At 40.5% G+C, this 57,671-nt stretch carries 51 protein-coding genes and 1 other RNA gene (1 of these 52 running past the window's edge); 34 read left to right on the forward strand and 18 right to left on the reverse strand.

Annotated elements, in window-relative coordinates:
- The 4 genes from PR808_RS08745 to acnB form a co-directional block, all read left to right on the forward strand.
- A partial coding sequence (locus tag PR808_RS08745) for a hypothetical protein (protein ID WP_272539120.1) occupies positions 1–980 on the forward strand: 980 nt, incomplete at its 5' end.
- A gap of 7 nt (positions 981–987) precedes the next feature.
- Positions 988–1,350 carry a hypothetical protein gene (locus PR808_RS08750; protein ID WP_272539121.1) on the forward strand — a complete coding sequence of 121 codons (363 nt, stop codon included), beginning with the start codon at positions 988–990 and terminating at the stop codon, positions 1,348–1,350.
- Between the two features lie 306 nt (positions 1,351–1,656).
- Entirely contained in the window at positions 1,657–1,944 is a 288-nt protein-coding gene (locus PR808_RS08755; protein ID WP_272539122.1) for a glyoxalase/bleomycin resistance/dioxygenase family protein, read from the forward strand.
- Positions 1,945–2,385: 441 nt separating this feature from the next.
- Positions 2,386–4,983, forward strand: coding sequence for a bifunctional aconitate hydratase 2/2-methylisocitrate dehydratase (gene acnB, locus PR808_RS08760; protein ID WP_047757406.1), 2,598 nt, complete (start codon positions 2,386–2,388; stop codon positions 4,981–4,983).
- Positions 4,984–5,037: 54 nt separating this feature from the next.
- Here the strand turns inward: acnB and PR808_RS08765 are convergent, their stop codons facing one another.
- Entirely contained in the window at positions 5,038–5,415 is a 378-nt protein-coding gene (locus PR808_RS08765) for a VOC family protein (RefSeq protein ID WP_272539123.1), read from the reverse strand.
- A gap of 180 nt (positions 5,416–5,595) precedes the next feature.
- Here PR808_RS08765 and PR808_RS08770 point away from each other — a divergent pair, with 180 nt between their 5' ends.
- The 4 genes from PR808_RS08770 (at position 5,596) to PR808_RS08785 (ending at position 8,668) form a co-directional block, all read left to right on the forward strand.
- Positions 5,596–5,961 carry a YacL family protein gene (locus tag PR808_RS08770; RefSeq protein ID WP_272539197.1) on the forward strand — a complete coding sequence of 122 codons (366 nt, stop codon included), beginning with the start codon at positions 5,596–5,598 and terminating at the stop codon, positions 5,959–5,961.
- A gap of 142 nt (positions 5,962–6,103) precedes the next feature.
- Positions 6,104–6,970 (forward strand): small-conductance mechanosensitive channel MscS, encoded by an 867-nt coding sequence (gene mscS, locus PR808_RS08775; protein ID WP_206082663.1) that lies wholly within the window; start codon positions 6,104–6,106, stop codon positions 6,968–6,970.
- 178 nt (positions 6,971–7,148) lie between these two features.
- Positions 7,149–7,781, forward strand: a complete 633-nt coding sequence (argO, locus tag PR808_RS08780) for an arginine exporter ArgO (RefSeq protein WP_272539124.1) — start codon at positions 7,149–7,151, stop codon at positions 7,779–7,781.
- A gap of 155 nt (positions 7,782–7,936) precedes the next feature.
- Positions 7,937–8,668 (forward strand): oxidative stress defense protein, encoded by a 732-nt coding sequence (locus tag PR808_RS08785; RefSeq protein WP_206082661.1) that lies wholly within the window; start codon positions 7,937–7,939, stop codon positions 8,666–8,668.
- On the opposite strand, the gene PR808_RS08790 is transcribed toward PR808_RS08785, so the two are convergent.
- Positions 8,665–9,579 carry a LysR family transcriptional regulator ArgP gene (locus PR808_RS08790; protein ID WP_206082660.1) on the reverse strand — a complete coding sequence of 305 codons (915 nt, stop codon included), beginning with the start codon at positions 9,577–9,579 and terminating at the stop codon, positions 8,665–8,667. The genes PR808_RS08785 and PR808_RS08790 overlap by 4 nt on opposite strands.
- 193 nt (positions 9,580–9,772) lie before the next feature.
- Between PR808_RS08790 and rpiA the strand changes: the two genes are divergently transcribed.
- Both rpiA and serA read left to right on the forward strand, forming a co-directional pair.
- On the forward strand, positions 9,773–10,435 hold the full coding sequence (gene rpiA, locus PR808_RS08795; protein WP_206082659.1) for a ribose-5-phosphate isomerase RpiA: 663 nt from the start codon (positions 9,773–9,775) through the stop codon (positions 10,433–10,435).
- A 482-nt stretch (positions 10,436–10,917) separates the two neighbouring features.
- Positions 10,918–12,168, forward strand: coding sequence for a phosphoglycerate dehydrogenase (gene serA / locus PR808_RS08800; protein ID WP_206082658.1), 1,251 nt, complete (start codon positions 10,918–10,920; stop codon positions 12,166–12,168).
- A 46-nt stretch (positions 12,169–12,214) separates the two neighbouring features.
- Here serA and PR808_RS08805 read toward each other — a convergent pair whose 3' ends face one another.
- From PR808_RS08805 to zapA, 3 genes are all read right to left on the reverse strand, one after another.
- A complete protein-coding gene (locus PR808_RS08805; RefSeq protein WP_272539125.1) occupies positions 12,215–12,805 on the reverse strand; it encodes a 5-formyltetrahydrofolate cyclo-ligase in 591 nt (196 codons plus the stop codon).
- Positions 12,806–12,937: 132 nt separating this feature from the next.
- Positions 12,938–13,119, reverse strand: a non-coding RNA gene (ssrS, locus tag PR808_RS08810) — 6S RNA.
- Positions 13,120–13,229: 110 nt separating this feature from the next.
- Positions 13,230–13,559, reverse strand: a complete 330-nt coding sequence (gene zapA / locus PR808_RS08815) for a cell division protein ZapA (protein ID WP_047756767.1) — start codon at positions 13,557–13,559, stop codon at positions 13,230–13,232.
- A 138-nt stretch (positions 13,560–13,697) separates the two neighbouring features.
- Here zapA and PR808_RS08820 point away from each other — a divergent pair, with 138 nt between their 5' ends.
- The 7 genes from PR808_RS08820 (at position 13,698) to gcvP (ending at position 23,603) form a co-directional block, all read left to right on the forward strand.
- Positions 13,698–14,276 carry a YecA/YgfB family protein gene (locus PR808_RS08820; RefSeq protein ID WP_206082656.1) on the forward strand — a complete coding sequence of 193 codons (579 nt, stop codon included), beginning with the start codon at positions 13,698–13,700 and terminating at the stop codon, positions 14,274–14,276.
- A 164-nt stretch (positions 14,277–14,440) separates the two neighbouring features.
- Positions 14,441–15,763 carry a Xaa-Pro aminopeptidase gene (pepP, locus tag PR808_RS08825; RefSeq protein ID WP_272539126.1) on the forward strand — a complete coding sequence of 441 codons (1,323 nt, stop codon included), beginning with the start codon at positions 14,441–14,443 and terminating at the stop codon, positions 15,761–15,763.
- 48 nt (positions 15,764–15,811) lie between these two features.
- Entirely contained in the window at positions 15,812–16,990 is a 1,179-nt protein-coding gene (ubiH, locus tag PR808_RS08830; protein WP_272539127.1) for a 2-octaprenyl-6-methoxyphenyl hydroxylase, read from the forward strand.
- Positions 16,991–17,014: 24 nt separating this feature from the next.
- Complete coding sequence (ubiI, locus tag PR808_RS08835; protein WP_272539128.1) at positions 17,015–18,244, forward strand: FAD-dependent 2-octaprenylphenol hydroxylase; 1,230 nt, start codon at positions 17,015–17,017, stop codon at positions 18,242–18,244.
- 570 nt (positions 18,245–18,814) lie between these two features.
- Positions 18,815–19,909, forward strand: a complete 1,095-nt coding sequence (gene gcvT / locus PR808_RS08840; RefSeq protein ID WP_206082652.1) for a glycine cleavage system aminomethyltransferase GcvT — start codon at positions 18,815–18,817, stop codon at positions 19,907–19,909.
- A 43-nt stretch (positions 19,910–19,952) separates the two neighbouring features.
- Positions 19,953–20,345, forward strand: coding sequence for a glycine cleavage system protein GcvH (gcvH, locus tag PR808_RS08845; RefSeq protein ID WP_047756761.1), 393 nt, complete (start codon positions 19,953–19,955; stop codon positions 20,343–20,345).
- 381 nt (positions 20,346–20,726) lie between these two features.
- Positions 20,727–23,603: an aminomethyl-transferring glycine dehydrogenase gene (gene gcvP / locus PR808_RS08850; RefSeq protein ID WP_272539129.1), complete on the forward strand. Its 2,877-nt coding sequence runs from the start codon at positions 20,727–20,729 to the stop codon at positions 23,601–23,603.
- A 99-nt stretch (positions 23,604–23,702) separates the two neighbouring features.
- Here the strand turns inward: gcvP and PR808_RS08855 are convergent, their stop codons facing one another.
- The 3 genes from PR808_RS08855 to ygfZ form a co-directional block, all read right to left on the reverse strand.
- Positions 23,703–24,599 (reverse strand): YncE family protein, encoded by an 897-nt coding sequence (locus tag PR808_RS08855; RefSeq protein ID WP_272539130.1) that lies wholly within the window; start codon positions 24,597–24,599, stop codon positions 23,703–23,705.
- Between the two features lie 191 nt (positions 24,600–24,790).
- Positions 24,791–25,411 carry an HD domain-containing protein gene (locus tag PR808_RS08860; protein WP_206082649.1) on the reverse strand — a complete coding sequence of 207 codons (621 nt, stop codon included), beginning with the start codon at positions 25,409–25,411 and terminating at the stop codon, positions 24,791–24,793.
- Positions 25,412–25,422: 11 nt separating this feature from the next.
- Positions 25,423–26,409, reverse strand: coding sequence for a tRNA-modifying protein YgfZ (gene ygfZ / locus PR808_RS08865; protein ID WP_206082648.1), 987 nt, complete (start codon positions 26,407–26,409; stop codon positions 25,423–25,425).
- 250 nt (positions 26,410–26,659) lie between these two features.
- On the opposite strand from ygfZ, the gene sdhE reads away from it, so the two are divergent.
- Both sdhE and PR808_RS08875 read left to right on the forward strand, forming a co-directional pair.
- On the forward strand, positions 26,660–26,926 hold the full coding sequence (gene sdhE / locus PR808_RS08870) for an FAD assembly factor SdhE (protein ID WP_206082647.1): 267 nt from the start codon (positions 26,660–26,662) through the stop codon (positions 26,924–26,926).
- Positions 26,856–27,317: a protein YgfX gene (locus PR808_RS08875; RefSeq protein WP_241016779.1), complete on the forward strand. Its 462-nt coding sequence runs from the start codon at positions 26,856–26,858 to the stop codon at positions 27,315–27,317. Before sdhE ends, PR808_RS08875 begins: the two co-directional genes overlap by 71 nt.
- A gap of 55 nt (positions 27,318–27,372) precedes the next feature.
- Here PR808_RS08875 and fldB read toward each other — a convergent pair whose 3' ends face one another.
- The gene (gene fldB / locus PR808_RS08880) at positions 27,373–27,891 is read right to left on the reverse strand and encodes a flavodoxin FldB (RefSeq protein ID WP_206082645.1); all 519 of its coding nucleotides are present in this window, start codon (positions 27,889–27,891) and stop codon (positions 27,373–27,375) included.
- A 117-nt stretch (positions 27,892–28,008) separates the two neighbouring features.
- Between fldB and xerD the strand changes: the two genes are divergently transcribed.
- The 7 genes from xerD (at position 28,009) to PR808_RS08915 (ending at position 39,547) form a co-directional block, all read left to right on the forward strand.
- Positions 28,009–28,911 carry a site-specific tyrosine recombinase XerD gene (xerD, locus tag PR808_RS08885; protein ID WP_206082644.1) on the forward strand — a complete coding sequence of 301 codons (903 nt, stop codon included), beginning with the start codon at positions 28,009–28,011 and terminating at the stop codon, positions 28,909–28,911.
- Positions 28,912–28,928: 17 nt separating this feature from the next.
- Positions 28,929–29,633, forward strand: coding sequence for a bifunctional protein-disulfide isomerase/oxidoreductase DsbC (gene dsbC / locus PR808_RS08890; protein WP_206082643.1), 705 nt, complete (start codon positions 28,929–28,931; stop codon positions 29,631–29,633).
- Positions 29,634–29,642: 9 nt separating this feature from the next.
- Positions 29,643–31,376: a single-stranded-DNA-specific exonuclease RecJ gene (recJ, locus tag PR808_RS08895; protein ID WP_272539131.1), complete on the forward strand. Its 1,734-nt coding sequence runs from the start codon at positions 29,643–29,645 to the stop codon at positions 31,374–31,376.
- Between the two features lie 126 nt (positions 31,377–31,502).
- A protein-coding gene (gene prfB, locus PR808_RS08900; RefSeq protein ID WP_206082641.1) for a peptide chain release factor 2 occupies positions 31,503–32,604 on the forward strand; the annotation gives its coding sequence in 2 pieces (ribosomal slippage) (positions 31,503–31,580 and positions 31,582–32,604; 1,101 coding nt in all).
- A gap of 7 nt (positions 32,605–32,611) precedes the next feature.
- On the forward strand, positions 32,612–34,126 hold the full coding sequence (lysS, locus tag PR808_RS08905; protein ID WP_206082640.1) for a lysine--tRNA ligase: 1,515 nt from the start codon (positions 32,612–32,614) through the stop codon (positions 34,124–34,126).
- An 838-nt stretch (positions 34,127–34,964) separates the two neighbouring features.
- Positions 34,965–35,513 (forward strand): hypothetical protein, encoded by a 549-nt coding sequence (locus PR808_RS08910; protein WP_272539132.1) that lies wholly within the window; start codon positions 34,965–34,967, stop codon positions 35,511–35,513.
- A 20-nt stretch (positions 35,514–35,533) separates the two neighbouring features.
- Positions 35,534–39,547 (forward strand): hypothetical protein, encoded by a 4,014-nt coding sequence (locus PR808_RS08915; RefSeq protein ID WP_272539133.1) that lies wholly within the window; start codon positions 35,534–35,536, stop codon positions 39,545–39,547.
- 203 nt (positions 39,548–39,750) lie between these two features.
- Here PR808_RS08915 and PR808_RS08920 read toward each other — a convergent pair whose 3' ends face one another.
- The 3 genes from PR808_RS08920 to PR808_RS08930 all read right to left on the reverse strand — a co-directional run bounded on the left by PR808_RS08920 (position 39,751) and on the right by PR808_RS08930 (position 42,257).
- Entirely contained in the window at positions 39,751–40,572 is an 822-nt protein-coding gene (locus tag PR808_RS08920) for a helix-turn-helix domain-containing protein (RefSeq protein ID WP_272539134.1), read from the reverse strand.
- Positions 40,573–41,463: 891 nt separating this feature from the next.
- Positions 41,464–41,832 (reverse strand): nitrous oxide-stimulated promoter family protein, encoded by a 369-nt coding sequence (locus PR808_RS08925; RefSeq protein WP_272539135.1) that lies wholly within the window; start codon positions 41,830–41,832, stop codon positions 41,464–41,466.
- A gap of 212 nt (positions 41,833–42,044) precedes the next feature.
- Entirely contained in the window at positions 42,045–42,257 is a 213-nt protein-coding gene (locus tag PR808_RS08930) for a DUF465 domain-containing protein (protein WP_206082636.1), read from the reverse strand.
- A 267-nt stretch (positions 42,258–42,524) separates the two neighbouring features.
- Here PR808_RS08930 and eco point away from each other — a divergent pair, with 267 nt between their 5' ends.
- The gene (gene eco, locus PR808_RS08935) at positions 42,525–43,001 is read left to right on the forward strand and encodes a serine protease inhibitor ecotin (protein WP_206082635.1); all 477 of its coding nucleotides are present in this window, start codon (positions 42,525–42,527) and stop codon (positions 42,999–43,001) included.
- A gap of 63 nt (positions 43,002–43,064) precedes the next feature.
- Here the strand turns inward: eco and PR808_RS08940 are convergent, their stop codons facing one another.
- Positions 43,065–43,502 carry a universal stress protein gene (locus PR808_RS08940; RefSeq protein WP_206082634.1) on the reverse strand — a complete coding sequence of 146 codons (438 nt, stop codon included), beginning with the start codon at positions 43,500–43,502 and terminating at the stop codon, positions 43,065–43,067.
- Positions 43,503–43,801: 299 nt separating this feature from the next.
- Between PR808_RS08940 and PR808_RS08945 the strand changes: the two genes are divergently transcribed.
- Positions 43,802–44,731: a cation diffusion facilitator family transporter gene (locus tag PR808_RS08945; RefSeq protein ID WP_206082633.1), complete on the forward strand. Its 930-nt coding sequence runs from the start codon at positions 43,802–43,804 to the stop codon at positions 44,729–44,731.
- A 240-nt stretch (positions 44,732–44,971) separates the two neighbouring features.
- The gene (locus tag PR808_RS08950) at positions 44,972–46,012 is read left to right on the forward strand and encodes a galactose-1-epimerase (RefSeq protein WP_206082632.1); all 1,041 of its coding nucleotides are present in this window, start codon (positions 44,972–44,974) and stop codon (positions 46,010–46,012) included.
- Positions 46,013–46,092: 80 nt separating this feature from the next.
- On the opposite strand, the gene PR808_RS08955 is transcribed toward PR808_RS08950, so the two are convergent.
- Genes PR808_RS08955 through prpB form a run of 3 tightly spaced genes read right to left on the reverse strand, consistent with a single transcriptional unit; the run spans position 46,093 to position 49,665 of the window.
- A complete protein-coding gene (locus PR808_RS08955) occupies positions 46,093–47,547 on the reverse strand; it encodes a bifunctional 2-methylcitrate dehydratase/aconitate hydratase (protein WP_272539136.1) in 1,455 nt (484 codons plus the stop codon).
- Between the two features lie 13 nt (positions 47,548–47,560).
- Complete coding sequence (gene prpC / locus PR808_RS08960) at positions 47,561–48,724, reverse strand: bifunctional 2-methylcitrate synthase/citrate synthase (protein WP_272539137.1); 1,164 nt, start codon at positions 48,722–48,724, stop codon at positions 47,561–47,563.
- 53 nt (positions 48,725–48,777) lie between these two features.
- A complete protein-coding gene (gene prpB / locus PR808_RS08965; RefSeq protein ID WP_206082629.1) occupies positions 48,778–49,665 on the reverse strand; it encodes a methylisocitrate lyase in 888 nt (295 codons plus the stop codon).
- A 245-nt stretch (positions 49,666–49,910) separates the two neighbouring features.
- Here prpB and prpR point away from each other — a divergent pair, with 245 nt between their 5' ends.
- Entirely contained in the window at positions 49,911–51,503 is a 1,593-nt protein-coding gene (gene prpR, locus PR808_RS08970) for a propionate catabolism operon regulatory protein PrpR (protein ID WP_272539138.1), read from the forward strand.
- A gap of 584 nt (positions 51,504–52,087) precedes the next feature.
- The gene (locus tag PR808_RS08975; protein ID WP_206083018.1) at positions 52,088–53,230 is read left to right on the forward strand and encodes an MFS transporter; all 1,143 of its coding nucleotides are present in this window, start codon (positions 52,088–52,090) and stop codon (positions 53,228–53,230) included.
- A 61-nt stretch (positions 53,231–53,291) separates the two neighbouring features.
- Here PR808_RS08975 and PR808_RS08980 read toward each other — a convergent pair whose 3' ends face one another.
- Both PR808_RS08980 and PR808_RS08985 read right to left on the reverse strand, forming a co-directional pair.
- On the reverse strand, positions 53,292–54,236 hold the full coding sequence (locus PR808_RS08980) for an ATP-grasp fold amidoligase family protein (RefSeq protein WP_272539139.1): 945 nt from the start codon (positions 54,234–54,236) through the stop codon (positions 53,292–53,294).
- Between the two features lie 403 nt (positions 54,237–54,639).
- The gene (locus PR808_RS08985) at positions 54,640–55,734 is read right to left on the reverse strand and encodes a fatty acid desaturase family protein (protein WP_272539140.1); all 1,095 of its coding nucleotides are present in this window, start codon (positions 55,732–55,734) and stop codon (positions 54,640–54,642) included.
- 544 nt (positions 55,735–56,278) lie between these two features.
- On the opposite strand from PR808_RS08985, the gene PR808_RS08990 reads away from it, so the two are divergent.
- From PR808_RS08990 to PR808_RS09000, 3 genes are all read left to right on the forward strand, one after another.
- Complete coding sequence (locus tag PR808_RS08990) at positions 56,279–56,605, forward strand: DUF1090 family protein (protein WP_272539141.1); 327 nt, start codon at positions 56,279–56,281, stop codon at positions 56,603–56,605.
- 216 nt (positions 56,606–56,821) lie between these two features.
- Positions 56,822–57,565 carry a DeoR/GlpR family DNA-binding transcription regulator gene (locus PR808_RS08995; RefSeq protein ID WP_272539142.1) on the forward strand — a complete coding sequence of 248 codons (744 nt, stop codon included), beginning with the start codon at positions 56,822–56,824 and terminating at the stop codon, positions 57,563–57,565.
- Between the two features lie 15 nt (positions 57,566–57,580).
- Positions 57,581–57,671, forward strand: the beginning of a protein-coding gene (locus PR808_RS09000) for an oxidoreductase (protein ID WP_272539143.1). Its footprint extends 974 nt past the window's final position; 91 of the gene's 1,065 nt are visible here — the first part of the coding sequence; its start codon is at positions 57,581–57,583; its stop codon lies beyond the right edge, outside the window.

Raw genomic sequence — 57,671 nt, forward strand, 5'->3', positions numbered from 1 at the left:
GGAATTTTCAATCTTCAGACTCCTCAAAATTAAAAATTTCAGCAACCTTTAAATTTCGTACAATTGAAGATAGAGACAGGCTCCTCGCAGAGGATTTTGACGATAATATACCAGGTATACCGAGGTTTCCTTTTGATAATCTAGATCTATATATAGATGCGGTTAATAAGCGAGCTGACCGTGATGCTAGAAATCAATTGCTCGAAATTAAAAAACAACATAAAAGTATCACGGATAAAATTCAGTTTAATGTAAATGAATTAAATAAGCTGAAAATAGCCCAAAGTAGTGTATTTGTTATTCCGTCTCCGAATGTTCCTACATTACCTCATGGTGTTGGTTCAAATACGCAAGTAACACAAACGGCAAATAGTAACATTGCAAAAGGTATTGAAAATACCTTAGGCGCTGTTCGTGATGGACTAGCGGAAACGTTTGATTGCTCTTTTGGCATGAGCTGCTCAAATGATATAGATAAAGCAGCAAAAAATCCAAATGTGGGAAAAGAGTTAGGGATAGAAGAAAAGGGGGCTTTAGCGGCTTCTGGTGGTAGCGTAAGTGGTACCCCTAATGGCTTTGAGCCCGATGATGATAGGTTTAAACAACAAACAACTCAAGCTTCAAATAGAAAAAATGAAATTAAAGAATTGTTTCAGCATGATAGCAGTAGATCTGGCATTCAAATAGGAAATAAAACTTTGATTGAAGTGCCAAACAAAGGTAACGCAAAGATTTTTAATGGGGCATCAGAAGCAGAAATTAAGCAGTATTTTGTTGAGTTAACAGGTAATAAAGTTTTACCGGAAGTAAGAGCTGTTCCGGGAAAAGGAAATATTTATACTGTTAAAACATCGAATGGGAGCTTCAATCTACGTGATTTTTCTAATTCTGCAAGTGAAACAGGAAAAGCTTGGACGATTGATATTCCAAGGGGTATTGCTAAGGATGCAGCACCGGTAGAAATAAAATTTTTGAAGTGAGTCTATAATGAAAAAAACGTTATATTTTAATGAAATTTTGAATGATTCAAAAGGGTTATGGTTATCAGGGCTCTTTGGTTCCATCGTGGGTTGGAATCCAAATAAATCTTTCTATGAACATCGGAGTATATTTTTTTCTATGATAAAAGATTTATTAGATGAGCAAGTAATTAAATTTTGTTCACCAGATGACCCTTTAGGCAAAGTGGTTCCGTACTGGAGTGCGAATAGCCAAGATATTATGAATTATCTTGAACAACACTGGCCTGAAAATGCGAAAGCAGAAGATGATGATGAGTTGAATTTCTATTTTTATGAAATGCCAGCAATTTTATGGCGAGATGAATCAGGAAAATATGTGGGTTCCTAAATTTTTATCTAAATTGGGTTAGAACAATACAATATTACTCTGTAAATAGTTCTGTATATTTACAGAGTCAATGTATTAGCCATTCTTCGTTATTTATCAGAAAAACACGCAATATGATCTGACTTGATGATGCTAAAGGTGTAGGCAAATGCTGGTTTGGCTATTGTTTACACCCTCTCTGCATCTACTAACTTTCAATCATTCGTGTAAGCTAAAATAAAATAATACATATCAATAAGAAAGCGCTATGGAACTAAAACCCACTGCAATTTTAATTCATGTGCCTGATGTCCAAGCGGGTTTGGCTTGGTACCATTTCTACAGGCTAGAGCGGAGTACCTGCCTGATTTTGATTTCACCCTATTACATGTCGGGGACTTCACCATTGAGGTGGTACAAGCGGATGCCAAAGTGAGCGAGGGTAAAAAAGGGACGGTATTGTATTGGCAGGTCGATAATTTTGATTTGGCTTTTGGGCATTTCACTCAGCTAGGGGCTAAGTTGTATCGTGGACCGATGTTAATCGATGGTAACAAGCAAATGTGTCAGTTCGTTGATCCCTTCGGAAACTTGCTTGGAATAAAAGGTCAATAAAATCAATTAAATCCTTTAAGTTTATAAAAACCAATCGCAATGATTTACCTTATCAATTAGTAATGTAAATAAAATTGCGATAATAAATATAATTTGTGATACCTGAGGGAAAAAGCCACAAAAGAGGGTGCTTTACTCAGTAAAATGCATTATAAAAAGTATGGTTTTTTCAGCTTTTTATGATGATTTATAGTCTCTTAAGCTAAAAAATAACCCGTAATTAAGTGTTAAGGCATGAAGTTAGTAGATAAATGTTACTTTCTTGTGAATGAATTAACATTACGTTTAAATTCTGCTATGCTGAGAGCCCGAAGCTGGGCATAATTTTACCGCCATTGAGATTATGCGAGCAAATTCCTCTGACCTGGCACCGGATGATAATTTTGTCAATAAGGTGCAGACAGCCGGGTATATAAATAACAAAGAAGCGAGGAGAACGTCGTGCTAGAAGAATACCGTAAGCACGTAGCCGAGCGTGCCGCTCAAGGGATTGTCCCTAAGCCATTAGATGCGTCACAAGTAGCTGCACTGGTAGAGTTACTGAAAAACCCACCCAAAGGTGAAGAAGATTTCTTGTTAGACCTGCTGACCAACCGTGTCCCCCCTGGTGTTGACGAAGCAGCGTACGTAAAAGCTGGATTTTTAGCCGCTATCGCAAAAGGCGAAACTTCCTCCCCTCTGATCTCCCCTGAAAAAGCGATTGAACTGCTTGGTACTATGCAGGGTGGATATAATATCCATGCACTGATTGAAGCGCTGGATGATGCTAAATTAGCTCCTATCGCGGCAAAAGCCCTTTCCCACACCTTATTAATGTTCGATAACTTCTACGATGTAGAAGAAAAAGCGAAAGCTGGGAATGCACACGCGAAACAAGTTATTGAATCATGGGCAGATGCCGAGTGGTTTAAACAACGCCCTGCGTTAGCCGAAAAAATGACTGTCACAGTGTTTAAAGTGACAGGCGAAACCAATACCGATGATTTATCACCTGCACCAGATGCATGGTCACGCCCAGATATCCCTCTGCACGCGTTAGCGATGCTGAAAAATGCCCGTGAAGGTATTGAACCAGATGACGCAGGTAACGTTGGACCAATCAAACAAATCGAAGCTCTGAGCAAAAAAGGCTTCCCACTGGCGTATGTCGGTGATGTTGTGGGTACGGGCTCTTCACGTAAATCTGCAACTAACTCCGTATTGTGGTTTATGGGCGATGATATTCCATTCGTGCCGAACAAACGCGGTGGCGGTGTGGTATTAGGTGGCAAAATTGCGCCTATCTTCTTTAATACAATGGAAGATGCGGGTGCGCTACCAATAGAAGTGGATGTGTCTAAACTAAATATGGGGGATGTCATTGATATCTATCCATTTAAAGGTGAAGTTCGCAACCACGAAACCAATGAGTTACTCGAAACGTTTGAATTAAAAACTGACGTGCTGATTGATGAAGTGCGTGCAGGTGGTCGTATTCCACTGATTATCGGTCGTGGTTTAACTAGCAAAGCGCGTGAGTCATTAGGATTAGAAGCAACCGACGTCTTCCGTCATGCGAAATCTGTTGCACAAAGCAATCGTGGTTTCTCATTAGCACAGAAAATGGTGGGTCGTGCTTGTGGTCGCCCAGGTATTCGCCCTGGTGAATACTGTGAGCCAAAAATGACCTCAGTAGGCTCGCAAGATACGACGGGCCCAATGACTCGCGATGAGTTAAAAGACTTAGCGTGTTTAGGTTTTTCTGCGGATTTAGTGATGCAGTCATTCTGCCACACTGCGGCGTATCCAAAACCCGTTGACGTAACAACTCACCACACATTACCTGATTTTATCATGAACCGTGGTGGTGTTTCTCTGCGTCCAGGCGATGGTATTATCCACTCATGGTTAAACCGTATGCTGTTACCAGATACCGTTGGTACAGGTGGTGACTCCCATACACGTTTTCCAATCGGTATTTCGTTCCCAGCGGGTTCTGGTTTGGTGGCGTTTGCTGCGGCAACAGGGGTTATGCCTCTGGATATGCCAGAATCTGTATTGGTGCGCTTTAAAGGTGAAATGCAGCCAGGTATCACGTTACGTGACCTTGTACATGCTATCCCATTATATGCGATTAAAGATGGCCTTCTGACGGTTGAGAAAAAAGGGAAGAAAAACATTTTCTCTGGTCGTATTTTAGAAATCGAAGGTCTGCCAGAACTGAAAGTTGAACAAGCGTTTGAATTAGCGGATGCATCCGCTGAGCGTTCAGCCGCGGGTTGTACGATCAAACTGGATAAAGCGCCAATCACAGAATACCTGCAATCTAACATCGTCCTGTTAAAATGGATGATCGCAGAAGGCTACGGCGACCGTCGTACTATCGAACGTCGTATTAAAGGCATGGAAAGTTGGTTAGCGGACCCGCAACTGCTTGAAGGTGATGCAGATGCGGAATATGCAGCTGTAATTGAAATCGACTTAAATGATATCAAAGAGCCAATTCTGTGTGCACCAAATGACCCTGATGATGCGCGTTTGCTGTCTGATGTTCAGAACGAGAAAATCGATGAAGTGTTTATCGGTTCTTGCATGACTAACATTGGTCACTTCCGTGCCGCAGGTAAGTTATTAGACTCGCATAAAGGCCAATTACCAACACGTTTATGGGTTGCTCCACCAACGAAGATGGACGCCGCACAATTAACGGAAGAAGGTTATTACAGCGTATTTGGTAAGAGTGGGGCACGTATTGAAGTCCCAGGTTGTTCATTGTGTATGGGTAACCAAGCACGTGTGGCAGATGGCGCTACCGTCGTTTCGACCTCAACACGTAACTTCCCTAACCGTTTAGGGACTGGGGCGAATGTGTATCTTGCATCCGCTGAGTTGGCCGCTGTTGCGTCATTGTTAGGTCGTTTACCAACGCCTGCGGAATACCTGCAATATATGGACAAGGTGGATGAAACTGCGGCAGATACCTACCGCTATCTGAACTTTGACCAGTTATCACAATATACGGAAAAAGCTGACGGTGTGATTTTCCAAACCGCAGTGTAATCTGTTATTTTGTTAACGATGAGGCCTCTACTGACTAGAGGCCTTTTTTGTTGTCTAAAGATATTCCGAAATTTCAATCAGATTTAAATCCACATCACGTAAATAAATAGACAGAATGGGGCCCATTGCCCCTGTTCGTCTAACGGGCCCTTCAATAATCTCGATCCCTTGCTGCTGAATATGCGCCTGAACTTCAGTGAGAGGGATGTCACTGATAAAACACAAATCTAACGCACCGGGTACAGGCAAGTGTGCTTTGGGTTCAAACTCTTTACCATACTGATGAATATTGATTTTTTGCTGGCCAAATTGTAGGGCATAACGCTGTTCACCAAAGGTTATTACCTGCATTTTTAAAACGCGCTGGTAAAAATCAAGGCAGGCGTCTAATTGTGTTGTCGTCAGGACGATATGGTCTAAGCGATTGAGCATTGCCGCTCCTATTCATTGCATTCATATCATTTGCATTAATTTTAAGCGAATTTTATCGAGGCGGCGTTGAAATTGATGCCTTTATTTAAATATCGCGCAATAGGCGTTAATACCGCTCAACAAATCGAATTGTCTCGCGTTATACTGAGCCATAATGACGCAAGAGTAGAGGTATTGCATATGGACTACCAATTTTTCCAAGACATAACAGGCGCTATTTCCGCAAAATTCTCGATGGATCATGAGGCGATTGGATATTGGCTAAATGAAGAGGTTAAAAACGACCTTAGTCTACTCGATACTATCGAAGAAAATTACGAAAAAATAAAAGGCAGCGAAAATCAGTGGGAGCTGATTGGCCATGAATACACGCTGCTACTTGATGATGAAGAAGTGATGATTAAAGCCAATCAGTTGTCGTTTGAAACTGAGGGGCTTGAAGAGGGAATGAGCTACTATGATAATGAAAGCGTTGCCTTTTGTGGTATTGACGACTTCCTCTTAATGTTAAGGGATTATCGTGTTTTTGTTATCGAAAATCGATAAATGCATTTTTTTTAGTGATAAGTTTTGTATTTTAACAAATTATCATTATTATTTGCAGTGTGAAACTAGCGGTTTAACGCTTTAGTTAAGATAAGCTAGCGGAAATTTATTTTTTGATAACAAAAGCGAAAGGAACACACATATGAATACTGATGATGTTACAGGTGCGTTGAATGATGCAACGAACTGGTTTGTCGCAAACCAAGATCTGTTAGTCCAGTATGTGGTGAATATTGTTTCTGCCATTGTCATCCTGATTGTCGGTATGATGATTGCGAAATGGGTTGGTCGCGGTTTACACCGTGTGATGACCCTAAAAGGTATTGATAGCACTGTTAGTGACTTTTTATCGGCAATTGCGCGTTATACCATTGTTGCATTTACCTTAATTGCTGTTTTAGGCAAGATTGGCGTTCAAACGGCTTCTGTTATTGCGGTGATGGGTGCAGCTGGTTTAGCGGTTGGTTTAGCATTACAAAATTCACTGGGTAACTTTGCTGCAGGCGTATTACTGGTGGTGTTTAGACCACTGAAAGCGGGAGAATATGTGTCTATTGGTGCCGTGGAAGGTACAGTGCAAAATGTCCAGATTTTTTCCACTACACTGAAAACAGCCGATGACCGAATTATTGTTATTCCGAACGGTAAGATAATCGCAGATAATATCATCAACACAACTCGAGAGCCTAACCGTCGTCAAGATATTATTATTGGTGTGGCTTATGATTCTGATATTGATGTGGTGAAAAAAGTTTTAGGTGACATTGTTGCTGCTGATGGCCGTATTCAACACGGTAAAGGTGTGACTATTCGTTTGCATGATATGGCTCCATCGTCATTAAATTATTTAGTTCGTTTTTGGACAACAAATGGTGATGCGTGGCCTGTCTATTGGGATTTGTTAGAAGAATTCAAACGTGCATTAGATAAGCACAACATTGGTATTCCATTCCCACAAATGGATGTGCATGTACATAAACAAGGTTCTGAAACCCACAAAATTCAATAAAAGAATTTTTAATTAGACTCAATAAAATAGCGCTATTTATAGCGCTATTTTTGTCTCTGTCTTCCCATTCTATTATATAAGCCTAGCTTATGACCTATTAGAGTTAATCATTTCCACTAATAATTTTTTCTCGTTACTATTTGCGTGTACGAACTGAATAATTATTAGGATTTTTTGCATGTTTACAACTTATATCCAGGGTGCACTTCTTGGTGCAGCGATGATTTTACCGCTAGGGCCACAAAATGCCTTTATTTTACAACAAGGCAGTCGTAAACAGTTTCATATGATGAGTGCATTTCTATGCGCTTTAAGTGATACCGTGTTAATTATTGGTGGGGTATTTGGTGGCAGCGCTCTATTGAGCCAATCCGAAATATTGATGCAGTTAATTACATGGGCAGGGGTTATTTTTCTGGTGTGGTATGGCTATGGTGCGTTCCGTACTGCACTCAGCCCAGATGATGTTGTTTTACAAGCTGAAAATAAAGTGATTACTCGCTGGAAAGTGATAGTTACGCTATTTGCCGTCACATGGCTAAATCCGCATGTCTACTTGGACACATTCGTGGTGCTTGGTAGCGTGGGAGGGCAATTAGAAAGCCAATTACGGCCTTGGTTTACGGCAGGCGCGCTGACAGCATCATTTGTGTGGTTTTTTGCATTAGCGATTTTGGCTGCTTGGTTCTCGCCTGTATTGAATAAGCCAGCGTCACAGCGAATTATTAATATCTTTGTAGGAAGTGTGATGTGGTTTATTGCATTTCAACTTGCAATACAAGGGCTTAAGGGATTGGGGCTAGTATCCTAATAACAACATAACCTCAACAGAATGATAAATACTATGAATTTCTTATTATTCTGATCTGCACTTTTTTTATGATGTGTTACTGTTAATTTGTACTCGGGATAGTTTATGGTGAACTGTCCCTTTTTTAGCGACAAATTATTGTATTGGGAGGTTCTGTGAAATTAAAATCTTTAGTTCTCGCTGCCATGGTGGCAGGTGCAGCGGTTCCTACCCTGTCTCTGGCCGATGCACTACCAAATGGCCCGCACATTACCACATCGGGTAATTCTGTTGTGAAAGCAACACCTGATATGGCGACATTGAATATCGTTGTGGAAGTGACAGCAAAAGATGCTGCGGCTGCGAAGGCTGCGGTAGACAAGCGTGTTGCCGAGTATTTCGAATTCTTAAAGAAAAACGGAATCGAGAAACAAGACATTAACGCCGCCAATGTGCGTACGCAGCCAAAATATGATTACAGCAGCGTGAAGCAAAAATCGACGATTGAAGGTTATACCGCAATCCGTTCAGTTGAAGTGAAAGTCACTAAACTTGACCAACTAAACACCCTATTAGACGGTGCGTTAGCCGCAGGTTTAAATGATATTAATTCTGTGCAGTTTGGGGTGTTAAAACCTGAGCAATACCGTGATGCCGCTCGTGCGCAAGCTATCAAAAATGCGACAGAGCAAGCGACTGAAGTTGCAAAAGGGTTTAATGCACAGTTGGGCCCAGTGTATAGCATTAGTTACAATGCACCTGCGGCAGTGCCTTATCCAATAGCGGCAAGAGCTTATGGTGGTAAAATGAAAGCCGCTGCTCAAGATCTCAATATTGATGAGACCTATGAACAGCAAAGTATTGATTTTAATGACCAAGTTGATGTTGTATTTGAACTGAAACGTTAACTTTCAGTCTCATTTTCGTCTTCTTGTTTTAGCATCTGACGCCCAGTTTTTAAGAGGGCGTCAGTCACTCTCTTCATGGTACGGCTTTCGGGTGCAAAACGGTGCCAGTACAGCATACGACGTTGGCATAGCCCCGGTGTTAAGTCGACTAACTCACCATTTTTCAATTCTTCGGCAATTTGTAAATGAGGGATCATACAACAGGTAGAACCCTGCTTAGCTAATTGCACAAAGGCTTCTGACGAATTAACAATATGGCAAGGAACGCTGCCCGGCGATAAGCCAAAGTTTTGCTGAACAAAAGCTTGGTGCATATCATCCAAGTGGTCAAATGCGACTGCGGGGGCTTTTAATAGGGATGAGCGAGTGACGCCATCAGGGAAATATTTTGCGGCGAAATCAGGAGAAGCAACAAAGATATAGTCCAAGGCGCCTAGTTTATCTACTAAACAGCCGGGTAGCGCTTGTGGCTGGATACTGATTGCACCCACCACTTCACCGCGTCTTAAACGTTCTTGAGTGCGTGTTTCGTCTTCCACTTGGATATTCAACCGAATAGGGCTATTGCCTAGAACTGGGTTGAGCGCAGGGAGAAACCACGTTGCTAAACTGTCGGCGTTAACTGCAAGGGAAAGTAATAGAGGTGTTGACCCTGTATTTTCATCTCCAAGCCACTGTTCTTCCAATAATTCAACTTGATGAAGCAGTGCTAACAGTTTTTGCCCTTGTTCAGTCGGATGTGGCGGAACGGTTCGTACAAGTAAAGGTTGCCCGAACAGGTTCTCTAACTGTTTTATCCGTTGTGAAACAGCAGATTGCGTGATGCAAAGCTTTTGAGCTGCACGCTCAAAGCCGCGTTCACGGATAACAGCATCCAGTGCTTGTAATGCGCGGTAGTCAGGGCGCTTCATCAAAAAGTCTCCTTGTTGTTATTCTGCTAAGCACTATGCCATATTTTTATTGATAACACCTGCAATTATTGCGAGCTTCCGACAAATCGCAAGAAGTAACGCACAAATGCAGCGAACAACACTGCAACTTATTTTCGGTTCGGTATATACTCATTCACAATTACGTCTCAATTAAATAGCAAAAGGCATGAGCATGACGCAGGATGAATTAAAAAAAGCGGTGGGTTGGGCAGCACTAGAATACGTCAAACCAGGCACAATTGTCGGTGTAGGTACAGGGTCTACTGCATCGCACTTTATTGATGCTTTAGCGACAATGAAAGGGCAAATTGAAGGCGCTGTTTCTAGCTCTGAAGCGTCTACTCAAAAACTTAAATCATTAGGTATTCCTGTTTTTGATTGTAATGAAGTGGATTCATTAGATGTTTACGTTGATGGTGCGGATGAAGTCGATCACCATATGAACATGATCAAGGGCGGTGGTGCTGCGTTAACACGTGAAAAAATCGTTTCTGCGATCGCGAAAACCTTTGTGTGTATTGTTGACCAATCAAAACTGGTTGATGTATTAGGTAAGTTCCCTCTGCCTGTTGAAGTTATCCCAATGGCACGTAGTTATGTGGCACGTGAATTGGTTAAACTGGGCGGTACACCAGAATACCGTCAAAATGTGATCACTGATAACGGCAATGTGATTTTAGATGTTCACAATTTAAGCATTGTTGATCCTGTCGCGTTAGAAAATACCATTAATGGTATTGCGGGCGTTGTCACCGTTGGTTTATTTGCTAATCGCGGTGCTGATGTTGTCCTGATGGGAACAACAGATGAAGGTGTTAAAACGATCAAATTATAATCGCTAATTATTTTGGTGAATTAATTGACCTAATTTATAGGCCAGCAAACTGTTTAGTTGCTGGCTTTTTTATAAGGTAAAAAAGGAATTAACGTATTTAGTTAGTGGGTAGATAGGAAAACAATTGACCAGTTTTATAAATATCATTAATTTGAAATTTATTTCATTATTTTTATTATTCCGCGATTTTGGTGATATATCTCACACTAATATGTATTGTGCAGGAAAAATCCTTATTTTGTGTTACTGCTCCTGATTTTCTACCATTTAACTTCTTTTTCTTCGCGCTTTTTAGCACCTCTTAAGCAAACGGTTGTATTGATACTGCGCGGAATTTTGCTATGTTGGTATACTCTTTTCAGATTTCAAGGTAGATGAATGTGCTGGTATGGATATGCCTTGAATTATGTTGAGCAAAACCATGAGTCAAACAAGCAAATTCATCTGTCACAAATTTAAAACGTTCACGATAGGGTAGGGAAATGGTCAAGGTATCTTTGCATAAAGACAAAATAAAATTTTTACTGCTAGAAGGTGTTCACCAGAGCGCTGTTGATAACCTAAAAGCGGCGGGTTATACCAATATTGAATACCATAAAAGCGCATTATCTGATGAAGAATTAAAAGAAGCGATCAAAGATGCGCGCTTTGTCGGTATCCGTTCCCGCACTCATTTATCTGAAGAGATTTTCGCCGCTGCTGAAAAATTAGTGGCGGTGGGTTGTTTCTGTATCGGAACCAACCAAGTGGATTTGGACGCTGCGGCAAAACGCGGTATCCCTGTCTTTAATGCACCATTCTCAAATACCCGTTCCGTTGCTGAGATGGTATTAGGTCAACTATTACTGCTGTTACGTCGTATTCCTGAAGCGAATATGCAAGCACACCGTGGCATTTGGGAAAAACAAGCAAAAGGCTGTTTTGAAGCACGTGGTAAGCGTCTTGGTATCGTTGGATACGGCCATATCGGTACCCAGCTGGGGATCTTGGCTGAAGGTATTGGTATGAATGTTTTCTTCTATGATATTGAAAATAAATTGCCTTTAGGAAATGCAACACAAGTGCGTTCTTTGACTGAGTTACTCAATATGAGTGATGTCGTCAGCCTCCATGTCCCAGAAACAGCTAGCACGAAAAACATGTTTGCTAAAGAACAGTTTGACCGCATGAAACCAGGTTCAATCTTTATTAATGCGTCACGTGGTACTGTGGTGGATATTCCTGCATTGGCAGCTGCGCTGGAAAGTAAGCATTTATCAGGTGCAGCAGTTGACGTATTCCCAAGTGAGCCTGCGGCAAATAATGACCCGAATGATCCATTTATTTCTGAACTGATTAAATTCGATAATGTGATCTTAACCCCTCACATCGGGGGCTCTACAGAAGAAGCGCAAGAAAATATTGGATTAGAAGTCGCAAGTAAGCTGGCGAAATACTCAGATAACGGTTCAACGCTCTCTGCGGTTAACTTCCCAGAAGTTTCTCTGCCAGTGCATACTGAAGATACTAACCGTTTCTTGCATATCCATGAAAACCGCCCTGGTATCTTGAATAGCATTAACCAAGTGTTTACTGAAAGTAACATTAACGTGGTGGGTCAGTATTTGCGGACATCAGGCAATGTTGGTTACGTCGTTATTGACGTATTGATGCAAACACCAAATCAAACAGATGAAGCGTTACAAAAACTGAAAGACTTACCAGGCACTATTCGTGCACGTCTGTTATTCTAATTTCGTATAACCCGTTTTATTTCTAATGCGATGGCGCAGGTATTGATTACCAGCGCCATATTTTTTTCGGGGTAATAATTTCAGGTAATGGAATATCCCAATGAGCAACAGGCAACTGTTCAACATGTTGGCAATCATGGGCCAGACCGATGGGGTAAAAACCACTTTTCTGCCAATTCGCTAACGTTCTATCGTAAAAACCGCCACCCATTCCTAAGCGTTGTCCTTGGCTATCAAAGGCCACTAGCGGAATTAACATCACATCAAGTTGCTCGGGTGGTAAAACATCACGCACATCTAATGGCGGCTCCGCAATATTAAAGCGATTTTTCACTAGCTGTGAATCTGGGTGATAGTGAAGAAATAGCAAATGGTGGGCACTAAAAGGGTGTAAAACAGGTAAGTAAATCTGTTTATTTTGTTGCCATAAGGCATCAATAAGCGGTTGGGTATTAATTTCACCATCAAACGATAAAAACAGGGCGATATTTTTTGCTTGTGCAATTTTAGGGTGCTGCAACGCATTGAGTTTAGCTTGTTCAGCCGCAATTTTTTGCTGCTCAGGGGTTAACTGACGGCGAGCTTGACGAATGGTTTGGCGAATTTGTTGGCGCTGGGTAGAAAGTGTGTCTTGCATATCAATAACCTACTGTGAACGGCGATAGGAAATAGCAATATTCAAAATAGTATATCGTAAGGTCAGAAATAGTGCAGGTTAATAAATTGGGCTTGAGGGATTAAACAATTGAAAGTACAACAGAAAAAATTGAGGGTCTCCAAGATGCCGTTGTAGGCTGTAACCCTTGAACCCTTGGTTCAAGGTGAACGCAGTTTAGCAACCTTTAGGCTTCCTGAACGAATCAGGCATGCTCACCAGCGCAATAACCGCATTCTTTTTAGTTGAAATATCGGCTCAGGGGACTCGCCCACTCACGCGCATCTCAGAGAAATTTGGTTTGAGAACTTATCGTTACTCAGTGATTTCATTGTACGAAACTAGATTTAAAATGCAACCCTAATTTTGTATATTTTTTTTACTAGTGTCTGATTAATAAGCAGATTTACTCTAAGGGCAATACTTGCCTCTCAGTGATTTTCACCTGATCGTGCAAGGCTTGTTCAATCGTATGTTGCAACATTTTTATCTTCTCTTCCATATTATAAGCATAATCACGCGTTTTTGTCTTTTCTTGTGCTAATTCGTGACAGACGTTCAATGCTACGATAAAAATAAGTTGTTCCATATTGGTAACACCGCTTTTATCTTTCAGATTTTGCAAGCGTTGTTCTAATTCTTTAGCCGACTCAAGAAGGGCCTCTTTTTGTTCTGATGGGCAATTAACGCGCATTGAACGCCCAAAAATCTGAATGTCGACAGGTTGTGCGGACATGAAACCTCCATACTGAATAATACTCGCCATAAATACATCATATTTGGCGCAATTAATAGATAAGACAAAAGCATACTGGTTAGCGACTACCCTTGATGGTAGCATATCACGAATCATAAGCTAACATGACGAATTCAGATGTCTATACAAAAATCTTTACCAAACTATGAATCACTGGACAAACTGCTGCAACAGCACTCAATAGCACTTACCGCGGCGGAAATCCATGGTTTAATTACGGGCTTAATCTGTGGTGGAAGCCGTGATCATGGCTGGCAAACACTTGTCCATGACCTTGCTAACGATGGTCTTGCATTCCCGCAAACTGTCGCTCAACCTCTGCGTGAATTGTTCGATACCACATTTGAAGCGCTTGATGACAGTGAATTTGCATTTACCATGCTATTCCCTGATGAAGAGGCGTCGATATTTGACCACGCAGACGCATTAGCGGGCTGGGTTAATCACTTTCTATTAGGCGTGGGTGTCGCACAACCGAAATTAGCTGATAAAAAAGAAATCAGTGAAGTCATTACGGATTTGCGAAATATCGGGATGCTTGGTTACGATGAAGATGAAGACCAAGAAGAACTAGAACAGGCACTAGAAGAAGTGGTTGAATACGTGAGAGTGGCTGTGCAGTTATGTTATATCGCGTTAGTTGAGCCGAAAAAAGGCCCAACTGTTGTTGAGAATAACAAGCCGATCCTTCACTAATCCCGACTTGTTTATGACTAAAAACACGCCACTTTGTTTTATCGAAAGGTAGAACGAAGCGGCTTTGGGTCGATTTTAATCAGTGTTAAGTCATTATCGTCGCGCATATTGGCACCAACAATATGTTAGCAACCTAATAATTCAGATAATAAGGCAAAAACGGTATGAATAAACAGGAATTTGTTGCTCGTCGCAATGCATTATTGGCAAAAATGGACGCGGGAAGTGCAGCAGTGGTTTTTTCTGCACCAACTGCGCAGCGTAATGCCGATTGTGAATACCCGTATCGTCAACACAGTGATTTTCTTTATTTGACAGGGTTTAGTGAGCCAGAAGCGGTATTAGTACTGATTAAAAGTGATGAAAAACATAGCCATACTGTTCTTTTTAACCGCGTTCGTGATTTAACGGCTGAAATTTGGTTTGGTCGTCGCCTTGGTCAAGAAGCCGCCCCTCAAAAACTGGGGATTGATAAAGCATTGCCCTTTGATGAAATTGAAGAACAACTTTACCAATTACTGAATGGATTGGATGTGGTTTATCATGCTCAGGGGGAATTTGCGTATGCAGATAAGCTGGTATTTGATGCGCTGGAAACCTTGCGTAAAGGCAGTCGCCGTAATCTACGTGCACCGCAAGCGGTTATCGATTGGCGTCCAATCGTCCATGAAATGCGCTTGTTTAAATCTGAAGCCGAACTGAATACCATGCGTGAGGCAGGGCGAATTTCTGCCTTAGCACATATTCGTGCGATGGAAACCTGCCGACCAAATATGTATGAATATCAACTCTGTGGCGAGTTAGAACACGAGTTCACTCGTCATGGAGCACGTTTCCCATCGTATAACTCGATTGTGGGTAGCGGCGAAAATGCCTGCATTTTGCATTACACCGAAAATGAATGCCAAATGAAAGATGGCGAGTTAGTGTTGATTGACGCAGGCGCCGAGTTTGACGGCTATGCAGGGGACATCACCCGCACTTTCCCAGTGAACGGTAAGTTTAGTCAAGCACAGCGTGAAATTTATGACATTGTTCTTAAAGCGCTGGATACTGCATTAACGCTGTATCGCCCAGGTACCAGTATCCATGAAGTGACACGTGAAATTGTGCGGATTAAGACTGAAGGGTTAGTTGCACTCGGAATTTTACAGGGCGACGTCGATCAATTGATCGAAAACAAAGCATATCAAGCTTTCTTTATGCATGGTTTAAGTCATTGGTTAGGGTTAGATGTGCACGATGTTGGTTTCTATGGTACAGACCGTGACCGTACACTAGAAGTAGGAATGGTGCTGACGGTTGAACCTGGTTTATATATTGCGCCAGATGCTGACGTACCGCCACAATACCGTGGCATCGGTATTCGTATTGAAGATGATATTGTGATCACTGAAAACGGGAATGAAAACTTAACGGATTTAGTAGTCAAAGACCCTGATGAAATAGAAGCCCTAATGGCGGCTGCAAAGCAGCGTTTAGGGTAGAGGTTATTAACGGTAAAAGGTTAATCATAAAAAGGTAATAAACAACCCATGAATGTGATCATCGTGGGTGGAGGAATGGCTGGGGCGACATTAGCCTTGGCAATTTCTTCACTTAGCCAAGGAAAATTATCGGTTTCATTAATCGAGGCCTCTTTACCAGAAGGTAAACACCCTGGATTCGACGCGCGTGCTATCGCATTAGCCCATGGTACGTGCCAATATTTAGCGAAAATAGGGGTATGGCCAGCGTTTGCCGATTGTGTAACGCCGATTACTCACGTTCATGTTTCTGACCGTGGGCACGCAGGTTTTGTGAATATCAACGCAAAAGACTATCATATTCCTGCTCTTGGTAATGTGATTGAGTTGCACGAAGCGGGCGCTCGTCTTTTTTCGCTATTACGAAAGGCGCCTGGCGTCACGTTATATTGCCCTGCAAAAGTTGACAGTATTCGCCGCGAACAAGATTCAGTCACCGTGACATTAGATACGGGGAAAATGGTGAGTGGTGAACTATTGATTGCTGCAGATGGTAGTCGTTCTTTAGTTGGTCAAGCCTGCAATATGCAGTGGCAGCAGGATGATTATGGCCAAGTCGCCATTATTGCTAATGTGAAAACGGCCATTGACCCGAAAGGCCAAGCTTTTGAACGCTTTACTGAGTTTGGGCCACTGGCGTTATTACCTATGTCAGAGGGGCGCAGCTCGCTAGTTTGGTGTCATCATCAAGAACATGCGGAGGCGATTAATGCATGGGATGATGCAACCTTTATTAACAAATTGCAGACCGCATTTGGTTGGCGTCTAGGGAAAATAGAAATGGCGGGTAAACGCCATTGCTACCCGCTGGCACTTCGCAAAGCACTGAACCCAGTGAGTCACCGTGTCGTTTTAGTCGGTAATGCAGCTCAAACATTACACCCTATCGCGGGGCAAGGGTTTAACCTTGGTATTCGTGATGTGATGCAATTGGCAGAAATTGTGGTTAAGGCTCATGAAAATCAGCAAGATATTGGCAGTTATTCCCTATTAAGTCAGTATCAACAGGCTCGTGCAATTGACCGAGAAAAAACTGTGACCATGACTGATGGTTTGGTTCGCGTATTTGCAAATCGCTGTATCCCATTAATTGTGGGAAGAAATTTAGGTTTAATGGCAATGGAGATGTTGCCGCCTGTCCGCGATGTTTTGGCTCGTCAAACATTGGGCTGGGTTGTTCACCAATAACCACGATATAAAGAGGAAAAAAGTATGCAATCGTTTGATGTGGTTATCGCTGGTGGTGGCATGGTGGGGCTTGCCCTTGCATGTGGCCTTGAAGGAAGCGGCCTGCGCGTTGCTGTGGTGGAAAATCATCCACCGAAAAAGACATTTTCTGCGTCGGAGCCTTATGCATTACGAGTATCCGCGATTAATGCGGCAAGTGAAAAACTGTTGACCCATTTGGGCGTTTGGCCAGCGATTAAAAGCATGAGAGCTGCCGCCTATAACGGTATGGAAGTGTGGGACAACAACAGTTTTGGGCGTATCACATTTTCAGCACAAGAGCGCAATCTGACTCATTTAGGCCATATTGTCGAAAATAATGTGGTACGCGATGCATTGTGGCAAAAGGCTTCTGAACTGCGTGATGTGACATTATTGGCACCTGCAACCATTAAAAAAGTCGTATGGGGTGAGAATGATGTGTTTATCACGTTAGATGATGAAAACATGTTGACTGCAAGGCTGATTGTAGGTGCTGATGGCGCGAATTCGTGGTTACGCAGCCATGCCGATATCCCACTGACGTTTTGGGATTACGAACATACCGCGCTGGTGGCAACTATTCGCACAGAAAAACCGCACGAAGGTGTTGCTCGCCAATCTTTTGATGGCGAAGGCATTTTAGCCTTTCTACCATTAGCTGATCCGCATCTTTGCTCCATTGTTTGGTCACAGCCGGCAACAGAAGCCGCAAGGCGCCAAGCGTTGGATAAAGCCGATTTTGATAAAGAACTTGCTGTTGCGTTCGATGTTCAGCTTGGCCTTTGCCAAGTCGAAAGTGACCGTATGACCATTCCGCTCACAGGGCGTTATGCACGGCAGTTTGCGGCGCAGCGATTAGCCTTATTGGGTGATGCAGCTCATACCATCCACCCATTGGCTGGGCAAGGGGTTAACCTTGGTTTCATGGATGTGGCGATGTTAATCGGTGAAATTAAGCGTTTACATCGTGAAGGTAAGGATTTTGGCCAGTATTTTTATTTGCGCGATTATGAGCGTAGTCGTAAACACAGCGCTGCATTGATGTTAGCAGGGATGCAAGGTTTTCGTGAGTTGTTCGATGGCAATAACCCAGCGAAAAAACTCTTGCGTGATATAGGCTTAGTATTGGCAGATAGCCTACCAGGTGTAAAACCCCAATTATTGAACCACGCGATGGGGTTGTTTGATATGCCTAAGTGGTTGGAACAGCTACAAGTTGATGAAGTAGTATAAATTCCTTTCTCAGAAGGCATAATATAAATTATGCCTTCTCAAATGATTAAAACCTTCCAATTTTCCACTATCAGTGACCTATTTTTTCATAACATCAATTGCCAATTTAAATAATTGAGCCATTCATCTTTTTATCTTTTGTCGCCATTGATGATCATTTCTGAGTTAATTTTGCTCTGTTATTATTTCCATCAATGACTGAAAAAAACTAATTATATCAAGTTTTCGCATTAGTTTTTCTAATTTAATGGGCTTTTAATTAATTAAATCATTCATGTGTTTTTAGAGCTGCCTGACGATATTTTGAGCTAAATAAGCAGTGTTGGGCTGTTTTTGAGTGATCATTCTCAATTATTTAACAAAAATCACTGGTAAAAGTAGGGGGTAATCAGTAATACAGAGGGAGATATCGCCCTATTTTTTTTTATAGAGTCAGAAGGCAAACAGTGGTAGTTTTTTAACAGAAGTTATCGTTTGCGTTAGGTTAAAAATGCCCATTTAATAATGACCAATTGATATTTTTAACCCGTAAACATTCCAAAATATCTTAATCGAACAAAGAGGGTATTCATGGTAAAGCAGACAACACTGTATGACGAGCATATTGCTTGTGGTGCAAAGATGGTGGATTTTCATGGTTGGATGATGCCATTGCATTATGGTTCGCAAATTAATGAACATAATGTTGTTCGAACGGATGCAGGGATGTTTGATGTTTCCCATATGACCATTGTCGATTTGCATGGCGGTGGCTGCCGTGACTTCCTTCGTTACCTTTTAGCGAATGATATCAATAAACTCACCGAGCAAGGCAAAGCACTGTATACCGGTATGTTGAATGCATCAGGTGGTGTGATTGATGACTTGATTGTGTATTACTTTGCTGATGATTTTTATCGTCTCGTGGTTAACTCGGCAACACGGGAAAAAGACCTTGCATGGATTGAGCAACACGCTGCAGGCTATGCCGTCGATATCCAAGTGCGTGATGATTTAGCTCTTCTTGCTGTTCAAGGCCCTAAAGCGCCAGAGAAAGTCCATTCATTATTGAGCCCAGAGCAAAAGCATGCCATTGAGGGTATGAAGCCATTTTATGGCGTTCAAACTGGCGATTTGTTTATCGCAACAACGGGTTATACTGGCGAAAAAGGCTATGAAATTGCAATGCCAAAAGAGCAGGTTGTTGATTTTTGGCATAAATTATTGAAAGCAGGTGTTCATCCTGCAGGCTTAGGTGCCCGTGATACATTACGTTTAGAGGCAGGGATGAACCTATACGGCCAAGATATGGATGAAACAATTTCTCCTCTTGCTGCAAATATGGGTTGGACGATTGCGTGGAAACCTGAAGACCGCCAGTTTATTGGCCGTGAAGCGCTCGAAAAATTACGTGAGCAAGGAACAGAAAAACTTGTCGGTATTGTGATGCGTGATAAGGGTATACTGCGTGCAGGGCAAGTGATTCGCTTCACTGATGATTTGGGTGAATTGAAAGAAGGCGTCATTACCAGTGGTTCTTTCTCACCCACTTTAGGTTTTAGTATTGCGTTGGCACGTGTCCCGAACGGAATTCAAGACAAAGCGATTGTTGAAATTCGACAGCGAGAAATGCCAGTTGAAGTGGTTAAACCGGGCTTTGTCCGCGAAGGTAACCGCTTAGTGTAATTTGGGCTAACCCAATCAATAAATTTAAAATGAGAGGCTAATGATGAGCAATACACCTAAAGAGTTAATGTATACCCGTGAACATGAGTGGCTGCGTGATGAAGGCAATGGTGAATATACCGTTGGTATCACTGAACATGCGCAAGAAACGTTAGGGGACATGGTGTTTGTTGATTTACCTGAGGTGGGAAATGTCGTCAGTGCAGGTGATGATGTTGCTGTGGTCGAGTCCGTTAAAGCGGCATCCGATATCTATGCACCACTGAGCGGCGAAATTGTGGCAGTAAACAGCGAACTGAGCGATTCTCCTGAGCTGGTAAATGAACAACCATACCAAGAAGGTTGGATTTTCCGTATTAAAGCATCGGATACCGCAGAGCTGGCGGATTTGATTGATGCGGCGGGGTATACCTCTATGATTGAAGCTGAAGAATAGTTTATTCGTCATATTTTGTGTTGTGGCGGTGTTGGCTGCACTCGACAACTTGGGTCACATACTTGTGTATGCTCCCCAAGATTGTCTTCGTTTGCCGCCTAGCCACAACTCAAACTATTTAGAATAAAATCCTCGTCATATTTCATCTTGTGGCGGTGTTGGCTTCGATCACTCGCCCTAGTCACATACTTGTGTATGCTCCTAGGGGCTCATTTGCTTGCCTCCTAGCCACAAGTTGAACTATTTAGAGGATTGATAAAATATAATTCGTTAGAAACAAGAAACAAATCGCTACATCACTGATTTTGAGTGTTATCTCGCAAGTTCCGTAATAACCGCCCGACAACTTATGCATAGCAGACAAAGGATGGGAACACAGATATGTCGATGTCACTGAGTCAATTAGAAAACCGTTCAGAATTTATCTCGCGCCACATTGGATCTTCAGAACAACAAATAAAAACCATGTTAGATACCGTGGGGGCGTCATCGCTCGATAACTTAATGGATAAAATTGTGCCGAAGGCCATTTTACTTCCAGAGCCGCCAAGAGTAGGCGGCGGAGCCACCGAACAAGAAGCATTGGCTGAGTTAAAAGCCATTGCATCGTTGAATAAACGCTATAAAAGCTACATTGGGATGGGCTATGCACCTGCTGTATTGCCACCTGTTATCTTACGTAACTTACTGGAAAACCCAGGTTGGTATACGGCTTATACCCCATATCAACCCGAAGTATCCCAAGGCCGCTTAGAATCTCTGCTTAATTTCCAGCAACTGACTATTGACCTAACAGGGTTAGACCTTGCTTCTGCATCATTATTGGATGAAGCCACTGCCGCGGCAGAAGCGATGGCGATGGCGAAGCGCATTAGTAAATTAAAAAATGCGGAGCGTTTCTTTGTGGCGGATGACGTTCACCCACAAACGCTTGATGTAGTGCGCACGCGTGCAGGGACTTTCGGCTTTGAAATTATTGTCGATAGTGCTGAAAAAGTTTTAGATCATGAAGGCGTATTTGGTGTGTTGTTACAACAAGTTGGCACAACAGGCAATGTTCATGATTACACTGAGCTGCTCGCCCAATTAAAAGAGCGTCAAATTGTCAGCTGTGTTGCGGCAGAAATGATGGCGCTCGTATTATTAACGGCCCCAGGTAAACAAGGGGCGGACATTGTTTTTGGTTCCGCTCAGCGCTTTGGTGTACCGATGGGCTATGGTGGGCCTCACGCAGCATTCTTTGCATGCCGTGATGAGTTTAAACGGGCTATGCCAGGTCGTATTATTGGTGTTTCACGTGATGCAGCGGGTAATACGGCATTACGCATGGCAATGCAAACCCGTGAACAACATATTCGCCGTGAAAAAGCGAACTCGAATATTTGTACATCCCAAGTATTACTGGCTAATATTGCTGCCATGTACGCGGTGTATCATGGCCCTGAAGGGCTTAAATTGATTGCAGGGCGTATCCACCGCTTTACATCAATTTTGGCGAAAGCGTTAGCAGATGCAGGTTTTGTATCACGTCACAAAACATGGTTTGATACTTTAGCGATTGAGGTGGCAGACAAAACTGCGGTATTAGCGCGTGCAGAAAAAGCAAAAATCAACTTACGTACTGATATTCATGGCGCTGTAGGTGTCACACTAAGTGAAACAACCACTCGCCAAGATATCAATCAATTATTTGCAGTAATCACTGGCTCAGACGAAAAACTAAATTTTGAAAAGCTAGATCAGCAAGTTGCTGAAATTGAACAAGCCATCCCCACTGCATTACAGCGTAAAGACGAAATCTTAGCGCATCCTAATTTCCACCGTTACCACAGCGAAACGGAAATGATGCGTTATATGCATAGCTTAGAGCGCAAAGACTTAGCGCTGAACCAAGCCATGATCCCGCTAGGTTCTTGCACCATGAAGCTCAATGCTGCCGCGGAAATGATCCCAATTACGTGGCCAGAGTTTGGCGAGCTACACCCATTCTGTCCAGCGGATCAAGCTCAAGGCTATCACCAAATGATTGAGCAGCTCTCTCACTGGTTGGTGCAATTAACGGGTTATGATGCGGTTTGTATGCAGCCAAACTCAGGTGCACAAGGGGAATATGCTGGTCTGTTAGCTATTCGCCGTTACCATGAAAGCCGCAATGAAGGTGCGCGTAATATTTGTTTGATCCCTGCTTCTGCGCATGGTACTAACCCTGCATCTGCCCATATGGCAGGAATGGAAGTCGTGGTGGTGCGTTGTGATGATGAAGGTAATATCGACTTAACGGATTTGCGTGAAAAAGCACAGCAGCATAGCGATGATTTATCCTGTGTGATGGTCACTTATCCATCCACCCATGGAGTGTATGAAGAAAGCATTCGCGAAGTGTGTGAAATCATTCACCAGCATGGTGGGCAAGTGTACCTTGATGGTGCCAATATGAATGCGCAGGTTGGGTTGACGACACCTGGCTTCATTGGCGCGGATGTTTCTCATCTTAATTTACATAAAACTTTCTGTATTCCACATGGCGGCGGCGGTCCAGGTATGGGGCCTATTGGTGTGAAAAAGCATCTCGCACCATTTGTGCCAGGGCATAGTGTGGTTGAATTAGATATGGTTACTGACCAAGGCGCGGTTTCCGCTGCTCCGTTTGGTAGTGCGTCAATCTTACCTATCAGCTGGATGTATATTCGCATGATGGGCTCATATGGCTTAAGAAAGGCTAGTCAAGTGGCGATTTTGAATGCGAACTACATCGCTAAGCGCCTTGCGGGTCGTTATGACATTCTGTACACGGGGCAAGAGGGCTATGTGGCTCACGAATGTATCGTCGATTTGCGTCCTATTAAGAAAGATACTGGGATCAGCGAATTAGATATTGCTAAGCGTCTGATTGACTATGGCTTCCATGCGCCAACGATGTCTTTCCCTGTGGCGGGAACATTGATGATTGAGCCAACTGAGTCTGAAAGTATCACAGAAATCAATCGTTTTATCGATGCGATGTTAGCGATACGTGATGAAATTGACCAAGTGGTTGAAAGGAAATGGACATTAGAAGATAACCCGTTAGTGAATTCCCCTCACGTGCAAACTGAACTGGCAAGTGAGTGGCCACACGCTTATAGCCGCGAGCTGGCAGTATTCCCAACGGAACAAACCAGAGCGAACAAATATTGGCCAGCAGTAAAACGCCTTGATGATGTCTATGGCGACCGTCATTTACATTGTTCATGTGTGCCGATTGAAGAATATATGTAATTGATTAATCGGGTAAACTAGATGTATTTAGTTAGATAAATATTAGGCTTGCTTCCTTTTTCATTTTCATTGGGGCAAGCCTTTTTATTCTTCTATCGTTTAACCAGAATATTGGTCAATACCTGTATAACTGTTGCCTTGGTAAATTTTTTCAACCTCACCCGTTGTTATATTAGCTTGATAAACGCCGCCACGGAGATCGGCGACATACATCAGTTGTGCCGATTTATCATAAGTTAGGCCTATTGTTTCTTTGAATCCTCGGCTGATCACGCGGTGATTCGTGAGCCCGTGAAGGGTGACATTGGCACAATTTAGGCTATTACCATCAGGTTCAGCCCCTCTATCAGTCCAATATAAAATATTCGCTTCTTCATCGAGTAACAAATCGATAGGCTCAGGTAAATCAGCCAAGAGTAACTGAATATCACTGCGGCTTTCTGGAGATTGCGGATTTTTGGGCCTTAATGGTGCTCTAAAAATGCGTCCTAAGTTCCCCTTAGGCGTTCCTTTTTGCGTCCAGTAAATCCAATTGTTTTTTAGATCAAGGGCAAAGCCTACACATTGTTCGAGTATGTCAACTTGATCATTTTTATCTCGCGGCCTTGCAATGTGGGTCATTAGATCAGAACCATTAATGCTGCAGGAGCAAACCATTCCACCTTCACGATCGCACCAATATAACCGTTGATTGAGCAGATCGAGTTGTAATTGTTTGGGGGTTCTTATTGCTCCTTCGCCTAATAGCATTTTTCTATTGCTACCATCAAAATGCATAACATTGATTGAGCCATCATTTTCATCAAAATTATCCCCCATGTTGCTCCAATAGATTAAGCGATTATCAGGATCAACTGCAATACCGTCAGGTGTACCCCCGAGTCCTTCAATTAGAGGCATTAGGTGATGAGTTGACTTATTGAACTGAACAATAGAAGGGGAATGAATATCAAGCAATAACAAATAAGGGGAAGCATTTTTATTGTCTTTTGGCATATCTAACCTCATTGACAGCGAATCAAAACTGCATAAAAGATAAATTACTAGGCAATTATTTATCTAAGTATAGTTTAATTTGATTTAATAAATGGCTATTAATTAGGCTAGTTTTATTTAAGGAGGAGGTAAGTGAAGAGATGCTTTCTGGATTAGGCTAAAGCGACAGAAAAGCCGCTTTAGCCGATTAATTAAAGCAACCAACCTTTTTGTTGAGCAAGCTCTAATTGTTGCTTAAGTTGTTGGTAGAACTCAGGAAGTATTTGCTCAATGTAATCACATTTACTGAGTACTTGTTCGAGGCGAATATGATTTTCGACCCAACTTTGACCTTGATTATGCAAGTTCATCAGCATTGGCATGGCTCTATCAATCGCATTCGCATAGAGCGACTCAGGGGTTTCTAATGCGTCGTATTCGTTCCACAGTGCTAACAATGTTGTATTTTGTGGGCTTGGTAAAAGATTAAAAATACGGTTTGCGGCTTTGACTTCTTCTGCATGAATAGCATCACGAGCAGCATTATCGAAAACCAATACATCACCCGCATCAATTTCAACAATATCATGCACGAGAGCCAGCTTAATTGCATGTTCTATATTCACGCCTTGAACATAAGGCGCAAAACTCATTGCGGCAACGGCAAATTGCCAGCTGTGCTCCGCGGTATTTTCATGGCGTTCACGGTTGAGTAGCTTATTTTTACGATAAATACTTTTAAGCTTATCGAGCTCCATTAAAAATTGGACGACTTCAGTAAAAGCCCCAAAATTAACCACCTCAATGGGCTTGTTACTTAATGCAGATGACATAAAAACCTCAATTAATGTTCTTCTTCTAATGAATAAGGTAAAGCGGCAATGGTTAAATGGCTTTGTTCATCAGCCATGACACGAAAAATGCTGTCGGCTTCCATATCGTTATTCATAATGATTTGCACATAAATTTCACCATTACCTAGACGAACAGCGGCAAGAACAGTTCCTGTGCGGCGCCATTTGTCACCCAATTGCCATTCTACACCTTCGCCAATAGCTGGAAGTGTTGTGGCAGTGCCTTTTAATAAATACATCGCACGTTTATTAGCACCACGGAATTTTGCTCGAGCGACCATTTCTTGGCCAGTATAGCAGCCTTTTTTAAAGCTGATCCCGTGAGGAAGTGCTTGCAGATTAGTTGCTTGCGGCAGGTGCTGTGCGCTGTTTTCTTGGTCGATAACTGCGAAACCCGCTTCGAGATCTAACGCGAGCCATTGGTCATCGTTGACTTGAGTCGCACCTAATGTTTCAGCCATTTTTTGTGCAACGTCCTCAGTGGCTAACACTAAAAAACGTTCAGCAGGTAATGAAAAATACAACAACGTAGCATCACCCTCAGAGACAACTTGGTTTTGCTCATCAGGTAACGTGGTAAATAACGTTGCGAGTGCTTCTCTTGCCCCTTTTCCTGCAACACCGAGTAATTTTATCTCGGTTTTTTTCTCAAAAGTTACCTTGGAGAAAACAGCGTATTTTTTAAGCTCAGCTAATTGCGAGTCTGCAACACTGCGCCTAAGCAAATAAGAAAAACCCTCTAAATGATGAAATAAGCGTAAGTCACTCCACATTTTTCCTTTTGGGTCACAATGTGCTGTTAAAGTATGAGCTTGTCCCAGTGTGGTGATATCTGCAGTTACTTGTCCTTGCAGATATTTTTCTGCATCGAGGCCTGCAAGATGAATAAGTTCCCAGTTTTCCAGTGAAATCAAAACGAGTGGTAAAGACTGAGATTCAAGGGGAAATTGCTGTGTACTATCAATGTGGGTAGTCATGATTTCACCTGTTGTTCTTGGATAGATTAAAGGTGCTTAATGGTAAAATAGCTAGATAACATTGCAAGTAGTTATTATGATGCAGCTTGCATTATCTCGGATTTTTTTATCATCTGTTTGTAGAAAAACGGCATTTTACTACTAAAATTACAACAATGTAGTCTATGACATGTTTTCTTCGCAGATAATCTGTTAGAGTATTGAAAATAATCAATCTTATCAGTTAACTGCAACAAAAGGTCGTAGTGGAATGGATATTGAGAATAAAGCACGAATTCATTGGGCTTGTCGTCGTGGAATGCGTGAGCTAGATATTTCAATCATGCCTTTTTTTGAGTATGAATACGATAGCTTAACGGTACACGACAAACAAATTTTTGTTCGTTTATTAGAGTGTGCGGATCCAGACTTATTCAATTGGTTAATGAATCACGGTCGTCCTGAGGATGACGAGTTGTTCCGTATGGTCAAACTTATTCAGGAAAAAAATAAAAATCGTGGTCCTGTGGAAATCTAATCTCTCCATTTCATGGAAGACACAATTTTTTTCTACCTGTGTTCATGGTGTCGTTGGCATATTTTTGCTATTGGCTCCATGGTCACAAGGTAATTCTGTGTTTTGGCTGCCATTACTCGTTGTTGTGGTGGCTAGTTGGGCTAAAAGCCAAAAAAATATCAGCAAAATAAAAGGTGTTGCTGTACTGGTAAACGGTAATAAAGTTCAATGGAAGAAAAACGAATGGAATATCGTGAAAGCGCCGTGGCTGACCCGCTATGGTATATTACTGACACTGGAAGCTCTGCAAGGAAAGGCGCAGAAGATTCATTTGTGGGTTGCCAGAGATTCAGTTTCAGAAGAAAACTGGCGGAATCTCAATCAGTTATTGCTCCAATACCCAGATATTTAAAAGTGAGTTCAATCCATAGTTAAGTAGGAACAATATTTACCGCCAGAATTGCGTCTTAAAGGGACGCTTCAATTTCTTGTAAAATTTGTACGCACCATTGGGCAATGCGTTCATCAGTTTGTTCAAATTGGTGCACTTCATCAAGCGCAAGCCCCACAAACATATCGCCTGTTTCATTTAAAGGTTTTGGGCTATCAAAAGTATATCCTTCGGTTGGCCAAAAACCGATAAACTGCACGCCCGTCGGTTTAAGTTGATGGTATAGCAACCCTAATGCATCGAGGAACCACTCACTATAATCTATTTGATCGCCTAACCCGTACATAGCAACAATTTTGCCCGTTAAGTTAAGGTTGGGAAGCGCGTCCCAAATTTCTAGCCAGTCTTCCTGTATTTCACCGAAATCCCAGGTGGGTATTCCCAAAATTAGAATATCATACTGTTCCATTTCACTGGGGGGAGTATCATTAACATTATTCAGTGTGACGAAATCATCACCGAGAATATCACGTATTTTTTCAGCAACCATTTCGGTATAACAGGTGCTAGAACCGTAAAAAAGGCCTATTTTCATATATATTATTACTACGTCCAGCTATGGTTTTGATGACAAGAGGGGTATTGTAACAGAAGCCCCCCCTTTCAGGCATAATAGAATCGTGTGGTATTATTCAAAGGAAACGAATTAGCTGTGGAAACAAAACACCTTAATCCATTAATTGAGCAATTTCTTGATACAATCTGGCTTGAACAGGATTTAGCGGAAAACACATTAGCATCGTATCGTAATGACCTTCAATCACTAGATAGATGGCTTGATGCGCATCATTTACATTTAGAGAGTGTTCAATCAATTGATTTGCAATCTTTTCTCGCTGAACGTATTGATGGTGGTTATAAGGCCGCTAGCTCTGCTCGTTTATTAAGCGCGATGCGTCGTCTATTTCAATACTTATATCGAGAAAAGTTGCGTAGCGATGATCCTTCAGCTGTCATTGCAGCACCTAAAATACCGCAGCGATTACCAAAAGACCTCAGTGAACAACAAGTCGATGATTTATTAAATGCGCCTGCAACAGAAGACTCCCTAGAATTGCGGGATAAAGCCATGCTAGAGGTTTTATATGCCTGCGGTTTACGTGTTTCTGAACTGATTGGTTTAACGTTTTCTGACATTAGTTTGCGCCAAGGCGTCATTCGTGTTGTCGGTAAAGGCGATAAAGAAAGATTGATTCCTTTGGGGGAAGAGGCAATATATTGGCTGGAAAAATATATTGATGAAGGTCGCCCTGATTTATTAAAGGGTAAAACTAGTGATATTTTGTTTCCGAGTAAACGTGGAACAAAAATGACCCGGCAGACATTTTGGCATCGAATAAAGTACTACGCGGTGCTGGCACAAATTGATGCAGAATCACTCTCGCCTCACGTCCTTAGACATGCCTTTGCAACACATTTATTGAACCATGGGGCAGATTTACGTGTCGTACAGATGTTATTAGGCCACAGCGATTTATCAACAACGCAAATTTATACCCATGTTGCGACTGAACGATTACGCGCGCTACATGAACAACATCATCCAAGAGGATGACAATTAAAGGATTATTAATGAAACGCAAATTGCTATTACTGGCGGTGGCTTGTTTTGCTGCGATTACCGCGAACGCATACAGTGCAACGGAAGAGATAGTCATTCGTGATACATTGGCAAAATACGATATGACAGTGGAGTCAATTAAACCTTCACCTATCGTTGGGTTGAATGTGGTCGAAACGACGACGGGTATCGTCTACATTACGGATGATGGTAAGTATTTACTTCAAGGGCCAATTTACGATATGAGTGGAAAAAACCCCGTGAATATTAGTAACCAGCCGCTAATGAAAAAGGTTGAAGCCCTTAAAAATGAAATGATTTATTTTAAAGCGCCACAAGAAAAATACGTGGTCACTGTCTTCACTGATATTAGTTGCGGATATTGCAAAAAGCTCCATGAAACTGTCGGCGAACTTAATAGTAAAGGTGTGACGGTGCGTTACCTTGCTTACCCTCGTCAAGGTGCCCAAAGTGATGTAGGTAAAAAGATGGCGTCTATTTGGTGTAATGGCTTACCACAAAATGCGTTAACACAAGCGTTTAAGGGTGAAGAAATCGCTATGATAGACAACTGTAAAATTGATCTAAGTAAGCATATGAATGTAGCTAATTTATTTAAAGTGACTGGCACCCCCGCCATTATTTTACCTAATGGTCAAATGTTACCTGGCTTCCTAAAACCTGATGCACTTATTCAATTACTCGACGAAAAATAGTTAATTATTGTGAATGTAGAAACTTTTTTACGACAACGGCACGTTGATGGTGAGTCTGCTCAACTTCCAGGGCTCCCTGAATTATTGCAGCGTATTTACTTGCATCGTGGTATTACGGATATGGCTCAGCTGGAGCGTAAAGCCACAAATTTGCTGGATTATCGTTCGCTATCAGGCATTGAGAATGCACTTGCCTTACTTTACCGAGCACTGACTGAGCACGAATCCATTACCATTGTAGGGGATTTTGATGCGGATGGTGCAACAAGTACAGCACTGGCTATTCGTGCATTAAAATCGATGGGTTATGCCAATTTAAATTATATCGTACCGAATCGTTTTGAAAATGGTTATGGTTTAACACCGCTGGTGGTTGAAGAAGCGCACAAGCGGGGGGCAAATTTAATTATCACCGTGGATAATGGTATTTCATCTCATGAAGGTGTAGTCGTTGCAAAGCAATATGGGATTAATGTCATCATTACCGATCACCATTTACCAGGAGAAACGCTGCCTGAAGCCGACGCTATTATTAATCCAAACCTCAATGAGTGTCACTTTGGCTCAAAATCATTAGCAGGCGTCGGGGTGACATTTTATTTAATGTCAGCACTGCGCGCACATTTACGTCAAAAAGAATGGTTTATCCAACAAGGGTTAAGCGAACCTAATTTAGCCGAATATCTTGATTTGGTGGCATTAGGCACGGTGGCGGACGTGGTACCTCTTGATACCAACAATCGGATACTGGTTCACCAAGGATTAAACCGTGTTAGAGCAGGGCGTTGCTGCGCAGGTATTAAGGCACTCGTTGAGGTCTCAAAGCGTGATTTACCAAGGCTAGTTGCCAATGATTTTGGTTTTGCCCTTGGCCCACGGTTGAATGCGGCGGGTCGGTTGGATGATATGTCTGTGAGTATTGAATTACTGCTGACTGATGATATGGCTTATGCGAGGGAGCTTGCTAACGAATTAGATGGGTTAAATCAAACTCGTCGTGAAATTGAACAGGGAATGCAGCACGAAGCGTCGGTGCTTTTTAACAAATTTGAGTACAGTGATAATCAACTACCCAATGGCCTTGCCATTTATCACCCTGAGTGGCATCAAGGGGTTGTTGGGATTTTAGCATCTCGAATTAAAGAGCAATATCATCGGCCTGTGATTGCATTTGCTCCCGCAGGGGATGGCGTACTCAAAGGTTCTGGGCGTTCAGTTCAAGGTGTGCATATGCGTGATGCCCTTGAACGTTTAAATACCTTGCAACCTGGATTAATGCAAAAGTTTGGTGGCCACGCGATGGCTGCGGGTTTGACTTTAGACGAAAGTAAATTTGAGGATTTTAAGCATCATTTTGAGCGTTTAATGGGGGAGCTCATTAAACCAGAACAATTAGCGGGTGTTGTTTGGAGCGATGGTGAGCTGTCTCGCAACGAGTTTTGCCTAGAAACCGCAGAATTAATTCGTGAAAGCGGGCCATGGGGGCAATCATTCCCCGAACCCGTGTTTGACGGACACTTTTTATTATTACAGCAACGGTTAGTGGGAGAGCGCCACCTTAAACTGATGGTAGAACCTGCCAATGGTGGTCCAATGCTGGATGCAATTATGTTTAACATTGATGTGCGCAGATGGCCAGATAACAGCATTAAGAAAGCTAAAATTGCGTTTAAACTCGATGTAAATGAATACCGAGGGCAACGAAGCGTACAATTAATGGTTGAGCATATTTGGCCTGATTAAACACAAATATTATCGATGAGTATGGGATGAAATAGCGTTTTAGGGTGCTATAAACCTGAGATAAATTCCGTTATACTAGTTGGTTTGTAAATAAAAATTATTTTGACCAACCATAAGATATTGAAAATGACGTTTGAAATAAACCCAGTAAAAAGTAAGATTCAGGACCTGTCTGATCGGACATCGGTTCTGAGGGGGTATCTTTGACTATGATGCCAAGAAAGAACGCTTAGAAGAAGTCAACGCAGAGCTAGAGCAACCCGATGTCTGGAATGAGCCAGAAAGAGCGCAAGCTCTTGGTAAAGAACGCTCATCTCTTGAGGCGATAGTTGAAACAATCGATCAACTAACACAAGGTCTTGAGGATGTTGAAGGTTTATTGGAGTTGGCCGTTGAGGCTGACGATGAAGATACCTTCAATGAAGCGGGGGCGGAGCTTGAATTACTACAAGGCAAATTAGAGCAATTGGAATTTCGCCGCATGTTTTCGGGTGAATACGACAGCGCTGATTGCTATATCGACTTACAAGCGGGTTCTGGTGGTACTGAAGCTCAGGATTGGGCAAGTATGTTATTACGTATGTACTTGCGTTGGGCGGAGTCGAAGGGCTTTAAAACCGAGATTATTGAAGAATCTGATGGTGATGTCGCGGGTCTAAAATCAGCGACAGTGAAAATTATTGGCGACTACGCTTACGGCTGGTTAAGAACAGAGACTGGGGTTCACCGTTTAGTTCGTAAGAGTCCATTTGACTCGGGCGGGCGTCGTCATACTTCGTTTAGCTCAGCCTTTATTTACCCTGAAGTTGATGACGATATTGATATCGAAATTAACCCAGCGGACTTACGTATTGATGTGTACCGCGCTTCAGGTGCGGGTGGTCAGCACGTAAACAAAACGGAGTCAGCGGTACGTATTACTCATATTCCAACGAATATTGTGACGCAGTGCCAGAACGACCGTTCGCAGCATAAAAATAAAGACCAAGCAATGCGCCAGTTAAAAGCGAAGCTATATGAACTGGAAATGCAAAAGAAAAATGCGGACAAGCAAGCGATGGAAGAGAACAAATCAGATATTGGCTGGGGAAGCCAAATTCGTTCTTATGTCCTTGATGATGCAAGAATAAAAGATTTACGTACTGGTGTGGAAACGCGTAACACGCAAGCCGTACTGGATGGTGATTTGGATAAATTCATTGAAGCTAGTTTAAAAGCTGGCCTGTGAGGGAAAAATGTCTCAAGAGCAACAGGGTGCAGAACAGGCTCCCGATTTGAATAACGAACTTAAAACCCGTAAAGAAAAACTTGCGGCGTTGCGTGAAAAAGGAATTCCATTCCCAAATGATTTTCGTCGTGAAGATCTTTCAGACAAAATCCATGCTCAGTATGGTGAAAAGTCATCGGAAGAGCTGGAAGACTTGAATATTGAAGTCTCTATCGCGGGTCGTATGATGACGCGCCGTATCATGGGTAAAGCTTCATTTGCAACATTGCAAGATGTTGGTGGCCGTATTCAAATCTACGTATCACGTGATGACTTAGCGGAAGGCGTTTATAACGAACAGTTCAAAAAATGGGACTTGGGTGACATTTTAGGTGCGAAAGGGCGTTTATTTAAAACGAAAACGGGTGAACTCACTGTTCATTGTCATGAAGTACGTTTGTTAACCAAAGCCTTGCGTCCATTGCCAGATAAATTTCACGGTTTATCAGACCAAGAAACACGTTATCGTCAGCGTTATTTGGATTTGATTGCAAATGATGAATCACGTAACACCTTCATTGTGCGCTCTAAAATCTTAGCTGAAGTCCGTAACTTCATGGTTGGTCGTGATTTTATGGAAGTGGAAACCCCAATGATGCAAGTTATTCCAGGTGGCGCATCAGCACGTCCATTTATCACGCACCATAACGCGTTAGATATCGATATGTATTTGCGTATCGCACCAGAACTGTACTTAAAACGGTTAGTGGTCGGTGGTTTCGAACGCGTTTTTGAAATTAACCGTAACTTCCGTAATGAAGGTTTATCGCCTCGTCATAACCCTGAGTTCACTATGATGGAACTCTATATGGCGTATGCAGATTACCGTGATTTGATTGAATTAACGGAAGATTTATTCCGTACACTGACACAAAAAGTGTTAGGCAACACAGTCGTTCAGTATGGCGACCAACAGTTTGATTTTGGTCAGCCGTTCACTAAATTGACCATGAAGCAAGCTATCTGTAAATATCGTCCAGAAACCAATGTGGCTGATTTAGACGATATGGATAAGGCCGTTGAGATTGCAAAATCATTAGGTATTAAGATTGAGAAAAGTTGGGGCTTAGGTCGTGTCCAGTGTGAAATCTTTGAGGAAGTCGCTGAAAGCCACTTAATTCAACCAACATTTATCACTGAATACCCTGCTGAAGTTTCACCTTTAGCACGTCGTAATGATGACAATCCATTTATTACTGACCGCTTTGAGTTCTTTATTGGTGGTCGTGAAATTGGTAATGGTTTCTCGGAATTAAATGATGCAGAAGACCAAGCAGAACGTTTTGCTGAGCAAGTTCGTCAAAAAGACGAAGGTGATGATGAAGCAATGTTCTATGACGAAGACTATGTTACTGCTTTAGAACATGGTTTACCGCCAACTGCAGGTCTTGGTATTGGTATCGACCGTATGGTGATGTTATTCACTAACAGTCATACCATTCGTGATGTTATTTTATTCCCAGCATTACGTCCGACAAAATAGCCGATGTTGTTTTTGTGCCCAGATAATACTGGGCACATCATTTTACTCTTAATATGTTCAAACTTTCCTTGTTTTTTATTCTACGTATCTTGCGACTCCTCAAGCCTATCAATCTAATATCAACATAATATGTGCCAGTCTTTTTTTTGTTCGTATTCGCTAATTAGCAGAAAGTAGTCTATATAATAATGTTAAAAATAAATTTGAGTTACGAATAGTATCAATTTAGTATAAGTAATTATTCCAAAGAGTTGGTATAATTACACAAGTGCTACGTATGGTATATGTTGGTTTTTTGAAATATAACCTATTGAGAATGCATGAAATTTATTGTTCGCTGTCTTTTTTATAAATGAATTCCAAGTAAGTTACTTGTTTTTGAGTTTTTAAGTAAAGTGGTTGCACTGAAATGTTTTTAAAGCAGTACAGATACTGTGAGAGTGCTTAAAACACTCTTCTTGTGTAACAAAAAACTATTTTATTTGTTAGTAAGTGTTACAACAGGAAGATAAAAAAGAACGCGGGTTTTGTGTTATTGAGCTGTTATGTTTATGGTTACATAAACTAGTAAAATAATGTTTGGATAACATAATATAATTAAATAGCACCTTAAATGTGTTAATTTATGACTGTCTTGGTGTATTAATAAGAATAAGCTCATAAAAGTTACGAAAGGGTAGCGATTAAATAAGTTTAAAACTAAAATTATTTTAATCTAAATTTATGAGATGACTCTATTTCTACATTCGGACTTATAGAAAATAGCTAACTTTTAGCTTACACTAGGTTTCTTGGACATCATTATAATAGCGAAGAAAAGTACTGGTAAGGTAACCATATGTTTTTAAAAAATAAATTTCATGTTGCATCTTTGCTTATAGCAGGTACGGCTCTTCTTTCTGGCTGTACATTTGGCTCAGACACATACAATACAGCAACACCGAATACCCCAAGTAAACAAACCGTAACAGCAAATACCGCCCCTGCTGCTGAGCAACCATCAGCAAGTGCGACCCAAGCTGATGATTCTTATCCAGAATCACAAAAAGTTTTAAATAGCGCTATTAATCGTACACCAATAGCGTCAACAACTTATGGACAAAGTGGCGCTGATCAACAAACATTTGCTCACCTAAATACGTGTGTTAAGGAATTAAACGCACTAAAAACACTTTCGCCAAAGGATTACAACCGTTTAGTAGGTTCATTCAAAGAGGTTAGTGAAATCAATCGTCTCTACAGAGAAGTTGAAGGCACTGCTAGCCCTGACACAATTGAATTACTGCAAATGGCGATTGAATCTAAAACGAAAGTACTCTGTGCAAAAGTTCGCTATAACTCAGTATTGTCTACCGAATCAACATTGAAGAAAATTAGTGGATTATGAGAATAAACCTTAGGCTTTGTGTGTCGCTGGCACTTGTTACGACATTTTTTAGTCATGCTCCAAAAGCAGACAAATTTAATAGCGTTATTGATGATTTTGACACTTACCTCCAATTGGAAAGCGAAGGCAAAGTAAAAGAGCAAAAACAACAACAACAGCCAGTTAATACACAAGCTCAAGGTTACGATATTTTCTCTTCACTCTCGACAGTGCCTGCGCCGAAGGAAAAACAAAAGTCTGCGGCAGCGAATAAAGGAACCAAAGGGAAAACTACGGGTAAAAGAAAGTCTGGCGTAGCATCGGCAAGCCAAGTTGATTCGGCTAAAGTGACGCCAACAGAACCAGAAAAAACGATTTTTTCTGATGTCTGTGCGGTGACAACAGATAACGCGTCTGCGCCAATTTTACTCTCCTCCTATCCATACTTTTTTCAAAGTAACCAATGGAGCCCTGAATATTTAGCAAGGGACTTTGCTAAATATCAGTTAGTTCTCGATCCTCTTGGGTTGTATTCTTCTAAATTTGCCAGACCCTCAGGAATAGATACCTCAGCCTATCTTGAACAACTTGCAAAATTAATTGAACGCCAGCAGCTAACCAATTTGTATAAATTTGGTATTGCACAAGGTGTAGGACAACTTATTTCGTATAACAATTTGTTAAATGATGAACAACTTGTCGCTGAGCTAATTAACCACAATAAGAGTATCGCGCAATTAACACAGACAATTGCAGAAAAAGAATTTGAAATTAATCAGCTTAATGACGATGTTAAACAAAATAAAAATCAAATTGCGCAATTACAAGCACTATTAAATTCATCTTCAGATGATCAATCGTTAATTGATACGCTAAATCGTAAACTGGCAGAAGCGGAAAAAACGATTGAACAGAAACAGAATAATTTAACGCAGCTTAGCCAAGAGAATCAGCAAACCCAAGAAACGATTGCTCAACTTGAAAAACAATTAAATGAAAGTGCAATTGAACAATCTAAAATCAAACAACAACTTGCTGAGAAAGAGGAGCTGTATGCCTCTGCAAATTTAAAAATTGAGCAGTTAACGGCAGATATTGCAAAATTAGAGCTGGATGCTAAAAACCAATTACAGCTTGCAGGAAATTCAGATGAGCAAGTGAAATTAGTGACCAATGAACTTTTGCAGCAAAAAGAATTACTCAAACAAAAAGAAATTGAACTAAATACTGCAAAAAATGAAAAAGATGTTGCCCAGTCGGCTTTGAGTGCTCAACAAGCAGACGCCAAACAATTAGAGCAGCAAAATCAACAATTGTTAGCTCAGTTAGCAGAGAAAGAACAGCTAGCGGAAAAAATCCAGGCTTCTTTAACTGAAAAAACAGCACAAGCAGAGCAAAAAGTTGTATTAGAGAAAGCGTTAAAAGAGTCACAAACAGCACAAAATGCGCTGATGGCCCAGTTAGCTTCAAGTGAAAAACAGCAGGCTGAGCTACAAGCGAAACTAAGCCAAAATGAACAAAATTATGCCACTGCACAGGCTCAGTTGAAGCAAGCCGATGCGGATTTACAGCAGTTACGTAAAGATGTTGAAAAGCAAACGGCATTGCTAAATCAAGCCAGTGATGCACAAGTGAAAGCAATAACGGCTGATTTAAATAAACAGATAGCGTTGCTGAAACAAAAAGAAGATGGATTGAAAAAAGCGCAAGCAGATAGCGAATCAACCCGTGATGCGCTGGCCAAACAGCAAGCTGCAGCCAAAGAGCTTGAGCAGAAAAATCAGCAATTAGCCGCGCAACTAACAGAAAAATCGCAACAGGCCGATAAAATTCAAGCTGCATTAGCTGAACAAACGGCGAAGGTTGCGGATAAAGCCGCGTTAGAAACTGAATTAGCGGCAGCGAAGAAACAGTTAGCTGAACATGAATCACTGCAAAATACGCTGGCGAAACAGCTGGCAAGCAGTGAAAAACAGCAGGCTGAGCTGCAAGCCAAACTAAGCCAAAATGAACAAAATTTTACAACGGCTAAAGGGCAGTTGGACAAAGCTAATGCAGACTTGCTAAAACTGCAAAAAGACGTTGAAAAACAAACTGCATTAATGGAGCAAGCGAACGATAAACAAATCAAAGCATTAACGCTTGATCTTAATAAGCAAGTTGCGCGACTTCAAGAGAAAGAAGCCGATTTGAAAAAAGCCCAAGTAGAAAGCCAATCAACCCGTGATGCGCTCGCCAAACAGCAAGCTGCAGCCAAAGAGCTTGAGCAAAAAAACCAACAATTAGCCGCACAATTGAGTGAAAAAGCTCAGCAAGCAGATAAAATTCAAGCATTATTGTCTGCTCAAACAGTTAAAGCGGAAGGCAAAGTTAGCTTGGCAAGTGAGTTAGCATTGGCGCAAAAACAATTGGTTGAACACCAAAATGCACAGAATGCGTTAGCTAAACAAGTGGCTGATAGTGAAAAACAGCAGGCTGAGTTGCAAGCCAAATTAAGCCAAAATGAACAAAATTATGTTGCTGCACAAGAGCAATTAAACAAAGCTAACTTAGAGCTTAAAACGTTAAAAGCGAATATAGAAACCAAAACTGCATTAATGAACCAAGCTACGGATCAGCAAATTAAAGCATTAACTGTCGATTTAAATAAACAAATTGCATTGTTAAAGCAAAAAGAAGATGGCTTGAAGAAAGCAGAGACAGATAGCCGTTTAGCGAAAGAGGCATTGACGAAGCAACAAGTAACATCGAAAGAATTAGAGCAAAAAAATCAGCAACTTTCGGCTCAATTGAAAGACAAAACACAGCAAGCAGATAAAATCCAAGCGTCACTCGTTGAGCAATCGGCTAAAGTTGCTCAAAAAATTACGCTAGAATCTGAGCTTACACTGGCTAAACAGCAATTAGAAGAGCATCAAGCAGCTCAAAATACGCTTTCTAAACAATATACAGAAAGCCAGAAACAGCTGCAGAAACTTCAGGCCACATTGACTGAAAATGAGCAAAATTATGCGTCGGCTCAGAAGCAGCTGGCTCAGGCTAATGATAACTTGCAAAAACTGCAAAAAGACGTTGAAAAACAAACGGCATTAATTGGTCAAGCAAGTGACCAGCAAGTAAAAGAATTAACGGCAGATTTGAATAAGCAGTTAGCGTTGTTGAAGCAAAAAGAAGATGCTTTGGGTAAACTTGATTCAGAGAAAAAAGCGATTCAAGATGCACTTATGGCACAAGAAAGTGAAAGAAAAAAACTCGAATTACAAAATTCACAATTTGCAAAACAAACAAAAGAACAAGAATCGCAAATTAGCAAGCTTGAAAATGAAATAGCGGCTAAGGCTAAAAAACAAGCAGAGGTTGAGTCACAACTGGCTGATGCAAATAAACAAATTAGTGCTTTGAAATTAGATACTCAAAAATTGGATTCTGCAACCAAAGCACAAAAAGAATTAGCTTCTGCGCAAGAGCAATTGAAAAAACTACAGGCTGAGTTAGAGAAGCAAAAATCATTCTCAAGTGATGAGGTACTTAAATCACAAATTATGGATTTAAATCGTCGTATAACTTTGTTGCAAGACGAAAATAATGCGTTAAAAGCGAAAGGTAACACTGGCTCGAACGCAGGGCTAGCAGGACGCGTGCCACCAAGTAAAGATATCAAGGTCGTTGCCGCAGAAAATGCTAAGAAAAATCAGAAGATAATTCAATATATTACGGCACAAAAATACAGTAAGCTGGATAATAATACATACTATAAAATTATTCAGCGTGGTACGCCGATTAACGATGTTAAAAAGAAAGACATCACATTTATTATGAGAGAGCAGTTAACCGATGGAACGGTTACTGTCATGTATACGGATAAAAACCCTGTGACGCTGCCTTATAATGAATTACCGACGCCATTAAATTCGTTTGTTGAACGTGCAGGGGAAGGCGGGATGGTGAAAGTTTATATTAAGCCAGAAGGTGGTTATGGGGTAGAGGGAGTTCCAGGTGAAATACCACCAAACTCTATGTCTATCATTGACTTGAAGATCATGAAAGTCAAATAACCAAAGAATTCGTTTAGGTTTTTGAAAGGGTGATTTGTCATTCAGGCAAATTGCCTTTTTTTATGGCGAGTAATTGGAGATGAAAAATAGTTAAAAGTGAAATAAAAGAAGGGACTTTGGGTTGCCTTTCTGCCAGATTATAGTTAAATCATAAATTTCTATAACTGACAGGGCATGTGTCTATATTCGGTTTTATTGAGTAATTAAGAGGTTATTCTTGATTTACTCGGGGTGTAACCAAATCGCTTTCGATAACTCTGTGTGAAATAAGATTGGCTAGAGAAGCCTGCTTCCATTGAAACTTCAACAATGCTCATTGATGTATTTACCAATAATTGGTGTGCATACATAATTCGTTTTTCACTGATCCATGAACGGGGTGATGTTGCATAAACGGTATTAAATAGTTCCTTAAATGTTGTTAAACCCATTCCAAATGTACGAGCGAATTCACTTAACTTCCATTCCTTCAAATAATTATTTTCCATGAATAATTGCAATCGTTGGGCTTGACGGTTACTTAATTGCTTAAAGTTAGAAAGTAAAATAGCACCTTGCTCACTGTAGGATAATAACAGCAATAATTCGCTTATTCGTAATGATACGATAGCTTCAGGATAATCGTGGTCAATGATTGCATTTAAGCTATTTTTAATGTCTTTAATTAATGGAAATGAGGTAAACTTGATGACATCAGATGATGTATCTTCAAATCGCTCGATCTCAGTCAGTTGTGAACCGTGTAGAGTAATAAACTCACGTAGAAAGTCATCGTTTAAACCTACCCAGAGTAACTGACAATCTGTTGTTAAATCAGCAGACTGAAATGAGTAAGAGCCTTGTTTATGGTATAAAATATCACCTTCATTTAAAGTTTGTACATTGGCAGGGGTTTCCAGTAATAGTGTTCCTTTTTCTACAATAATGACGCCTTTGGATGTTAAATCGATAATGGTATGTGCTACCTCGTTATCAATAGTCATTTTTTTTATAAGGGTCTGATTTAAATTGCTTTTAACTTGCATTATAGCCACCTAAGTAATCGTATTCATACTATTTAAATATCACTATCAAAATTAAATATCAAAAAAAGAAATGACTTTGATATAAAAAATCGACATTACCTGTATGGTTGAAATTATATAAATCGATTATTTATGTGTCATTTTGTTATTTTAAATATAAATAAATGTTTCAAAATATAGTTTTTCCGAATCAATTGGCATTATAGATCGGATTTACAAATGCTATTAAGCTTGTTATTTTATAATATTCTATAGTTACGGGTAACATATGGTTTGTTATTCTGATTTTAACATTCTGTCTGGTTGTAAATTTTTTGTTGTTTTTTACCCTTTAATCGTGTTTTTTTTCTATTTTTGTATAGGATCATCATTTTTCGTGTAGTAATCGGTTTTATTGCCATGACAATAATTGATTAAACACTCGTAAAAAATATTATTTATAAGTAATTTTTATGTATTTATTAATTGTTTAATTGAGTTATTTATTTAATTTGTCGTCATGATTAGTTATTTTTATTTAAATGGCATTTAATTGCATGATAATGAGATATATGTCTCTATTTTCAATTGATAGGTGGTGTTAATGGTTTTAATAGGTAATCTAAATATAGATTTTGGTAATTAGTTATTTTGGGTTACTATTTTTTATAAGGGCATATTTCAGTCATAAATAGTCAGTGTTAAGGTGATGGATTCCAGTATTTCTCATTTTTATGTTTACGCATAAAAGGTGTTTTTGCAGAAAAACATAAATATATCAGTTGGATATTGATAATTTCTTAATGGTGAGAGTATATTGAAAGAATAAGACTATCTTATGTAAATAAGCATAAAAAATGTAGCTTACGCTTATGTGGATTATGCTGTAATATTTCTGCCCTTAAGTTAATTCTACTTATTTATGTCTTGGTTCTGCGCTACGCGCTTATTAACTTTAGCTGGAAGTTTGGGCACTGGCTTACGGTCATCAAGTAGGTGTCGAATTGCGAGTATTGGATGGTGTAACAGCATTTTAGGGCCAGCCCAGCGCATCACTGCCTTCATTTGTTCTCGCATTTTCGGTTGGTAGCAATGAATAGGGCATTGTTTGCAGGCAGGCTTTGCTTCCCCATAACGACATTTCTCTAAGCGATTAACGGCATAAGTGAAAAGCTTTTGATAATAATCTGGTATGTCATTGGGGGCTGAGTGTGCTTTCTCATAGATGTTGATCATTTTTTCAATCGTTTTAATTTCCCGATTTATTCGTTTACCAACCATGATTGCCTCTGCTTAAAATAAAACATGCATTTAATATACATTTTAATAGTTTCAATAGAAAGCTTATGAGAGCTTAACGATGGATTTTTTGATAGAGTTCAATAAATTTGGGGATAATGAAAAAGAGGGCTAACCAGTGGGCCACCCTCTTTTACTGAAACCACTTGGATATTCAATAAAAAGATAAACTCATCGAGCCTATCTTTAATAGGTTACAGACTAGATTGCATTATTTTTTGCATTTCATCTTTAAGATGTAATTTTTCTTTTTTTAGTTTGGCTACGTGCTCGTTATAACCAGCGCCAGATGGGCCTTCGAGTTTACTGATTTCTTTATCGAGTCGATGATGCTTTTCATATAACGTTTGAAAACGGGGATGTGTGGATACTAATTTTGAAACTAAATCTTGATCTGCTGATAACATACTACCTCCTCAGAATGTATTAAGCCTCAAATTTAGTATAATCAGTGCGCATATTTTGTGCATTAAATTAGCGGGTAATTTACATAATTTTTATCATTTTTATGATCCTTATACTAAAATTAAGTACTATTACGTCTATCTACTGTGAAAAACCTATATTTTTGTAATTAAGAATCATCTATAGTGATAATTACAGTGTAATTGACTTACTATGTAGTGGAACTTAGAGTTTTTAATTGATTTTCTCTTTTGAAATAGGAATAAATGATGAAAAAAGCGATTTTATCTGTAATGGCAGCGGCACTTGTCTCATCTTGTGCAGTAGCAACGGAGGACTTGGAAAAGATCGCACCATATCCAAAAGCAGAATCAGGTATGACTCGTCATGTGATTCAACTTGCAAACCAGCAAAATGAAAATAACTTTATGGTTGAGCTGGTCATTGGTAAAACAATTAAAGCAGATTGTAACCATCAGTGGTTTATGGGGGATCTTGATAAGAAAACCTTAGAGGGCTGGGGTTACGACTACTATAAATTGGATGAAATTAAAGGGCCTGCATCAACAATGATGGCCTGTACTAAGCCAGCTGAAGATCGTTTTATCACAACTCAATTAGGTGATGATGCGTTTGTTCGTTATAACAGCAAGCTCCCTATTGTTGTTTATGCGCCTGCAGATATGGATGTTAAATATCGTATTTGGTCAACAGACGATAAGCTAATTGATTCCACCAAAAAATAAATAAAAAATGCCGCTAATTGAAGGTGACCCCCATAAATTTGCGGCATTTTTTTATCTATTATTTTAGCGGATCACAAAGACCGATGTTTTTGCATGACGAACAATAGCTGACGCTGTTGAACCTAATAAATAAGTTGAGGTACTTGGATGGTGTGAGCCCACCATGATTAAATCCGCATCAATCTCTTGTGCGTAATCTAAGATTTCATCTTTCGCTGAGCCAATGCTGACTTTGCAATTAATCTGAGCATCTGGCACTTTTATGTCTTTAATTATTTCTTCCAGTGCACGCATCGCTAAAACAGAGCGTTCCGCAGAGTTTTTTTGACTCTCGGGCAATGCGGCGATTTCAATACCAAAAAATAATTCAACACTCGGAATGACGGATAAAAAATGAATTTCAGGTGCCCCCAACATGGCTAAGGCTTCAACGTGTTTTATGATGTCCTGATTCAGCTCATCTTCTAGTAAATCAATAGGAACTAGAATTTTTTTATACATAGCCACCTCATTCATATGTTATTTGAAATCGATTATAGCAATTCACTATTTATATACTATAAGTTAAATAAGATAGAAGAAATGCTATTAAGTGCGCATTTATCGCTATTTTAAATAATGAACGCATTTGTAATCAAAAATAAAGAATAACCATTTTCATCCAAGCTAACTGGTTACAAATTATCATGAGACATTTAACATTTAATGTGCGAGTATTGGCAGAGTATTTATTTAACTTATTGATTTAAAAAGTTTATTTAAATGATAATTATTTTGTTTTTCATTAAAGAAATGATGGTATGAATAAAAATGAAGCGGTAGGGCAGCCAAGCAAGGAATTTGTCGTTCAGCAGGCTAAATTTAAGGCGGCGAAAAAAAGCACATTGATTAGTGTGTTGGTCAATACGCTGCTATCTATTTGGCAGATCATTATTGGTATTTTTTCTCACTCGTCAGGTTTAATCGCTGATGGGATCCACACATTATCCGATTTAATCGCGGATTTTGTTGTTCTGATCGCCAATAAAAAGAGCCACAAAAAACCAGATGAAGACCACCCTTATGGACATTTTCGTTATGAAAATGGGGCATCATTGATTTTGGGGATTATTTTATTGATTGTTGGAGTGGGAATGGTGTGGTCTGCCATTGAAAAGCTACTCAATCCTGATTTGATCCCTGAAGTTCATATGATTGCATTAGTGGCAGCGTTGGTTGCATTAGTCGCAAAAGAGGGATTATTCCGTTATATGTTGTATGTAGCAAAGAAAGTGAATTCCAGCATGTTAGTTGCAAATGCATGGCACGCACGTTCTGATGCTGCATCTTCTTTGGTTGTGGCTATTGGTATTGTGGGTAATTTATGTGGACTGCGTATTTTTGATCCACTTGCTGCAATGATTGTGGGGACATTTGTTTTCAGAATGGGTTTTAAATTTACCAATCAATCTATGCAAGATTTAATGGATAAAGGCGCTGATGAGGAGACACTACAAGAAATCCGCGATGTACTAGATAGCATCGACGAATTATCGGGTTATCATGATTTAAAAACCCGCAAATCAGGGGATTTTTTATTAGTTGATGTGCATTTAGAGCTTGATGGAAATATGAGTATTACACAAGGGCATGATATTGCTGTTAATACACGTAAAAAACTCATGGAAAACCCACAAATTTTAGATGTGATGACTCACTTAGACCCTTACGACAAACACATCAAGCATTAATAAAATGGTTACCAATATGTTTTCAAAATAACCGAATTTTGTGTCTTATTCGGTTATTTTTTTGTCACATTAAAACAATATCAGCCAATAAGTTATTGCACTCAATAGGCAACCAGTGGAAAATCAACTTGTTGTTGCAGGATGGAACAATTTTTTTGTTCACGCGGAAGGGGCGGTTGAGCAAATGTTAATATTTTACCCCTTCAGCTGAATAGATTACTGTCGAATATTGAGGGAAAAATGCGGTTTACTCAAGAACAGCGTCACGCTATCCGATCGCCAAAAGTTATTGCACTGACTAATCAAAATGGAATGAAAGTTTTACTCACAAGTTTAGGCGCCAGCTGGGTTAGCTGTATATTGCCTTTACCAAGTGGGAAGCGAGATGTGGTTTTAGGGTCACCCAACATGGCGAAGCAGATGGAGCAGGGTGTTTATCTCGGTGCGACCATCGGGCGAGTTGCAAACCGCATTTGTGGCTCACGATTTACGTTAAATGGCCATCAATATACTGTTTCCAATAATCAAGATATCCACTGTTTACATGGTGGAAAAAGCAATTTTAGCTATCGAATTTGGGGGATCATTCAGCCTAGTCCATCTAAAGCAGTTTTTTCTTTAGTTTCGCCTGCGGGGGATCAAGGCTTTCCAGGGACATTATTGGTTGAGGTTAGCTATGAACTAACTGAAGATAATCAAGTGGTTATTGATTATAAATACCAATCAACAGAAGATTGTCCAGTGAACCTGACGAATCACACCTATTTTAACCTTGCGGGGGAAGATTCAGCTCGAACCGTATTTGAGCATGACTTGCAGATAGCGGCTGATACATTTTTACCGACAACCGCGGAAGGGCTGCCAACAGGGGAGTGGCGGGATGTCACTGATACGAACTTTGATTTTCGAGCGAGCAAACGCATTGGCCGAGATTTTTTACAAGATGATGTACAAGCGGCGGTTGGTGGGTATGACCATACGTTCATCTTTAATAGCGGTATGGCGGATGGGCTGCAAACGGTGGCAACATTAGGTGCGCCTGATGGTGATGTACAGATGAAAATTAGCACAACAATGCCTGCGATGCAGCTTTATAGTGGTAATCAGTTGTTTGCTATTGCAGGAAAAAGCCAAATTTATACCGCATATTCAGGGGTGGCTTTAGAAACACAGTTTCCACCTGATGCGGTCAATCACCCTGAATGGGGGGATCTATATACGGGTATTGCTGAATCACAGCGGATTTATTCCAGTCAAACCCGCTATCAATTTATTTTTTAATTTATTGATGCTAAAAAATAGCAACGCCGCAATATCGCAATATATAGCGGCGTTTTGTCATTATTAAAGGCGGGGCGAGCTTAAATCACAAATAAATCCATATATTCATTTACGGACATTTTTTCTAACATGGGTTTATCGAGTGATGCTTGAAGAATACGCAGCTGCTGCGCTTCAGGAAACTGCCTTGCCAAGTTAATTCTAAATTTCTTCAATAACAACGGCATCCCTTCTTTACGGCGGCGTTTATGGCCTACAGGGTATTCAATCACCACTTCATCCAACACGTGACCATCATTTAGCGTAATGGTTAATCCATTAGAAATTGAACGTTTATCTGGGTCATGGTAGTCGGCGGTAAATTGCGTGTCTTCATGGCAATGTATTTTGGCACGAAGCGCATCAATACGGCTATCTTGCGCAATGTTATCTTCATAGTCAGCGGCGGTGAGTCGACCAAAAATTAGTGGCACAGCCACCATGTATTGTATGCAATGGTCACGGTCAGCAGGGTTATTGAGTGGGCCTTTCTTATCAATAATGCGAATACAGGCTTCATGGGTGCGAATTGTAATTGATGCAATATCATCGGCACTTTTACCCATTGCGGCTAATGTTCTATGTAATTGTAATGCAGCTTCGACGGCGGTTTGAGAGTGAAACTCAGCGGGGAAAGCGATTTTAAACAATACGTTTTCCATAACATAGGAATCATAAGGGCGTTGGAAGCGAAGCGGCTGCCCCTTAAATAAAACGTCATAAAACCCCCATGTTTTGGCAGTCAATGCCGTTGGGTAGCCCATTTCGCCTTTTTGCGCCATCAATGCGAGCCTAACTGCACGGGAGGTTGCATCTCCTGCTGCCCATGATTTTCTTGAACCTGTATTCGGCGCATGGCGGTAAGTACGTAAGCTGTGGCCATCAATCCACGCTAGGGAAATAGCATTGAGGATCTGTTCGCGGTTTAAACCTAACATTTGTGAGACAACAGCTGTTGAGGCGACTTTGACTAAAATAACATGGTCGAGCCCGACTTTGTTAAAGGCATTTTCAAGGGCGATGCACCCTTGAATTTCGTGTGCTTTAATCATAGCCGTTAATACATCTTTAATGATTAACGGTTTTTTGCCTTTAGCTAGATTTTCCCTCGATAACCAATCGGCGGTAGCAAGGATGCCACCTAAGTTATCTGAAGGGTGGCCCCATTCAGCGGCGAGCCAAGTATCATTAAAATCAAGCCAGCGGCACATTGTGCCAATATTAAAAGCACCTTGAACAGGGTCTAATTGAAATTGGGTGCCAGGAATTTTAGTGCCATTGGGAACAATTGTTCCTGGTACTATTGGGCCTAACAGTTTTTTACAGGCCGGGTATTCTAACGATTCCATGCCGCAGCCTAGCGTATCGAGCAGGCAATGATAGGCGGTATCGTAAGCTAGTTCAGAAACAATTGGGTAATCCATTACATAATCAACAATGTCACTGATAACTTTATCAAATTCAATTTTTTGAGAACTCACGGTTTGTGTTGTCATTATTTTACCTTTATTAACGCTGTTCTATTGGAGTGAATAATTGATTTTCTGGCCCAATATAATTGGCCGATGGACGAATAATTTTATTGTCTTGTCTTTGTTCGAGAATATGGGCAGACCAACCTGTAGTCCGCGCCATGACAAATAGCGGGGTAAACATGGCGGTTGGTACCCCCATTAAGTGATAGGCCACTGCAGAGAACCAATCCAAATTTGGAAACATGCCTTTTTCACGTTTCATTACCGTTTCGATACGGTCAGCAACGCTGTATAAATGGCGATTCAAATTTTGTTCTGAAAGCTGCAATGCCACGGATTTAATGATGGGATGGCGTGGATCAGCAAGGGTGTACACTGGGTGGCCAAAGCCAATAATGACTTCTTTATTATGAATACGAGCCGTGATATCTCGTTCGGCTTCATCCATTGAGGCATAGCGCTGCTGGATTTCTAATGAAACCTCATTTGCGCCGCCATGTTTTGGCCCTCGTAAGGCGGCTATTGCGCCTGTTATTGCTGAATAAAAATCGGTACCTGTGCCTGCAATGACGCGAGCGGCAAATGTTGAGGCATTAAACTCATGTTCTGCATATAAAATTGCGGCAATATGCATGAATTTTTCCCATTGAGCTGGCGGTTTTTTGCCATGCAACAAATGCAAAAAATGGGCACCTATTGAGTCGTCATCGGTTTGCGTTTCGATACGACGACCATGGTGACTAAAGTGATACCAGTACAGTAACATTGAGCCTAATGAGGCTAACAATCGGTCAGCAATGTCTCTGGCACCTGAAAATGGGTGTGAATCTTTTTCGGGGAGTACACAGCCCATCATCGAAACCCCTGTTCGTAAGACATCCATAGGGTGTGCATTTGCGGGAACAGATTCTAAAGTTTGTTTCACACTTGCAGGTAGCCCGCGATAGGTTTGTAGTTTTGCTTTATAGGCGATGAGCTCAGTTTGTGTGGGGAGCTTATCGTGTATCAGTAAGTGTGCAACTTCTTCGAATTCGCATTGAGTGGCTAAGTCATGAATATCAAAACCACGATAGTGCAGATCATTCCCGTTACGTCCTACGGTACAAAGTGCAGTATTTCCCGCTGGAACACCTGAAAGTGCCACCGATTTTTTGGGCTTAAATTGTGGTGATACGGTGTTACTAAGTTGTTCATTCATCGTAATTTCCTTGTAAGGGATAGAGGAGACTCAACTTGGTGCCGCCTGTGTGTCTATGGTTTTTTTTGTGAAAATAGGGCATCCAGTTTTTGTTCGTAATCGTAGTAATGAATGCTTTGGTAAAGTTCATCACGTGTTTGCATCAAAGGAATAACGTTTTTCTGTGTGCCTTCATGGCGTATTGCAGTGTAGACCTGTTCTGCGGCTTTATTCATCGCACGAAAAGCTGACAGCGGATAGAGTGCGATAGCGATACCGACACTACGAAGCTCATCTAACGTAAACAATGGGGTTTGGCCAAATTCTGTAAGATTAGCAAGAACAGGTGCGGGGGTGTTTTGGGTAAATTGTTGGTACATAGACAGTTCAGTAATAGCCTCAGGGAATAACATGTCTGCACCTGCATCGAGATAGGCTTGAGCTCGTTCAAGTGCAGCATCTAGGCCTTCGACGGCGAGTGCATCTGTGCGAGCCATAATCACAAAACTATCATCAGTACGGGCATCTACCGCGGCTTTGATTCTATCTACCATTTCTTGTGTTGAGACAATCTCTTTATTAGGTCGGTGACCACAGCGTTTCGCACCGACTTGGTCTTCAAGGTGTAATCCCGCCGCACCTGCTTTGCAAAATGACTTGACGGTGCGAGCGACATTAAAAGCTGAAGGGCCAAAGCCAATATCGGCATCAACCATCAGGGGTAAATCACAGACATCAGTAATGCGACGAATATCAATTAACACATCCTCTAGAGTGGAGATCCCTAAGTCAGGCATACCTAATGATCCTGCCGCGACGCCACCACCAGATAAATAAATCGCTTTATAGCCTGCTTGTTGGGCAAGAAGGGCATGATTGGCATTAATCGTCCCAACTAACTGAAGGGGGGATTCTTGAGCGACAGCATCGCGGAATTTTTGTCCAGCAGGAATAGATGTCATAGAAGCCTCTTAATTGTTAATAAATTGTTTTTATTTAAGGTCACTATAATCATATAGCAATTGGCATGCCAACTAGCCTAAAGGTGGGTTATTTGAAATAAATCTTTATAAATTAATTGGTTGGGTGTTGTGTGGGTTTGTGATAAAGAAAACAAATTTCTAATCTGTGATTAGCATGTTTCATTGAAACGCGCTATTGTTAATTGAAACATTTTTTGAAACATAACTGTGAGGGAGTGAAATAGATGGAAAAACCGATTATTTGGACAGTGTCTGTTTCACGGCTATATACACTTTTTCGCGATATAAGCCCCGAATTTAGTGAACAAGCAGACATTACACCGTTAAATCTGGGATTTGAACAGGCGGCGGAAGAGGTACGAGAGAGGCTAAAGCAAGGGCATTGTGATGCTATCATTAGTGCTGGCTCAAACGGTGCTTACCTCAAAAGTCATGTTTCTGTGCCTGTTATCATCGTTAATATCAACGGATTTGACGTAATGCAAGCACTTGCGAAGGGGCGAGAAATCAGTGATAAGATTGGTATTATTAATTATAAAAATACCATTCCATCATTAACCGATTTTCAGCAACGTTTTGCATTGCAAATTGAACAACGTAGCTATGTTACCGCCGAAGATGCACGAGAACAACTTAAGGCTTTGAAATCGATGGGGATTTCAGTGGTTGTCGGCGCTGGGTTGATTATGGACTTAGCGGATGAAATGGGAATGACAGGCATTTTTGTCTATTCAACTCAAACCATACGGCAGGCATTTTCCGATGCTATTGAGTTAAGCCGAATGTCTCACCGTAATCGCCATTCATCAGATAAATATCTACCAGTTACCCCGCCAAAAGTCCGCCATACAATCAATGATTTAATTGGTTCATCATTGTCAATGGAACGGGTAAGACAGACGATTATGTTATATGCACGCTCAGAGGCTACTGTACTGATCCAAGGCGAAAGTGGAACAGGGAAAGAAATGGTGGCACAAGCGATTCACCATGAATTTACATTATTTAATCAGCACAAACGCAGTAAGCAGCAAATGCCTTTTGTCGCGGTTAATTGTGGCGCGATTCCTGAAACATTATTAGAAGCTGAATTATTTGGTTATGAAGAGGGGGCATTTACAGGGTCACGGCGTGGGGGAAGAGCAGGGTTGTTTGAACTAGCTCATGGTGGCACATTATTTTTAGATGAAATTGGCGAAATGCCATTAGCGTTGCAAACGCGACTTTTGCGGGTGCTGGAAGAGCGCTCTGTGGTACGGATTGGTGGTTATAAACCTTTGCAAGTCAATGTGCGTGTGATTTGTGCGACCCATTGCCATTTAGATGATTGGGTGAAAAATGGGCATTTTCGTGCTGACCTATTCTACCGTTTAGGGGTACTTCGGATGCAAGTACCTGCGCTTAATGAGCGAGGTGAAGACATTCTTTTTCTCGCACAGAGGCTTTTAAAATTGGCTTTTGCTGGTTTGGTTTTACCGCTCCCTGCGTTTCGGGTACAGCAGCTTTTAAGCTGTCGTCATTTTTTTCTAAATTATGCATGGCCAGGAAATGTGCGTGAGCTGCGAAACTTAATGGAGCGGGTTGCACTTTATTGTAGTGCATACCCTGAAAAGGCCATTACTGAAGAGATGCTGATCAGTTTATCTCCCGAACGCCAGTGGATAGTAAATGACAATGATGTTGTTATTGATAGAGGTAAGGAATCACTTACTGACATAATGGCAAGGTTTAATGGTGATCGTAAAGCGGTAGCTCAGTACCTAGGGATTAGCAGAACAACACTTTGGCGCCGCCTTTCTGCATTAGAAAAATGCTAGTTGGTAAACTATGCGGAAAGAAATTATTAAACCGTATGTTCTATTAAGTATTTTTGACTAAAAACGAAATGAATTAAATAGGGCATTATAGAAGTATAAATTAAGTTACTTTCATTTCTCTTGCCAGCAAAAAAGGTATTTTGCATTGGGCGTGATAGCAAGATTAAATAATAAATAAATTATTTTACCATTGAGTACTTTTATGGCCTTTTCCATTTGGCTTAAGTTGTGTCAATCTGTAACAAAAAAAGAAAAGTGATTGTTTTTTTATCGGTATGAATTTAAAGGGTTTTGTTTGTTTTAATGGTCGATATTGATTTAAATTCTCTTTCGGAAAAAACGTGATTTTTCTCACATAAATTATTTTACTAGTCACCATTAGATTTTCTCATTTTAACTTACCGATTTAACGTTCTATATTGCGCTCAAATCAGTCTTATTTTTATATTTTACTCCTGCACTAATCGCCGAAATGTGTTCCTTTTTTGAGATCACAGCCTTGTCGTATTCTACGATGTAGTTGCAGCGCATATTATTTATTTTTATTTGTTGGAGAGTGGGGCGTGAATCAGTCCACTACTATCATGCGCAAACGCGATAATGCATTCGTTCCTGTTGCAGGGTTAACGATTTTTGCTATTGCATCGGGTTATTTAATGAGCTTAATCCCATTATCTATGGGGAGCTTCGGAATTGATACGCAGTACGCAGGTTGGTTAGCAAGTGCCTACTACATTGGCTTATTAATTGGTTCAATGCTAATTGAGCCCGTGATTGCCAAAATTGGTCATCGCCTCGCTTTTATTGGTTTTTTATTAATGCTAGCCGCAACGGTTGTGGTTTTGCCATGGGCACCTTCGATTGAAGCTTGGCTTCCAAACCGTTTAATTGCAGGTATCGCGGTTGCGGGTATCTTTGTGGTGGTTGAATCCTGGCTGCTGATTGGTGACAGCCCGAAAGAGCGAGCTAAGCGATTAAGCTTTTATATGACGTCATTATATGGCGGGACAACGTTAGGGCAACTCGCGATTGGCGTTATCGGAACCCAAGGTGCTTATCCTTTTATGGTTGTATTGGGCTTATTGTTATTAGCTGTAATGCCCCCATTATTCGTTCGCCAAGGGCAACCAGATAGCGGGTCACACCAAAAATTATCGCTGAAAAAAATTGCACGATTAAGTAAACCTGCAATTATTGGGTGTATGGTTTCAGGTATCACTATGGGTACGATTTATGGGTTGATGCCTTTATCGTTGAAGAAAGAACAATTCACGACTGACCAAGTTGGGGTTTTGATGGCTTCAATTATTTTGGGTGGTATGTTGATCCAGCCTGTTGTCAGTAAGTTGTCAATTTTGATGAGCAAAACCTTGTTATTAGCGATGGTTTCCTTATTAGGGGTATTCGCGATGGGGGTTATTTATATTTCTAGCGACTACTTAGTGATGATTGTTGCATTAGCGTTGTTAGGAATGTCTTCATTTGCGTTATACCCGGTTGCGATTACTTTAGCGTGTGATAACTTGGATTCATCCTATATTGTTGCTGCAACACAAGTGATGTTATTTAGTTATAGCATTGGTTCAGCAATGGGCCCAATCGCGGCGGGCGCATTATTAAGTCAGCATAATGGGTTAGTGGATTTCTTCTTTATTGTGTTGCTCGTGACGGCAATTTATATGTTAATAGCCAGCTTGCGTCGTAAAGCGAGTGTGCTGGCGAATTAACTGTTTAAGTTAATATGGTTTATAAAGGCTCTGTGAATTCACAGGGCCTTTTTTCTATTCGTTACTTTTTCTTATTCACGGAGATAGTTGATAAGGCACCTTCGAGAGGCGCATAGCCCGCAGATTGGGTAATGCGTTGTTCCCAATGCTCCCCTAATTTAAAGTCCCACGACAATGGTGATATTTCTGTTCTACCTGCATTAGGGGCAAACGTGAGTTCACTAAAATACAAGGTGTTTTCATCAGACATCAAAAAGTCTGCACGGCAATAATCGAATGGTGTGACGAGAATTTCAGCCAAGCGTAGCATTTCTTTAAAGAGAGGTGGCTCAGATACTGGCTCTAACATATTTGGATAGCCAAAAGTGACGGGTTGCAATTGCCAGTTAATATCATAGATATTGATAAACTCTTCACCTGACTCATCAGTATAATCGATTTCTGCATAGACAGGCTTACCTGAAAAACAATGTATACGGCAAGTTTCAGGAACGAGTTTTCTATTTTTATTGGCGAATAAGTCAATATATTTTTCACAAATAATTTGTGGTGAAATATTTTTATAATGACGTTCGCGAGTAATGTAATAAAGATTTTTGAATAAATGAAATGACAATTTATCTTTGGCATGTTGCCAATCAAATTTTTCTTTGTTTCGGCAAATTACACTGCTGCCGCTATCATGATTACATTTGAGGACAAATTGTTCAGGAAGTGTATCGATATTAATTTCATCTACATGACGATAGGTGGCTAAGATAGGAACTAAATACTCATCGCCAATGGTTCGACTGATGTAGTTCCTGACGGCTAGTTTATCAGCAAGCTGTGTATACAGTGGGTTTTTATCACGCAGCATTCTAAAATTCACCTTTTCATTGAAGCTTTTAGGTGTTTTAAAATCAGGGCGATAATTTAGTTTTTTTGCAAATTTATTAGTAAGATAAAGCTTATCACTAATAATAAATGTGCGTAGTTTTTTTATAATGTACTCTGCTTTTTTCATGCGAGTGTCAACCATTCTATAAAATGTAGTGTGTAAATTAGAAATATTATTTTTTATGAAGTATATTTTGGATAACTTAAATGAAGTATCAATGAATGCAATAGTGAATTTAATAATTCCTTAATAAATGAAAATTAAACAAGTGATAAATGAATGTTAAAATAATTAATATTATGGTTTTTTGATTGAATTTATATCAATAATTAAATCAATTGTTTTAATTATTCACCAAAAATAATATGGGTATAGGTTATTTAGTAGGATACCATATGGTTGGTTAATGAACCTTAAGCATTTATTTTAAGGTCTAATAAATGCTTAAATAATTAGTTTGTTGAGTAACTGTTTAAATAGAAAAATGACCTCACTGTATTAATAGAATATGCATACAGTGAGACGAAATTTAGTGTGGTTTTTCACCCATTTTTTTTAAGAAGCGAATTTGTGCTGCGACCAATTCATTATAACGAATACAGCGGTAAGGCATGTTGTGTTGCGTCGCTAACTCACCCAAAATCTTTGCCAAGGCAGGGTAGTGGCGATGGTGCCAATTGGGGAAAAGGTGATGGGTGAGATGATAATTAAGTCCGCCAGTTAAACGCCATAGACAATGTGGTGTTGGTATCCAATCACAGGCAGTAACAAAATTATGATGGTACCAACCATGCTTAATTTGTTTGTCTTCTGGTGCAGTAAAAAATTCAGTTTCAGCCCAATGCGTCCCCAAAAGCAAATAAATGACAAAAATAGATGCAATCATTTGGCTTAAAATATAAGTGACAAAAATAGTGGTTAAACTTATTCCATGTTCATGGGCAAAAAGTAAAGGGAAGCCTAGCATCAGTAGTAAATGACCAATTTTGCTAGTAATAAAAAGTGCCCAACCTTTTTTTCCCGCTAAAACCTTTTTATCTTTCAGGCGTGTTTTCCCTGTTCTATCCGACCAGTCAAAAACCAGTGCTATCCATGTTAAAGAAAAAGACGCAATAAATGGCCAGTAGATGTGTTGATACTTCATGAAAGGTCGCCATTTTTGAAAAGGCGTTTGGCGAAAGATGCCATTTTCTTCTGTGTCTAAGTCATAATCTTCAATATTGGCAAAATGGTGGTGGTAGTGAACATGGCGGGTTCGCCAAAATTCAGGCTCTAACCCTAAAGGTAAGGTGACTAAACGTCCAAATACCCGGTTTTTCCAACTATTTTTAAATAACGTATTATGGCAAGCATCGTGTTGCCCAATGACATTGAGGAACATGATGAGCAGAACAAAAATAAAATAGGATAAACTGTAAGTTAATACGGATGAGGTAAACAGCGTAGGTAGGTAGCATAATATTGCGATACTGAATAAGATGATGACTACTGCAATATCGGTTTTACTCGCATATACGTGATCGTGTTTGCTTTGTAGATAATCTTGGCTGGCTTGTTTTAAGGCTGTATGAAAATGTTGTTCGTCAGCGCTGGCAAATGTGAGCTCGAATTTAGTTGAGTGCATGGTTACTCTCTTTAGTATTACCTTTGGCTAGAGTATATCTTTGCCCATAAAGAGACTGCAAAAAATATATGAAAATAAGGGGGGATTTAAACTTATTCCTATAGGTTTAAGTAAATACAAATTAAATGAATTTTTTTATTTTTAGATAAAAATAATTTTGTGCTATTTGTGCTTAATAAATATTTTAAAAAATTAAGCTAAAAGACAAGGTTTAATTGAATAAATTGAAGTATCTGTTTGAAAAGCGGCCTAGTGCTTATGACCGTTCGAAGTAAGAAGTGTCTACATCCGTGTAGAGAAAAGTCCATGAGAGTAAGGTAACAAGGAAAATTATGTCTGTCTGTAATAAATTATCATAAAAAGTGATCAGACCTGTTTGGTGTCTTAACTATAAATATATGTTATCATTTATCCTGCTTTATAATGTGACTATTTTAGATTTAATTGTTATCTTAAGCTAAATTAGGAGCTTGCTTATATTAATAAAATATAAAAGTGATGAAATAGATAAAATTTAATTTATTTTTTATATTTGGAGAGTTAAATGAAAAAGATAATGCTAATTATTTTATCAACACTATTTATTCCATTATCTTCCCAAGCGGGTTCTAATTACTCTGGTTGTGATAATAAAATTTACCAACTTGAAAAACAGCTAAAATACGCAAAAGCATATGGGAACCGTCATCGAGTCGCTGGGTTACAACGTGCTATTTCTAATGTACAAAACCGTTGTTATGATCATTACTCTGGGGCTACAGGGCCAACAAAACTGAACAGTAAATATTATTCAGATGAAAGTCGTCAGTTAGAACGCGAAATTGATGCATTACGTGATGAAATTAAACGGTTAGAATCGTTAAAAAGCTAGTGTTTTAATTCAAGCTAAGTAGAGAACCGAATAGGCGGTTTTCTACTGTATCTCGACCTTTCTCTTATGTGCAATCTCCTTTCTTATTCAACATAACAGTATGTCAATTTAATAAAATTAAAAATGTCGGTAATAATTGCGCTATTTTCATGTTTATTTCTTTTCGTATTGCGGTAATATGATGCATATTGCAGTATTTTGCGAGGTTTTGCGGTTATGCATAAACAAGCGAGACAGAATTATATTATTGAAATAATAGCAAAAAATGGTCAGGTGAGTGTTGCAGACTTATCTAATCAGTTGCATGTTTCTGCTGATACTATCCGGCGTGATTTAACTGAACTAGAAAACCAAGGTTTGGCACAAAAAAACCATGGCGGCGCTGTGGGGTTCAATGTGCCAGTTATGAGCCGTCGCGGGCGAAATATTTTATTGCCTGAGGTTAAAAAACAATTAGGGCAACAGGTTGCTAAATTGATTCCGAAGAGCTCAACACTTTTCCTTGATTCTGGCAGTACGGTAATGGCTATTGCTAGCTTTATCCAAGGCTCGATGAAAATCATTACCACATCCTTGGACATCGCGACCCACTTCAGTGACCGCACCGATATCCAGTTAATTTTGCTCGGTGGTGAGTGGGATCCTCAGCAAAGGTTATTTTCAGGAAGTGCCACATTATCTATGCTGGCGAGGTACAGAGCGGATATTGCCATTTTAGGCGCTTGTGCACTGCACTCCACGCTGGGGCTAAGTGCTTCAGAGGAAGCGGATTGTGATGTAAAGCGCGCCATGATTGCCAATAGTCAAATGCATTGGGTGGTTGCAGACAGCACGAAATTAAACCTATGTCAGCCTTATTTAGTTGCTAATTTAGACGAAATTGACCAATTATTTTTAGATTGTGATTGGGATGAACTCAGTCCTAATAGCAAGGTGACTGTAAATTCTCTTAGTATTTAATGAACAGGTAAGATTATGAGCAAAGAAATTAATGTTGCACTGATTGGCTATGGGTTTGTGGGTAAAACATTCCATGCACCTTTAATTAGGTCTGTTGATGGGTTGA

The organism is Providencia sp. PROV197 (genome assembly GCF_028479625.1).
In the GTDB taxonomy this organism is placed as follows: Bacteria; Pseudomonadota; Gammaproteobacteria; order Enterobacterales; family Enterobacteriaceae; genus Providencia; species Providencia vermicola.

Excerpts from the sequence above, each read along its gene's own strand:
- PR808_RS08820 (WP_206082656.1), top strand. The coding sequence starts at position 13,698 with ATGTCTATACAAAAATCTTTACCAAACTATGAATCACTGGACAAACTG.
- PR808_RS08920 (WP_272539134.1), bottom strand. The coding sequence starts at position 40,572 with ATGCAAGTTAAAAGCAATTTAAATCAGACCCTTATAAAAAAAATGACT.
- gcvH (WP_047756761.1), top strand. The coding sequence starts at position 19,953 with ATGAGCAATACACCTAAAGAGTTAATGTATACCCGTGAACATGAGTGG.
- gcvT (WP_206082652.1), top strand. The coding sequence starts at position 18,815 with ATGGTAAAGCAGACAACACTGTATGACGAGCATATTGCTTGTGGTGCA.
- prpR (WP_272539138.1), top strand. The coding sequence starts at position 49,911 with ATGGAAAAACCGATTATTTGGACAGTGTCTGTTTCACGGCTATATACA.
- PR808_RS08950 (WP_206082632.1), top strand. The coding sequence starts at position 44,972 with ATGCGGTTTACTCAAGAACAGCGTCACGCTATCCGATCGCCAAAAGTT.
- PR808_RS08910 (WP_272539132.1), top strand. The coding sequence starts at position 34,965 with ATGTTTTTAAAAAATAAATTTCATGTTGCATCTTTGCTTATAGCAGGT.
- pepP (WP_272539126.1), top strand. The coding sequence starts at position 14,441 with ATGAATAAACAGGAATTTGTTGCTCGTCGCAATGCATTATTGGCAAAA.
- PR808_RS08995 (WP_272539142.1), top strand. The coding sequence starts at position 56,822 with ATGCATAAACAAGCGAGACAGAATTATATTATTGAAATAATAGCAAAA.
- mscS (WP_206082663.1), top strand. The coding sequence starts at position 6,104 with ATGAATACTGATGATGTTACAGGTGCGTTGAATGATGCAACGAACTGG.
- dsbC (WP_206082643.1), top strand. The coding sequence starts at position 28,929 with ATGAAACGCAAATTGCTATTACTGGCGGTGGCTTGTTTTGCTGCGATT.
- sdhE (WP_206082647.1), top strand. The coding sequence starts at position 26,660 with ATGGATATTGAGAATAAAGCACGAATTCATTGGGCTTGTCGTCGTGGA.
- PR808_RS08855 (WP_272539130.1), bottom strand. The coding sequence starts at position 24,599 with ATGCCAAAAGACAATAAAAATGCTTCCCCTTATTTGTTATTGCTTGAT.
- PR808_RS08750 (WP_272539121.1), top strand. The coding sequence starts at position 988 with ATGAAAAAAACGTTATATTTTAATGAAATTTTGAATGATTCAAAAGGG.
- PR808_RS08790 (WP_206082660.1), bottom strand. The coding sequence starts at position 9,579 with ATGAAGCGCCCTGACTACCGCGCATTACAAGCACTGGATGCTGTTATC.
- PR808_RS08925 (WP_272539135.1), bottom strand. The coding sequence starts at position 41,832 with ATGGTTGGTAAACGAATAAATCGGGAAATTAAAACGATTGAAAAAATG.
- ubiH (WP_272539127.1), top strand. The coding sequence starts at position 15,812 with ATGAATGTGATCATCGTGGGTGGAGGAATGGCTGGGGCGACATTAGCC.
- PR808_RS08770 (WP_272539197.1), top strand. The coding sequence starts at position 5,596 with ATGGACTACCAATTTTTCCAAGACATAACAGGCGCTATTTCCGCAAAA.
- serA (WP_206082658.1), top strand. The coding sequence starts at position 10,918 with ATGGTCAAGGTATCTTTGCATAAAGACAAAATAAAATTTTTACTGCTA.
- prpC (WP_272539137.1), bottom strand. The coding sequence starts at position 48,724 with ATGAATGAACAACTTAGTAACACCGTATCACCACAATTTAAGCCCAAA.
- zapA (WP_047756767.1), bottom strand. The coding sequence starts at position 13,559 with ATGTCCGCACAACCTGTCGACATTCAGATTTTTGGGCGTTCAATGCGC.
- PR808_RS08875 (WP_241016779.1), top strand. The coding sequence starts at position 26,856 with ATGACGAGTTGTTCCGTATGGTCAAACTTATTCAGGAAAAAAATAAAA.
- fldB (WP_206082645.1), bottom strand. The coding sequence starts at position 27,891 with ATGAAAATAGGCCTTTTTTACGGTTCTAGCACCTGTTATACCGAAATG.
- ubiI (WP_272539128.1), top strand. The coding sequence starts at position 17,015 with ATGCAATCGTTTGATGTGGTTATCGCTGGTGGTGGCATGGTGGGGCTT.
- PR808_RS08990 (WP_272539141.1), top strand. The coding sequence starts at position 56,279 with ATGAAAAAGATAATGCTAATTATTTTATCAACACTATTTATTCCATTA.
- eco (WP_206082635.1), top strand. The coding sequence starts at position 42,525 with ATGAAAAAAGCGATTTTATCTGTAATGGCAGCGGCACTTGTCTCATCT.
- lysS (WP_206082640.1), top strand. The coding sequence starts at position 32,612 with ATGTCTCAAGAGCAACAGGGTGCAGAACAGGCTCCCGATTTGAATAAC.
- rpiA (WP_206082659.1), top strand. The coding sequence starts at position 9,773 with ATGACGCAGGATGAATTAAAAAAAGCGGTGGGTTGGGCAGCACTAGAA.
- PR808_RS08765 (WP_272539123.1), bottom strand. The coding sequence starts at position 5,415 with ATGCTCAATCGCTTAGACCATATCGTCCTGACGACAACACAATTAGAC.
- argO (WP_272539124.1), top strand. The coding sequence starts at position 7,149 with ATGTTTACAACTTATATCCAGGGTGCACTTCTTGGTGCAGCGATGATT.
- PR808_RS08940 (WP_206082634.1), bottom strand. The coding sequence starts at position 43,502 with ATGTATAAAAAAATTCTAGTTCCTATTGATTTACTAGAAGATGAGCTG.
- PR808_RS08975 (WP_206083018.1), top strand. The coding sequence starts at position 52,088 with ATGCGCAAACGCGATAATGCATTCGTTCCTGTTGCAGGGTTAACGATT.
- ygfZ (WP_206082648.1), bottom strand. The coding sequence starts at position 26,409 with ATGACTACCCACATTGATAGTACACAGCAATTTCCCCTTGAATCTCAG.
- PR808_RS08945 (WP_206082633.1), top strand. The coding sequence starts at position 43,802 with ATGAATAAAAATGAAGCGGTAGGGCAGCCAAGCAAGGAATTTGTCGTT.
- prpB (WP_206082629.1), bottom strand. The coding sequence starts at position 49,665 with ATGACATCTATTCCTGCTGGACAAAAATTCCGCGATGCTGTCGCTCAA.
- PR808_RS08805 (WP_272539125.1), bottom strand. The coding sequence starts at position 12,805 with ATGCAAGACACACTTTCTACCCAGCGCCAACAAATTCGCCAAACCATT.
- PR808_RS08930 (WP_206082636.1), bottom strand. The coding sequence starts at position 42,257 with ATGTTATCAGCAGATCAAGATTTAGTTTCAAAATTAGTATCCACACAT.
- gcvP (WP_272539129.1), top strand. The coding sequence starts at position 20,727 with ATGTCGATGTCACTGAGTCAATTAGAAAACCGTTCAGAATTTATCTCG.
- PR808_RS08980 (WP_272539139.1), bottom strand. The coding sequence starts at position 54,236 with ATGAAAAAAGCAGAGTACATTATAAAAAAACTACGCACATTTATTATT.
- PR808_RS08985 (WP_272539140.1), bottom strand. The coding sequence starts at position 55,734 with ATGCACTCAACTAAATTCGAGCTCACATTTGCCAGCGCTGACGAACAA.
- PR808_RS08860 (WP_206082649.1), bottom strand. The coding sequence starts at position 25,411 with ATGTCATCTGCATTAAGTAACAAGCCCATTGAGGTGGTTAATTTTGGG.
- PR808_RS08955 (WP_272539136.1), bottom strand. The coding sequence starts at position 47,547 with ATGACAACACAAACCGTGAGTTCTCAAAAAATTGAATTTGATAAAGTT.